60 protein-coding genes, 2 tRNA genes, 13 pseudogenes and 1 other annotated feature (1 of these 76 running past the window's edge) are annotated in these 57,671 nt (G+C 44.6%); of the genes and pseudogenes, 1 reads left to right on the top strand and 74 read right to left on the bottom strand.

Annotated features, from left to right (window positions below):
- From JCM19037_RS14065 to JCM19037_RS14055, 3 genes are all read right to left on the bottom strand, one after another.
- Positions 1–215, bottom strand: the 5' portion of a protein-coding gene (locus JCM19037_RS14065; protein WP_042402200.1) for a DUF2521 family protein. It extends 211 nt beyond the left edge of the window; only the first 215 of its 426 coding nucleotides appear in the window; it begins with the start codon at positions 213–215; its stop codon lies off the left edge, out of view.
- Between the two features lie 113 nt (positions 216–328).
- On the bottom strand, positions 329–592 hold the full coding sequence (locus JCM19037_RS14060) for a DUF1871 family protein (protein ID WP_042402197.1): 264 nt from the start codon (positions 590–592) through the stop codon (positions 329–331).
- A 9-nt stretch (positions 593–601) separates the two neighbouring features.
- A complete protein-coding gene (locus JCM19037_RS14055; RefSeq protein WP_042402194.1) occupies positions 602–892 on the bottom strand; it encodes a hypothetical protein in 291 nt (96 codons plus the stop codon).
- A gap of 71 nt (positions 893–963) precedes the next feature.
- Between JCM19037_RS14055 and JCM19037_RS14050 the strand changes: the two genes are divergently transcribed.
- The gene (locus tag JCM19037_RS14050) at positions 964–1,461 is read left to right on the top strand and encodes a hypothetical protein (protein ID WP_042402191.1); all 498 of its coding nucleotides are present in this window, start codon (positions 964–966) and stop codon (positions 1,459–1,461) included.
- Between the two features lie 245 nt (positions 1,462–1,706).
- On the opposite strand, the gene JCM19037_RS14045 is transcribed toward JCM19037_RS14050, so the two are convergent.
- The 71 genes and pseudogenes from JCM19037_RS14045 to JCM19037_RS13705 form a co-directional block, all read right to left on the bottom strand.
- Positions 1,707–3,083 carry a PQQ-dependent sugar dehydrogenase gene (locus tag JCM19037_RS14045; RefSeq protein WP_238544732.1) on the bottom strand — a complete coding sequence of 459 codons (1,377 nt, stop codon included), beginning with the start codon at positions 3,081–3,083 and terminating at the stop codon, positions 1,707–1,709.
- A gap of 1,067 nt (positions 3,084–4,150) precedes the next feature.
- Complete coding sequence (rpsI, locus tag JCM19037_RS14040; RefSeq protein ID WP_042402188.1) at positions 4,151–4,543, bottom strand: 30S ribosomal protein S9; 393 nt, start codon at positions 4,541–4,543, stop codon at positions 4,151–4,153.
- 17 nt (positions 4,544–4,560) lie between these two features.
- Complete coding sequence (gene rplM / locus JCM19037_RS14035; protein ID WP_042402185.1) at positions 4,561–4,998, bottom strand: 50S ribosomal protein L13; 438 nt, start codon at positions 4,996–4,998, stop codon at positions 4,561–4,563.
- 258 nt (positions 4,999–5,256) lie between these two features.
- Complete coding sequence (gene truA, locus JCM19037_RS14030; protein ID WP_042402183.1) at positions 5,257–6,012, bottom strand: tRNA pseudouridine(38-40) synthase TruA; 756 nt, start codon at positions 6,010–6,012, stop codon at positions 5,257–5,259.
- A 19-nt stretch (positions 6,013–6,031) separates the two neighbouring features.
- Positions 6,032–6,829, bottom strand: a complete 798-nt coding sequence (locus JCM19037_RS14025; RefSeq protein ID WP_042402180.1) for an energy-coupling factor transporter transmembrane protein EcfT — start codon at positions 6,827–6,829, stop codon at positions 6,032–6,034.
- A 1-nt stretch (position 6,830) separates the two neighbouring features.
- The gene (locus JCM19037_RS14020; protein ID WP_042402215.1) at positions 6,831–7,685 is read right to left on the bottom strand and encodes an energy-coupling factor transporter ATPase; all 855 of its coding nucleotides are present in this window, start codon (positions 7,683–7,685) and stop codon (positions 6,831–6,833) included.
- Entirely contained in the window at positions 7,661–8,494 is an 834-nt protein-coding gene (locus JCM19037_RS14015; RefSeq protein WP_042402179.1) for an energy-coupling factor transporter ATPase, read from the bottom strand. Before JCM19037_RS14015 ends, JCM19037_RS14020 begins: the two co-directional genes overlap by 25 nt.
- A 76-nt stretch (positions 8,495–8,570) precedes the next feature.
- Entirely contained in the window at positions 8,571–8,936 is a 366-nt protein-coding gene (gene rplQ, locus JCM19037_RS14010) for a 50S ribosomal protein L17 (RefSeq protein ID WP_042402176.1), read from the bottom strand.
- Between the two features lie 87 nt (positions 8,937–9,023).
- A complete protein-coding gene (locus JCM19037_RS14005; protein WP_042402173.1) occupies positions 9,024–9,968 on the bottom strand; it encodes a DNA-directed RNA polymerase subunit alpha in 945 nt (314 codons plus the stop codon).
- 156 nt (positions 9,969–10,124) lie between these two features.
- Complete coding sequence (gene rpsK / locus JCM19037_RS14000; RefSeq protein WP_042402171.1) at positions 10,125–10,538, bottom strand: 30S ribosomal protein S11; 414 nt, start codon at positions 10,536–10,538, stop codon at positions 10,125–10,127.
- The gene (gene rpsM / locus JCM19037_RS13995) at positions 10,539–10,904 is read right to left on the bottom strand and encodes a 30S ribosomal protein S13 (RefSeq protein ID WP_042402168.1); all 366 of its coding nucleotides are present in this window, start codon (positions 10,902–10,904) and stop codon (positions 10,539–10,541) included.
- Positions 10,905–10,925: 21 nt separating this feature from the next.
- The gene (rpmJ, locus tag JCM19037_RS24430) at positions 10,926–11,039 is read right to left on the bottom strand and encodes a 50S ribosomal protein L36 (protein WP_042429335.1); all 114 of its coding nucleotides are present in this window, start codon (positions 11,037–11,039) and stop codon (positions 10,926–10,928) included.
- A 60-nt stretch (positions 11,040–11,099) separates the two neighbouring features.
- Entirely contained in the window at positions 11,100–11,318 is a 219-nt protein-coding gene (infA, locus tag JCM19037_RS13990; RefSeq protein ID WP_042402165.1) for a translation initiation factor IF-1, read from the bottom strand.
- Positions 11,319–11,321: 3 nt separating this feature from the next.
- Entirely contained in the window at positions 11,322–11,627 is a 306-nt protein-coding gene (locus JCM19037_RS13985; RefSeq protein WP_042402162.1) for a KOW domain-containing RNA-binding protein, read from the bottom strand.
- Between the two features lie 18 nt (positions 11,628–11,645).
- A complete protein-coding gene (gene map, locus JCM19037_RS13980; RefSeq protein ID WP_042402160.1) occupies positions 11,646–12,389 on the bottom strand; it encodes a type I methionyl aminopeptidase in 744 nt (247 codons plus the stop codon).
- A complete protein-coding gene (locus JCM19037_RS13975) occupies positions 12,386–13,039 on the bottom strand; it encodes an adenylate kinase (protein ID WP_042402157.1) in 654 nt (217 codons plus the stop codon). The genes map and JCM19037_RS13975 overlap by 4 nt, the downstream gene beginning before the upstream one ends.
- Positions 13,040–13,075: 36 nt before the next feature.
- Positions 13,076–14,370 (bottom strand): annotated as a pseudogene (secY, locus tag JCM19037_RS13970) (preprotein translocase subunit SecY).
- Positions 14,370–14,810 (bottom strand): 50S ribosomal protein L15, encoded by a 441-nt coding sequence (gene rplO, locus JCM19037_RS13965; protein WP_042402154.1) that lies wholly within the window; start codon positions 14,808–14,810, stop codon positions 14,370–14,372. Before rplO ends, secY begins: the two are co-directional and overlap by 1 nt.
- Positions 14,811–14,841: 31 nt before the next feature.
- Complete coding sequence (gene rpmD, locus JCM19037_RS13960; RefSeq protein ID WP_042402152.1) at positions 14,842–15,030, bottom strand: 50S ribosomal protein L30; 189 nt, start codon at positions 15,028–15,030, stop codon at positions 14,842–14,844.
- A 13-nt stretch (positions 15,031–15,043) separates the two neighbouring features.
- Complete coding sequence (rpsE, locus tag JCM19037_RS13955) at positions 15,044–15,538, bottom strand: 30S ribosomal protein S5 (protein WP_042402149.1); 495 nt, start codon at positions 15,536–15,538, stop codon at positions 15,044–15,046.
- A gap of 21 nt (positions 15,539–15,559) precedes the next feature.
- Positions 15,560–15,922, bottom strand: a complete 363-nt coding sequence (gene rplR / locus JCM19037_RS13950) for a 50S ribosomal protein L18 (RefSeq protein ID WP_042402146.1) — start codon at positions 15,920–15,922, stop codon at positions 15,560–15,562.
- A gap of 75 nt (positions 15,923–15,997) precedes the next feature.
- Complete coding sequence (gene rplF, locus JCM19037_RS13945) at positions 15,998–16,534, bottom strand: 50S ribosomal protein L6 (protein WP_042402143.1); 537 nt, start codon at positions 16,532–16,534, stop codon at positions 15,998–16,000.
- Between the two features lie 30 nt (positions 16,535–16,564).
- Positions 16,565–16,963, bottom strand: a complete 399-nt coding sequence (rpsH, locus tag JCM19037_RS13940; protein ID WP_042402141.1) for a 30S ribosomal protein S8 — start codon at positions 16,961–16,963, stop codon at positions 16,565–16,567.
- A gap of 31 nt (positions 16,964–16,994) precedes the next feature.
- Positions 16,995–17,180 (bottom strand): type Z 30S ribosomal protein S14, encoded by a 186-nt coding sequence (locus JCM19037_RS13935; RefSeq protein WP_042402139.1) that lies wholly within the window; start codon positions 17,178–17,180, stop codon positions 16,995–16,997.
- 39 nt (positions 17,181–17,219) lie between these two features.
- A complete protein-coding gene (gene rplE, locus JCM19037_RS13930) occupies positions 17,220–17,759 on the bottom strand; it encodes a 50S ribosomal protein L5 (RefSeq protein WP_042402136.1) in 540 nt (179 codons plus the stop codon).
- 26 nt (positions 17,760–17,785) lie between these two features.
- A pseudogene (gene rplX / locus JCM19037_RS13925) lies at positions 17,786–18,113 on the bottom strand (50S ribosomal protein L24).
- 37 nt (positions 18,114–18,150) lie between these two features.
- Positions 18,151–18,519 (bottom strand): 50S ribosomal protein L14, encoded by a 369-nt coding sequence (gene rplN, locus JCM19037_RS13920; RefSeq protein WP_042402133.1) that lies wholly within the window; start codon positions 18,517–18,519, stop codon positions 18,151–18,153.
- A gap of 31 nt (positions 18,520–18,550) precedes the next feature.
- Entirely contained in the window at positions 18,551–18,814 is a 264-nt protein-coding gene (gene rpsQ / locus JCM19037_RS13915; RefSeq protein WP_042402130.1) for a 30S ribosomal protein S17, read from the bottom strand.
- Between the two features lie 20 nt (positions 18,815–18,834).
- Positions 18,835–19,038, bottom strand: a complete 204-nt coding sequence (gene rpmC, locus JCM19037_RS13910) for a 50S ribosomal protein L29 (protein ID WP_042402127.1) — start codon at positions 19,036–19,038, stop codon at positions 18,835–18,837.
- The gene (rplP, locus tag JCM19037_RS13905) at positions 19,028–19,462 is read right to left on the bottom strand and encodes a 50S ribosomal protein L16 (protein WP_042402124.1); all 435 of its coding nucleotides are present in this window, start codon (positions 19,460–19,462) and stop codon (positions 19,028–19,030) included. Before rplP ends, rpmC begins: the two co-directional genes overlap by 11 nt.
- A 2-nt stretch (positions 19,463–19,464) precedes the next feature.
- On the bottom strand, positions 19,465–20,124 hold the full coding sequence (rpsC, locus tag JCM19037_RS13900; protein WP_042402120.1) for a 30S ribosomal protein S3: 660 nt from the start codon (positions 20,122–20,124) through the stop codon (positions 19,465–19,467).
- Positions 20,125–20,127: 3 nt separating this feature from the next.
- Entirely contained in the window at positions 20,128–20,469 is a 342-nt protein-coding gene (rplV, locus tag JCM19037_RS13895; RefSeq protein ID WP_042402119.1) for a 50S ribosomal protein L22, read from the bottom strand.
- A 19-nt stretch (positions 20,470–20,488) separates the two neighbouring features.
- Positions 20,489–20,767, bottom strand: coding sequence for a 30S ribosomal protein S19 (rpsS, locus tag JCM19037_RS13890; protein WP_042402116.1), 279 nt, complete (start codon positions 20,765–20,767; stop codon positions 20,489–20,491).
- Between the two features lie 104 nt (positions 20,768–20,871).
- Positions 20,872–21,710 (bottom strand): annotated as a pseudogene (rplB, locus tag JCM19037_RS13885) (50S ribosomal protein L2).
- Positions 21,711–21,737: 27 nt separating this feature from the next.
- A complete protein-coding gene (gene rplW / locus JCM19037_RS13880; protein WP_042402114.1) occupies positions 21,738–22,025 on the bottom strand; it encodes a 50S ribosomal protein L23 in 288 nt (95 codons plus the stop codon).
- On the bottom strand, positions 22,025–22,645 hold the full coding sequence (rplD, locus tag JCM19037_RS13875; RefSeq protein WP_042402113.1) for a 50S ribosomal protein L4: 621 nt from the start codon (positions 22,643–22,645) through the stop codon (positions 22,025–22,027). The genes rplW and rplD overlap by 1 nt, the downstream gene beginning before the upstream one ends.
- A gap of 25 nt (positions 22,646–22,670) precedes the next feature.
- Positions 22,671–23,300, bottom strand: a complete 630-nt coding sequence (rplC, locus tag JCM19037_RS13870; RefSeq protein ID WP_042402111.1) for a 50S ribosomal protein L3 — start codon at positions 23,298–23,300, stop codon at positions 22,671–22,673.
- Between the two features lie 70 nt (positions 23,301–23,370).
- Positions 23,371–23,679 (bottom strand): 30S ribosomal protein S10, encoded by a 309-nt coding sequence (rpsJ, locus tag JCM19037_RS13865; protein WP_042402109.1) that lies wholly within the window; start codon positions 23,677–23,679, stop codon positions 23,371–23,373.
- A 327-nt stretch (positions 23,680–24,006) separates the two neighbouring features.
- Positions 24,007–24,159 carry a hypothetical protein gene (locus JCM19037_RS25855; protein ID WP_193744273.1) on the bottom strand — a complete coding sequence of 51 codons (153 nt, stop codon included), beginning with the start codon at positions 24,157–24,159 and terminating at the stop codon, positions 24,007–24,009.
- Positions 24,160–24,468: 309 nt separating this feature from the next.
- Complete coding sequence (tuf, locus tag JCM19037_RS13860; protein ID WP_042402106.1) at positions 24,469–25,659, bottom strand: elongation factor Tu; 1,191 nt, start codon at positions 25,657–25,659, stop codon at positions 24,469–24,471.
- Positions 25,660–25,760: 101 nt separating this feature from the next.
- Positions 25,761–27,838: pseudogene (gene fusA / locus JCM19037_RS13855) on the bottom strand (elongation factor G).
- 51 nt (positions 27,839–27,889) lie between these two features.
- Positions 27,890–28,360, bottom strand: a complete 471-nt coding sequence (gene rpsG, locus JCM19037_RS13850) for a 30S ribosomal protein S7 (protein ID WP_042402105.1) — start codon at positions 28,358–28,360, stop codon at positions 27,890–27,892.
- Positions 28,361–28,426: 66 nt separating this feature from the next.
- Complete coding sequence (rpsL, locus tag JCM19037_RS13845; RefSeq protein ID WP_042402103.1) at positions 28,427–28,846, bottom strand: 30S ribosomal protein S12; 420 nt, start codon at positions 28,844–28,846, stop codon at positions 28,427–28,429.
- A 187-nt stretch (positions 28,847–29,033) separates the two neighbouring features.
- The gene (locus JCM19037_RS13840; RefSeq protein WP_042402100.1) at positions 29,034–29,282 is read right to left on the bottom strand and encodes a ribosomal L7Ae/L30e/S12e/Gadd45 family protein; all 249 of its coding nucleotides are present in this window, start codon (positions 29,280–29,282) and stop codon (positions 29,034–29,036) included.
- 104 nt (positions 29,283–29,386) lie between these two features.
- Positions 29,387–32,966: pseudogene (gene rpoC / locus JCM19037_RS13835) on the bottom strand (DNA-directed RNA polymerase subunit beta').
- Between the two features lie 113 nt (positions 32,967–33,079).
- Positions 33,080–36,615 (bottom strand): annotated as a pseudogene (gene rpoB / locus JCM19037_RS13830) (DNA-directed RNA polymerase subunit beta).
- A 331-nt stretch (positions 36,616–36,946) separates the two neighbouring features.
- On the bottom strand, positions 36,947–37,546 hold the full coding sequence (locus JCM19037_RS13825; RefSeq protein ID WP_042402098.1) for a class I SAM-dependent methyltransferase: 600 nt from the start codon (positions 37,544–37,546) through the stop codon (positions 36,947–36,949).
- Between the two features lie 126 nt (positions 37,547–37,672).
- Positions 37,673–38,035 carry a 50S ribosomal protein L7/L12 gene (gene rplL / locus JCM19037_RS13820; protein ID WP_042402097.1) on the bottom strand — a complete coding sequence of 121 codons (363 nt, stop codon included), beginning with the start codon at positions 38,033–38,035 and terminating at the stop codon, positions 37,673–37,675.
- Between the two features lie 39 nt (positions 38,036–38,074).
- Positions 38,075–38,574, bottom strand: a pseudogene (gene rplJ / locus JCM19037_RS13815) (50S ribosomal protein L10).
- A 26-nt stretch (positions 38,575–38,600) separates the two neighbouring features.
- Positions 38,601–38,750: a sequence feature (ribosomal protein L10 leader region), on the bottom strand.
- Between the two features lie 48 nt (positions 38,751–38,798).
- Positions 38,799–39,495 (bottom strand): annotated as a pseudogene (rplA, locus tag JCM19037_RS13810) (50S ribosomal protein L1).
- Positions 39,496–39,661: 166 nt separating this feature from the next.
- A complete protein-coding gene (gene rplK / locus JCM19037_RS13805) occupies positions 39,662–40,087 on the bottom strand; it encodes a 50S ribosomal protein L11 (protein WP_042402090.1) in 426 nt (141 codons plus the stop codon).
- A 137-nt stretch (positions 40,088–40,224) separates the two neighbouring features.
- Complete coding sequence (gene nusG / locus JCM19037_RS13800; protein ID WP_042402087.1) at positions 40,225–40,761, bottom strand: transcription termination/antitermination protein NusG; 537 nt, start codon at positions 40,759–40,761, stop codon at positions 40,225–40,227.
- Positions 40,762–40,818: 57 nt separating this feature from the next.
- Positions 40,819–40,998, bottom strand: coding sequence for a preprotein translocase subunit SecE (secE, locus tag JCM19037_RS13795; RefSeq protein ID WP_042402084.1), 180 nt, complete (start codon positions 40,996–40,998; stop codon positions 40,819–40,821).
- A 250-nt stretch (positions 40,999–41,248) separates the two neighbouring features.
- The gene (sigH, locus tag JCM19037_RS13790; RefSeq protein ID WP_042402081.1) at positions 41,249–41,917 is read right to left on the bottom strand and encodes an RNA polymerase sporulation sigma factor SigH; all 669 of its coding nucleotides are present in this window, start codon (positions 41,915–41,917) and stop codon (positions 41,249–41,251) included.
- A 71-nt stretch (positions 41,918–41,988) separates the two neighbouring features.
- A complete protein-coding gene (locus tag JCM19037_RS13785) occupies positions 41,989–42,501 on the bottom strand; it encodes an NYN domain-containing protein (protein ID WP_042402079.1) in 513 nt (170 codons plus the stop codon).
- A gap of 4 nt (positions 42,502–42,505) precedes the next feature.
- Positions 42,506–43,255, bottom strand: coding sequence for a 23S rRNA (guanosine(2251)-2'-O)-methyltransferase RlmB (gene rlmB, locus JCM19037_RS13780; protein WP_042402077.1), 750 nt, complete (start codon positions 43,253–43,255; stop codon positions 42,506–42,508).
- Entirely contained in the window at positions 43,252–43,656 is a 405-nt protein-coding gene (locus tag JCM19037_RS13775) for a Mini-ribonuclease 3 (RefSeq protein ID WP_042402074.1), read from the bottom strand. Before JCM19037_RS13775 ends, rlmB begins: the two co-directional genes overlap by 4 nt.
- Positions 43,657–43,660: 4 nt before the next feature.
- A pseudogene (cysS, locus tag JCM19037_RS13770) lies at positions 43,661–45,057 on the bottom strand (cysteine--tRNA ligase).
- Positions 45,058–45,062: 5 nt separating this feature from the next.
- Positions 45,063–45,713: a serine O-acetyltransferase gene (gene cysE / locus JCM19037_RS13765; RefSeq protein WP_042402071.1), complete on the bottom strand. Its 651-nt coding sequence runs from the start codon at positions 45,711–45,713 to the stop codon at positions 45,063–45,065.
- A 400-nt stretch (positions 45,714–46,113) separates the two neighbouring features.
- Positions 46,114–47,576 (bottom strand): annotated as a pseudogene (gltX, locus tag JCM19037_RS13760) (glutamate--tRNA ligase).
- A 43-nt stretch (positions 47,577–47,619) separates the two neighbouring features.
- Positions 47,620–48,093 (bottom strand): 2-C-methyl-D-erythritol 2,4-cyclodiphosphate synthase, encoded by a 474-nt coding sequence (gene ispF, locus JCM19037_RS13755; protein WP_042402068.1) that lies wholly within the window; start codon positions 48,091–48,093, stop codon positions 47,620–47,622.
- Entirely contained in the window at positions 48,090–48,791 is a 702-nt protein-coding gene (gene ispD / locus JCM19037_RS13750; RefSeq protein ID WP_042402063.1) for a 2-C-methyl-D-erythritol 4-phosphate cytidylyltransferase, read from the bottom strand. Before ispD ends, ispF begins: the two co-directional genes overlap by 4 nt.
- Before the next feature lie 107 nt (positions 48,792–48,898).
- Positions 48,899–49,996: a PIN/TRAM domain-containing protein gene (locus tag JCM19037_RS13745; protein WP_042402060.1), complete on the bottom strand. Its 1,098-nt coding sequence runs from the start codon at positions 49,994–49,996 to the stop codon at positions 48,899–48,901.
- 157 nt (positions 49,997–50,153) lie between these two features.
- A pseudogene (gene disA, locus JCM19037_RS13740) lies at positions 50,154–51,223 on the bottom strand (DNA integrity scanning diadenylate cyclase DisA).
- Between the two features lie 22 nt (positions 51,224–51,245).
- A pseudogene (gene radA, locus JCM19037_RS13735) lies at positions 51,246–52,639 on the bottom strand (DNA repair protein RadA).
- Between the two features lie 41 nt (positions 52,640–52,680).
- Positions 52,681–55,184 (bottom strand): annotated as a pseudogene (gene clpC, locus JCM19037_RS13730) (ATP-dependent protease ATP-binding subunit ClpC).
- A gap of 17 nt (positions 55,185–55,201) precedes the next feature.
- Positions 55,202–56,269, bottom strand: coding sequence for a protein arginine kinase (locus JCM19037_RS13725; RefSeq protein WP_042402057.1), 1,068 nt, complete (start codon positions 56,267–56,269; stop codon positions 55,202–55,204).
- A complete protein-coding gene (locus JCM19037_RS13720; RefSeq protein ID WP_042402055.1) occupies positions 56,269–56,823 on the bottom strand; it encodes a UvrB/UvrC motif-containing protein in 555 nt (184 codons plus the stop codon). Before JCM19037_RS13720 ends, JCM19037_RS13725 begins: the two co-directional genes overlap by 1 nt.
- Positions 56,824–56,840: 17 nt before the next feature.
- Positions 56,841–57,311, bottom strand: a complete 471-nt coding sequence (locus JCM19037_RS13715; protein ID WP_042402052.1) for a CtsR family transcriptional regulator — start codon at positions 57,309–57,311, stop codon at positions 56,841–56,843.
- 117 nt (positions 57,312–57,428) lie between these two features.
- A tRNA-Ala gene (locus JCM19037_RS13710) sits at positions 57,429–57,503 on the bottom strand.
- Between the two features lie 21 nt (positions 57,504–57,524).
- Positions 57,525–57,601, bottom strand: a tRNA-Ile gene (locus JCM19037_RS13705).
- Positions 57,602–57,671: the final 70 nt, after the last annotated feature.

Genomic DNA, 57,671 nt, shown 5'->3' with positions numbered 1-57,671 from the left:
CCACGCTTTCCTGAATACAGAAATGTTTCAATGGCGAGATCCATACACACTTCTTCAAGGAATGAATGGCGAAATCGAAAGGTTCGGCTAATCGGAACGAGGTATTTCTCAGTTGCAGCAACCATATCTTCCATGCTGAGGGTATGAAGCAATGATTTCTCCGTCTCCCAGTCTCTTGCCCGCTTCTCCTCTTGAAAAGAAACAACAGCTCCCAATTCCAGCCCCCCTCACTCCATAGTATGGGGCGACTCGCTGGATTCATGACTGGGAATTGCCGAATGTTCCACGAGAAACATTTGACAGTATGATTCGCAGCAACATGCAAATACTAATGGTTGCTACTCAGTTCCTGCCAGATGATATGGGCTACACGAACGCAAGCGTTCCAATCATGGTCATCTGAAAACGACTCATCTAATATTTGTTTTATCCGATTCGCCAAGTGATTCGCATCGGACGTCTTTTCCAGTTGATCGATGATTTGTTTAATTTCCACTTCATATTCGTCCAGAGGCGCGCCGCCAAGAAGCAACAATTGCGGATCCCACTCATTAATGATTTTTTTGACAGTCATATCTTTTGTTTGTGTCAACGTTACACCTCATATCCAGTACATGGTAAAAAGACCGATTAACACGACGACAGACGGACTACTAAAAAGCAGGAAATAAATCGCCCAGCGGTGTCGGTTTGCCCTTTCTATATTCGTCTCAAAATTCTCACTAGTCAACGCGCTTCTTTTCGTAATCCCAACAACAAACCCACCAACTACTAAAGACACAATAATGACAATGCCTGCCCCGTTCAAAAGGATGTTTACATTTGCTGACATCCATGCAACGAGTGCGAGCACGCTAACCGTAGCGATCCCTAATAACAAAGATACAAGCATTTGAACTCCCCTTCCCCATCTTCTCATAGTATACCTTTTCCTGTTACCCTAGTAAAAAAGGAGATGAGGAAGTGACGTTGATGAAATCCATTGTTGTAATGATTGTCTTGGCTATGTTAACCGCTTGCTCTTCTTCCACACTTAATGAGGCAGTTGAAAGTTCATATGAAGGAAATGATTTTACTGCAAACATTACGCACGTAACAGGGGTAACTGAAGAGGAAAACAAAGAAGCTTTAACGTTGAGTGCCGATTCAATGCTGCTTTATGTAACCGTTGAAATTGAAGCGACCGATTCCGTCCACATCGACCAACGCTTTTACGAACGGTTTGAGATAGAAACAACGGTCGAGCCGTTCCCTATATCACCATTCATTGAACAACTTCAAGATGCGCCAGATGATATGCAAATCGTTAACGTTCAAGAACAGCAGCTAAATGCCGGTGAACAAACTTCGATTGAGCTTGCTTATAACATTCAGCAAGGATCAGATGCGTATCAATTGCACGTGCATGACGGCCCGAGCATTCAATTTCCTAATGATAAATTGCAATCCAATCGGCCTTAAGCAAATTAAATCGGCATAACCCGATTTAAAGCTCGGCACCTTAAAAACCTTAGAAATGCATGGATACGTGGCTCCTTGTCTATGACTTGTTTCCGCAAATTCAAGTATAGAAGACAAAAGAGCCTGCGTATTTTATTTTCCTCAGTTGTTTTTCAACCCAACATTTAGTGTAGAGCCCAAAAAGAAGCAGGCGTTCATGTACTTCCATGAACGCCTGCTTTTTAACTATTGTTAAGCACCTTAAGTTAGATGCTTGTAAAGAATAATAAATTATTCAGCGTCGTCTTCATCAGTATCAACATCGTCTTCTTCTGTGCCTTCACCTGCTGCAGCAACCTTATAGATCGAACCGCCATCAGTACTTGCAATAAGGCGCCGTCATCCGTTACAAGAATATCACGGAAACGTTCGCCTTCTTCAGTTAGCAGGCGTTCTTCTCCAACGACGAGGTCATCTTCAATAACGACACGCACGATATAGTTCGGGGCTAAACCACCGATGAACAAGTCGTTCTCCCATTCAGGAATGGCGTCGTTATCATAGAATGACATACCACTTGGTGCACTTGTTGGATCCCAATAATATACGGGTTCAACAAAGCCTTGCGCTTCGTGTTCAGAAATTCCATCATTAATTAATTCGCCCGTGTACTCAATCCCATAGGAAACAACTGGCCATCCATAGTTAGCACCCGGTTCAATAATATTCAGTTCATCCCCAGCTTGTGGACCGAATTCAACAATCCATAAGTCTTCGGTTTCAGGGTGGAAGTCCACACCTTGAATATTACGGTGACCGTAGCTGTAAATACCATCTAGTGCGTCTTCATCTTCGATAAATGGATTCGTGTCTACTGCTTCTCCATCTTGTGTGATGTGAATGACTTTACCTAAGTAAGCATCTAAGTCTTGTGCACGTTCGCGAATTGGATCATCTGACCGCTCACCCGTTGTTAAGAATAAGTTGTCTTCATCATCAAAGATAATACGTCCACCATAGTGTAAGTCACCATCATAAGCTGGTTCCGCTTGGAAGATGACTTCAAAATCTTCAAGTGAGTCTTCATCTTCTGATAAAACACCTTTACCGACTGCCGTTACCGTACCGTCTTCAAGATCTTGAGCAAACGTCATAAATACTAATCTTGATTCGTCAAAATCAGGTGCAATGGTCACATCAAGTAAACCACCTTGACCTTCGTTATTTACTTCTGGTGTACCTTCAATTGCATCTGAAACAGAGCCATCTTCAAGATTTACAATAAGAAGCTCTGCTGAATCTCTTTGCGTAACCAATAAGCGGTTTGTATCAAACTCTTCCATACCCCAAGACACATCAAGACCCTCAGCAACAACTTCCACATCAAGTTCTGCTTCAGTCTCTACTTCAGGTGCTCTTGTTTGTTCTGGAAATGCGGGTTCAAACTCAGTAACTTTTGGTTCAGATTCTGCACTTGTATCTGTACTTTCATCAGCGCCCTCGTCAACACTTTCTTCTGTTTCAGCATCCGAGTCATCCGTTGGTTCTTCGTCTGAAGTATCTCCATTGCCACATGCTGCCAAAGCCAATACAGTGATCAACATTGTGAAAGACATTAATTTTGACCACGAAAATTTCGTCATTCTTTTTCCTCCATTTCCTAAAAAACATTAACTGATTATAAGATATGAACGTCTTAACCAATTTTTGCTAGGGTTTCAAGGGGCTAAACTATACTCACAAAATGAGCACACCTGCGAAAGTAATACTATCAAAATTATCTCCCGTTGACAAATAAAGGAATGTACCTAAACACGAATACGTTTTTCTTTTTTAGGTGTTCAGGACTTCAACCCTAGAGCCCATGCACATGCCGGGCACACCCCAAAAAAAGCCGAGAGCAAAAGCGATCGGCTTTTAAAGGAATGATTTATCTTCACCAGGAAATAAAATGGCAAGAATAACAATATCGTCATCCACCCGTTCAAAGTACACTCTAAATTTTTTACGACCATACGTGATATTCATTCATATGGACCAAATTCTTCTGTATAGGTTTGACCAATAATCGGATTTTGAAGTATATCATCGATTTCAAGAATGATCTGAGCGATAATCTAACGTTTCTTCTGGTGTAAAATAATCACTTTTATATTGTAAAAGTTTCTGTTTTACGACTGGAGGCCATATAACGCTAAGACTCGTCATGAATATAGTCCTCAGAAGACAGCGAATCTAAGAGACCTTTTGTGGAATGCCCTAAATCTTTCTCGTATTGTTTTTTGCTTTCTTTCATCATTTGATCAAGTGCAGGGTTAGCAGAAGCGTCATCTGGATGGAAGGCTCTTTGTCATCTTCTTCTTGAAGAACGAGTGTAAACGTCCCTTTCCCAGGGATTTAAAATTGGCAAACAGAATTTTCACGGTTCATTTTCGAAATGTACCGCATCAATTCATGAACAGATTGAACATTCCCCATATCAAATACCATCCTCATCGATCATTTTCTGTTATTATATCACATATCAGAGCATAAGCTATCTGACTGGCGGATACGTCATCTTGACTTCGTCTGTCTCTCATCCTTTATTCAGTTCTCCCAATCAACTGGACAAACCCGTCTCTATGGACGTTACTTACGATTCCAATATAAAAACCCTCTTTGCTTTAATATGCAAAGAGGGCATAAACGTTGTTGTATAAAAGACTGCTTAACGCTTCGAGAATTGTGGTGCACGACGTGCAGACTTAAGACCGTATTTCTTACGCTCTTTCATTCTCGGGTCACGAGTAAGGAATCCTTTTTCTTTAAGAACTTTACGATATTCAGGATCAACGTCAAGAAGTGCACGGGATACGCCGAGCTGGATTGCGCCTGCTTGGCCTGTGTATCCTCCGCCATGAACGTTTACCTTAATGTCGTATTGTCCTTCTGTTCCTGTTTCAACGAATGGCGCGCGGACAACCATCTTCAACGTTTCGTAGTTGAAGTACTCATCCATATCACGCTTGTTAATCATTACTTTCCCGCTGCCTGGTGTGACGAACACACGTGCAGTCGAGTTCTTACGACGGCCTGTACCGTAATATTGCAAAGCTGCCAATTCAAACCCTCCTCTAATTATCCGCGTAGCTCGTAAGCTTCTGGTTTTTGTGCTGCGTGCTTGTGTTCAGAACCTGCATATACGTGAAGCTTCTTGATCGTTTGACGACCGAGAGCATTCTTTGGAAGCATGCCGTGAACCGCAAGTTCGATCATTTTCTCAGGCTTGTTCTTGCGCATGTCGATCGCGCGTGTTTCTTTAAGCCCACCGCGGTAACCGCTGTGACGATAGTAAACCTTGTCATTCCACTTGTTTCCAGTAAGTTCGATCTTCTCAGCGTTGATGATAATCACGTGATCACCTGTGTCAACGTGTGGTGTGAACTCTGGTTTATTCTTTCCACGTAGGATTGTCGCTACTTCACTAGCCAAACGTCCGAGCGTTTGACCTGCTGCGTCAATCACATACCATTTACGTTCAATTTCTTCTGCTTTAGCCATAAAAGTTGTACGCATGATGGAACCTCCTCGTTCATGATCATTCATTTATTTAGCAATCGTTTTTGTTCTCGTATATTTCATTCTCCGGGGCAGTGGAGTTTGAAATGCCAACTAACATCGTATAATATCCAGAGGAAAAAGTCAATTATTATCACGAAAAAAATGTTCGTCTATTGCCTGTAGGGAGCGCTTTTCGATGAGGTCATGATCTTCTGTAATTTTCCTCGTACACGGCTTTTCGGAATCGGTTTCTCATCCGCGCGCTCAGCCCGCTTATTCACCACGATACGCCACTTCCCATAAGTACAATCCTTGTGCAGGTGCTGTTTTTCCTGCAAGCCTGCGATCTTTCCCATCACGAATGGTTGTGATCTCTTCTACAGTGCGACGCCCCTGTCCGACTTCCAGTACAGTTCCTACAATAATTCTCACCATATTGTAGAGAAACCCCTCTCCGCGAAAGCGAAACATCAACGTATGCTCAGCGAATGGTTGTACTTGTGCGAGCTTCAGTGTCCGGACTTTATCAACGACGCTCGTATTGCTTGCACAAAAGGATGAAAAGTCATATTTACCGACCAGTTTCTCCAATGCTTTGTTCATCGCTTCACTGTCTAAATGATCCGTATACACGTGATGGGTGTAGTTGCGCTGGAAAACATCACGGTTTTTACCGATTTGCACGTAATAGCGATACTCTTTTTCCACAGCATCGTATCTTGCATGAAAATCATCTCGAACGACTTCCACACGCTGGATGAGAATATCATCAGGTAAGAGTGACATAATTGCTTTTGGCCACCTCTCCTCAGGGATGGCTAGTTGTGAATCAAAGTGGACAACTTGTCCGACGGCATGCACACCGCTGTCCGTTCTGCCTGACGCGGTAACGTTTTCAGCATGTGCCATCCGGTGCAAAGTGCCGAGTGCTCGGCCAATCTCTCCTTGCACCGTACGCTTTTCTGGTTGCACTTGCCATCCAGAAAAATGAGTTCCATCGTACGCCAAAACCGCTTTTAATCTAGGCATCTTTTTTCACCTCTTGATTCTATGATCGTGCCATCCATAACAGGACACCTAGCGTAATTACGATGATGATGGCGATGGTGTCTCGTAGCTTCCACTTCAACACACGCAACTTTGTTCTGCCTTCACCGCCTCGGTATCCTCTTGCATCCATTGCTGTTGCCATGTCCTCGGCTCGTTTAAACGATCGTACAAATAGCGGAATGATAAATGCAGTCATCGTATTCAATCGCGTCTTGAGTGAACCTTCAGTGAAGTCTGCCCCTCTGGCGGACTGTGCCTTTAAGATACGGTCAGCTTCAAGTAAGAGCGTCGGTATGAGGCGAATGCTTATGGCCATCATTAACGCAATTTCATGAGATGGTACCCCGATTTTTTTGAAAGGTCGAAGGTACGCTTCAAAACCGTCGGTTAAGTCAATTGGCGATGTCGTTAACGTAAGTAATGATGCAATAATGACAAGTGATCCAATTCGAACGGCGATATAAAAACCTTGAACGAGTCCGCCAGAATAAATGGACCATCCAAGAAACGTAAATAACACTTCTCCTTCATTTGTAAAAAACGCATGCAAAAAAAACGTGAAGAAAATTAATATAAAGATCGGCAACATGCCTTTTAAGAAAAACTTAAGCGGTACACGTGATAATAAAACAAATATAACAATTGCACCGACTAGCATACTGTTTGTTACCGCATCATTGGCAAAAAATACGATGACTGCCATGAGAAGTAGCGCTAAGATCTTCGATCTAGAGTCCAAGCGGTGCAACGGTGATTTCACCGGAATGTATTGTCCAATCACAATGTTTTGGAGCATATTACTTGCCCCCTTCATTGCGAATGGCCGTTGCCATTTGTTTAGCACTTAAAAATGATTCGTCAATTGATAGGCCACATCGGTTAAGCTTCTCTCTAATTCGGACAGCAGCGGGAACTGCAAGCCCTAGGCTTTGCAGGCGGTCCGAATCTTGAAACACCTGCTCTGGTTCCCCTTGCAAAACTGGGCGACCGTCACCCATCACGACGACCTCATCAGCATATCGAAATGCATCTTCCATATCATGAGTTACAAGTACGGTCGTCAGTCCGTTTTCTTTATGCCATGATTGAAACAAATCCAATAGTGCTCGGTGCCCGGCAGGATCTAAGCCCGCCGCCGGTTCATCAAGAATCAACACTTCTGGGCGAGTAGCAAGAACACCTGCAATGGCAACTCTACGCATTTGCCCCCCACTTAATTGAAACGGGGAACCGTCACGTACATCTTGTGGTAATCCGACTAGGTCGAGCAACTCAGGAATTCTTTTGCTCACTTCGTCCGCGTCCATCCCATGCTGAATTGGACCAAATAGAATATCTTCCTCTACCGTTGAGCCAAACAGTTGATGTTCTGGATATTGAAAGACCATACCGACTTTCCGCCGGAGAGGCTTAACGAACTTTCGTTTCGTTTTTCGATGGAAGCTTGTATTTCCGACGGTAACTTCTCCTTCAGTAGGAAGAAGCAGACCGTTAACGTGTTGCATGAGTGTTGATTTACCTGAACCAGTACTGCCAACAATCGTCGTGAAGTTGCCTGAACGAATCGTTAGATTCACATCTTCCAATGCTTTTTTTTCAAATGGGGAGCCAGGCATATATGTATAACTTACGTTGTTGAATGTAATTTGCACAGCATCTTCACCCACTCATCCTCATCTAGCATATACGCTTGTTGTTTGTTGTCATTTAAGTATGCTTGTACTTCAAGAAAGTACGGCAAGTGAAAATTACGATCCATTAAGAACGCTGGATCTTGAAAGAATGCTTCCGTTGACATATCTTTTACAATTGTTCCTTTTTCCATAAACACAACACGGTCGGCTTGCATTGCTTCTTGCAAGTCATGAGTGATCATAATGAGCGTGAATCCACGTTCGTGCAATTCGTTCATTGTCTTCATCACTTCTTTGCGACCTTCGGGATCGAGCATGGATGTTGATTCATCAAAGATCATGATGTCTGGGCGTAAAGCAAGAATGCCCGCTATAGCAGCTCGCTGCTTTTGACCTCCTGAAAGACGATGAGGTTCGGCATCAAGATGATCATCAATCGCGACCTGCTCACTCGCCGCTTGAATACGCTCAATCATCTGCTCACGACTGATACCTGCATTCTCCAGTCCAAAAGCAATATCGTCGCGAACGGTCGCTGCGACAAATTGGTGGTCAGGGTTTTGAAAAACCATCCCAGCTTTTTGGCGTATTTCCCAAATATGATCTTCTTCATCTGTTCGAAGCCCATCAACCTCTGTAGTTCCTGATGTGGGGATAAGCAGTGCATTTAGCATTCGGGCAAGCGTTGATTTCCCCGAACCGTTCGTTCCGAGTATCGCTATCCATTCACCACGATAAGCTTGAAACGAAAGATTGTTTAAGATCCAGTCTTGTTCTTCTTCATATGTAAAATAAAGATCACGACAATCAATAATGGTTTTCTGCACAGGAGCTTCCCCCAATCTGGTTGCTAGTATAAGAAAAAGGCAGTGACGTGTGAGATCGTCCTGCCTAAGTGAGAAATTATACGAGTTCGATGACAGCCATCGGTGCACCGTCACCTTTACGTGGCTCCATCTTAACGATGCGCGTGTAACCACCTTGGCGATCTTCATAACGTGGACCAATGTCACTGAACAATTTCTGAACTGCAGTTTCGCTGTCTGCATCCTCCGTTACGTTCTCATTGCGAATGAAAGATGCCGCTTGACGACGAGCGTGAAGGTCGCCGCGTTTTCCGAGCGTAATCACTTTCTCGACGAGTGGGCGTAAAGCTTTTGCTTTCGCTTCTGTCGTCACAATCTTTTCGTTGATGAGCAAATCAGTTGCAAGATCGCGGAAAAGTGCCTTACGCGCAGAACTGTCACGTCCTAGCTTTGCGTATGCCATTTTCGTTCCCCTCCTTCATCATGAGCCTGTATTCTTTGTTGTTACACATTAGAAAGAAGACCGATCAGCCGTCTTCTAATGAGAAACTTACTCTTCATTTCTTAGCCCGAGACTTAATTCTCCAAGCTTTTCTTGTACTTCTTCAAGTGATTTACGGCCAAGGTTGCGCACTTTCATCATGTCTTCTTCAGACTTCTGAGTAAGTTCTTGAACCGTATTAATGCCGGCGCGTTTTAAACAGTTGTACGAACGGACAGATAAGTCCAGTTCTTCAATTGTCATCTCCAGCACTTTCTCTTTCTGGTCTTCCTCTTTTTCCACCATAATCTCCGCATTCTGAGCTTGATCGGTCAAGCCAATGAAGATGTTTAGGTGCTCGTTCATAATCTTAGCGCCAAGAGATACCGCTTCTTCCGGACGGATGCTGCCATCTGTCCAAACATCAAGCGTTAGTTTGTCGTAGTTTGTAATCTGACCCACACGCGTATTCTCCACTTGGTAGTTTACGCGAGAGACCGGTGTAAAGATGGAGTCAATCGGAAGAACACCAATCGGCAAGTCTTCATGATTGTTCCCTTCAGCCGGGACATAGCCACGCCCGCGCTTAGCTGTCATACGCATATGAAGCTGTGCACCTTTCGTAAGCGTTGCAATGTGAAGGTCTGGGTTCAAGATATCAACATCACTGTCATGATTAATATCACGTGCAGTTACGACACCTTCTCCGTTTGCATCGATTTCAAGCACTTTCTCTTCGTCAGAATGAATGTTCAGAGCTAACTGTTTCAAGTTCAAAATGATCGTTGTAACGTCTTCTACGACACCCTCAACCGTTGAGAATTCATGAAGAACACTATCAATTTGAACATTGGTAATCGCAGACCCTGGGAGGGAGGATAATAGGATTCGACGCAAGGAGTTCCCTAAAGTCGTACCATAGCCACGTTCCAAAGGCTCCACAACGAATTTGCCGTACTTAGCATCCTCGCTGACTTCGATCGTTTCAATGCTTGGCTTTTCGATTTCAATCATTCGATTTCCTCCTTAAAAACGTCGGAATCCGAAAAGGCGTGCTCAGCACGTCTTTCCGCTTTTCCCTTAAAGGCAGTGATTGACACTGTTCACCATAACTCTGGCGCCACATCTAACCATTATTGACACAATCCGGTTATTTTAACCTCTATGGTGTTAAACTCTCCGACGTTTCGGGGGACGACAACCGTTGTGAGGTACTGGCGTCATGTCACGAATGACATTCACTTCAAGGCCTGTTGCTTGCAAAGAGCGGATTGCTGCTTCACGTCCGGCACCAGGTCCTTTAACGGCAACCTCAACAGTTTTCATGCCGTGCTCCATCGCTGACTTCGCTGCGCTTTCTGCAGCCATTTGTGCAGCAAACGGCGTAGATTTACGGGAACCTTTAAATCCAAGGTTACCAGCACTTGCCCAGGAAAGAACGTTTCCTTGTAAATCTGAAATGGTCACGATCGTATTGTTAAACGTTGAGCGGATGTGAGCAATTCCTGAATCCACTTGTTTACGTTGGCGACGTTTACGTGTTGTTGTCTTAGGCTTAGCATCTGAATAGACCTCCTTTATCATTTATTTCTTTTTATTAGCGATCGTCTTACGAGGACCTTTTACTGTACGTGAGTTGTTCTTTGTCTTCTGACCACGAGCAGGAAGCCCGCGACGATGACGAATACCACGATAAGATCCGATTTCAATAAGACGCTTGATGTTTAATGACTTCTCACGGCGAAGATCACCTTCTACGTTGTAGTTTCCTACAACTGTACGAATGCGTCCTAGTTCTTCATCAGTAAGATCACGAACGCGCGTTTCTGATGAAACGTTCGCTTCATCGAGTACTTTCTCAGCAGTCTTCTTACCAATCCCGTATACATAAGTGAGTGAAATCACTACACGTTTATCACGAGGGATATCGACACCAGCAATACGTGCCAAACTCATGCACCTCCTTGTTTTTTATCCTTGTTTTTGTTTATGCTTCGGATTTGAACAGATCACCATAACCGTACCTTTACGGCGAATGACCTTACAGCGTTCACAGATCGGTTTGACGGACGGTCTGACTTTCATCCTTTTTCCCTCCTTATGATCGGCATCCTTTGGGAGGCCACGTCTGCAGAACTGTGACGATTATTTATATCGATACGTAATCCTTCCCCTAGATAGGTCATATGGAGACAACTCCACAGTAACTTTATCTCCGGGTAAGATTCGAATAAAGTGCATTCGGATTTTGCCAGATACGTGCGCAAGAATCTTGTGTCCGTTATCTAACTCCACACGAAACATTGCGTTCGGTAAAGGCTCGATCACTGTGCCTTCTACTTCGATTACATCATCTTTGGCCATGGATTACTCTCCTTCCTTTATTATAACAGGTTTCTCCCTACAATACTGAATCAACCCGTGGCGGATTTTGGCATTGGTCACAAGACCTGTTTGCTCAAGACTTTCCTTCACCTCTCGGGAAGCAAACCCAAGCGCTCTTACATGGTTGATGTTTTTCTTCTTAGCAGTTTTGAACGTTCTTTGGTCGCCATCGGCAACAGCAACAAAGTGATCATCGAACTTGCCGACGACAATGTAGATTTTACCGTGGTCTCTACCTTTTGTCGCTTCAACAATTTCCCCGATTTGAAAAACCGGTACGTTCTCCATTTACGACCACCTTGTTTACTACTTGGTTAGAATTTCATATCCCGTGTCCGTGATGGCAATGGTGTGTTCAAAATGTGCGCAGTTCTTTCCATCAGATGTGACCACTGTCCAGTTATCATCCAGGGTATGAACGTATCTTGCTTGCATATTAATCATCGGTTCAATGGCAAGGACCATTCCGGGTTTTAGCCTAGGGCCTTTCCCAGGAGGACCGTAATGCGGAATCTGTGGATTTTCATGCAAGTTTTGCCCAACTCCATGACCCACATACTCTCTCACGACCGAAAATCCATGCTTCTCAACGTACGTCTGAATTGCATGAGAGATATTGGAGAGCCTTTCTTTCGGTTTTGCTTCTGCAAGACCTTCGTACAAGGCATCCCGGGTAACATCCAAGAGTTTTTTGTTCTCTTCGCTGATCGTCCCTACTGCATACGTCCAAGCGGAGTCCCCGTGATACCCTTGGATTTTAGCACCAATGTCGATGGAGATGATGTCTCCATCTTGCAAAACACGCTTTCCCGGAATCCCGTGAACGAGTTCTTCATTGACAGAAGTGCAAATGCTCCCTGTAAATCCATGATACCCTTTAAATGATGGTTCTGCACCACGTGAACGAATGTAAGAATCGGCAATTCCATCCAATTCACCCGTCGTTACACCAGGCTGAATGTATTTTTTAAGTTCAGCATGTGTCTCAGCAACGATTTGACCTGCCAGGCGCATAATGTTGAGCTCGCGCTCGGTTTTCGTGATAATCATGCACGAAGCCCTTTCAACAACTGATCAATTTCAGAGAAAACCTCGTTAATATCCTGGTCACCCTGAATATCTTTAAGGTAACCTTTATCTCCGTAAAAATCTTTCAGCGGTTGTTGCTGCTCAATATTCACCTCGAGACGATTTTTCACCGTTTCTGGCTTATCATCGTCACGTTGAATCAATTCACTGCCGTCTACATCACAAACACCGTCAACCTTCGGCGGATTATAGATCACGTGGTAGCTTCTGCCTGAGGATGGAGATACTCTTCGTCCAGCTAATCGCTCGACTAACTTCTCTTTTGGAACATCAATGTTGAGAACGTAGTCTAGCGTTCGGCCCATGTCAGAGAGCATATCCTCCAATGCTTTCGCCTGTACAGGTGTACGCGGGAAACCATCGAGCAGAAAACCGTTTTTACAATCATCTTGTTCAAGACGTTCTTTTACAATCCCAATGGTTACATCGTCAGGGACGAGTCCTCCCTCATCAAGGTAACTCTTTGCTTTTATGCCTAGCTCGGTTTCTTCCTTGATCGCTGCGCGGAACATATCGCCAGTGGAAATATGGGGAATTCCATACTCTCGACTAATGCGATCTGCTTGTGTTCCTTTACCAGCTCCGGGAAGTCCCATTAAAATTAAATTCATGATGTTACCTCTCCTATCATCGCTTTACCAAATGATTTATTTGATAAAACCTTTATAACTCCGTTTGATTAGCTGACCTTCGATTTGTTTCATCGTGTCAAGTGCAACACCAACTACGATGAGTAATCCAGTACCCCCGATTTGTATTTGTTGAGGCAACCCTAGCTGACTCGTAAAGAAAATCGGAATGATGGATACTGTGGCCAAAAACAGAGCGCCGACGAAGGTGAGGCGGTACAAGATGCGACGAATGGTAAGCTCAGTCGCTTTACCAGGTCTTACCCCAGGTATATAGCCGCCTTGTTTTTTCAAGTTTTCAGCCATAGTTTCGGGATTCACTTGCACAAACGTATAGAAATACGTAAATGCGATAATTAGGCCGACGTAAAAGATCAGGCCAATTGGATTGTTGTAATTAAAGTTATCAACGATCCATTGTGCAATGCCACTACCATCTGCAAAGAAACCAGCTACTGTTGGTGGGAAAATAAAGAGAGCCATTGCGAAAATGACTGGAATTACCCCCGCCGAGTTTACTTTGAGTGAAGGTGTGTGGATTGAGCACCAGCTGTATTGCCTTGCCCAACGACACGCTTTGCATATTGGATCGGAACTTTTCTAATCGCTTGTTGTACGAAGACAACACCAACGATAATGAGTAAAACTGCTAACGCCAATAAAAGAATCGTGACGACACCCATGAATATCTGGTCGCCTTGGTCTTGAATTTGCGTTGCATAGATCATGTTCACACCATTAGGTATACCAGCAGCAATACCTGAGAAGATGAGAATCGAAATCCCGTTTCCGACGCCTTGTGCGGTAATTTGTTCCCCTAACCACATCAAGAACGTTGTACCTGCTGTCATGATTAAAGCAATCATGAGATACGTCGTAACACTCGGATCAGGAATTAATCCAGGGAATTGCGTGTTAAAGCCGATTGACATTGCTAATGCTTGAACAAATGCTAACACAACAGTGAAATATCTAGTAAACTGCGCAAGCTTTCTACGCCCTGCTTCGCCTTGCTTCGACCATTCCGTAAATTTCGGAACAACGTCCATTCTTAAAAGCTGGACGACAATCGAGGCAGTAATATAAGGGAAGACTCCCATCGCGAAGATCGAGAAGTTCCCTAACGCCCCGCCCCCAAATGTATCTAGGAAACCAAAGGCGCTTGCTTCATCTTGAAAAGATAACTGATCACTGTCTGCCCCAGGAACCGGTATGAACGTACCCATACGGTATACGACGAGCATTAACAAGGTGAATAAAATCTTGCGGCGCAGATCAGCGACTCGAAAAATATTGGCGAGCGCCTTAAACATTAGACCACCTCTGTTGTACCGCCGGCTCCTTCAATCACCTTAACTGCAGATGCAGAGAACTTGTTTGCCTTTACGGTAAGTTTTTTGTTTAGACTACCGTTACCAAGTACTTTGATCCCATGATTCTCTTTTTTAACAACACCGTTTTCGATGAGAAGCTCTGGTGTAATCTCTGTACCTTCATCGAATTGATTCAGTGTCTCAACATTTACAATGCTATACGTTTTGCGTCCTGGGTTCGTGAACCCACGTTTAGGCAAACGCTTGTAAATTGGATTTTGACCACCTTCAAAGCCTGGACGTACATTCCCGCCTGAACGAGACTTTTGACCATGCTCACCGCGTCCAGCACGATTTCCGCGTTTCGCACTGTAACCACGACCTACACGAATACCGCGTTTGCGGGATCCTTCAGATGGCTTCAACTCATGTAGTTTCATCAACTCACACCTCCTGTCTTTTCAATTATGACTAACCTTTAATTTCTTTAACGTTCAAAAGGTGGGATACTTTGTTAACCATTCCTCGGATCGCTGGATTATCTTCTTGTACGACCGAGTGATTGACTTTACGAAGCCCAAGTGTCTTCACCGTCACGCGTTGATCTTCAGGACGCCCGATAAGACTGCGTTTGAGGGTGATTTCTAGCTTATTTGCCATGACATTTCCCTCCTTATCCTAGCAACTCTTCAACGCTTTTACCGCGAAGTTTTGCTACGTTTTCTGCAGTTTTCAATGAAGTTAACCCTTGCAATGTGGCACGAACCATATTGATTGGGTTGTTTGAACCGTGAGATTTAGACAAGATGTCTCCAACACCGCCAAGTTCTAGCACGGCACGAACCGGTCCACCCGCAATAATTCCAGTACCTTCGCTAGCAGGCTTAAGAAGTACTTTACCTGCTCCGAAACGTCCGATAAGTTCGTGAGGAATTGTTGTTCCAACACGTGGTACACTGATCAGATTTTTCTTTCCGTCTTCAATCGCTTTGCGAATAGCTTCTGGTACCTCTAGGGCTTTTCCGATTCCAAAACCAACATGTCCGTTACGGTCTCCGACAACAACAACCGCTGCGAAACGGAAGCGACGGCCACCTTTTACAACTTTTGCTACACGGTTGATGGCAACAACCTTTTCTTCAAGATCCAGTTTGTTCGGATCGATCATGTAATTTCCCTCCTTCGACCTTTAAAATTTCAATCCTGCTTCGCGCGCTGCATCTGCAAGCGCTGCAACACGTCCGTGGTATACGTTCCCGCCGCGGTCAAATACGACGTTATCGTATCCTTTTTCAGTGGCACGTTTCCCAACTAGCGCTCCTACTTCTTTTGCAGCTGCAACGTTTCCTCCGTGGTCTACGTTGATGTCCTTATCCATTGTGGACGCAGCAACAACTGTTACCCCTTTTTGATCATCGATCAATTGAGCGTAAATGTGGTTCGCTGAACGAAATACGTTAAGACGCGGGCGCTCTGTCGTGCCATGCACCTTAAGACGAATGCTCTTTTGGCGACGCTGGCGCGCAGTGTTCTTTGACATTTTCTTCGCCATGAGAATGTTTCCTCCTTTCGTGCCGTTCGCTGGTTTCGTTTGTACCGAGCAAACAAAACCGGTTCATCTATAAAATTACTTACCTGTTTTACCTTCTTTACGACGAATCATCTCTCCGCTATAGCGAATTCCTTTACCTTTGTAAGGTTCAGGCTTACGCACAGAACGAATGTCAGAAGCAATCGCACCTACAAGCTGCTTATCGATTCCTTTTACAACAACTTTGTTGTTTGCAGGAACGTCAATTTCGATGCCTTCGATCTTGTCGAACTCAACAGGGTGTGAATACCCGACGTTAAGGACGAGTTTCTCGCCAGACTTCGATGCACGATAACCAACACCAACAAGTTCTAGTGTTTTCTCGAAACCATTCGTTACACCTTCGACCATGTTGCCAATAAGGCTTCTTGTCGTTCCGTGTAAAGAGCGGTGGTCTTTATGATCTGATGGACGGCTTGTAGTAAGCACGTCATCTTCAATCGAAATCTTAATGTCTGTATTAAACGTGTTGGACAGTTCGCCTTTTGGTCCTTTGACCGTTACGTGACCACCATCCAACGTAATCGTAACATCCTTAGGAATCTCTAAAGGATTTACACCGATACGTGACATAATGTCGCACCTCCATTCTTCAGTAACTTCTTACCAAACGTAAGCGAGTACTTCGCCTCCGATATTCTTTTGACGCGCTTCTTTATCAGTCATTACCCCTTGAGATGTTGAAATGACTGCGATACCTAAACCACTGAGTACACGTGGAATCTCTTCTGATTTCGCGTATACACGAAGACCAGGCTTACTAATTCTTTTTAGACCTGTAATTACTCGTTCGTTTTGCTCCCCGTACTTCAAGAAGATGCGAAGAACACCTTGTTTTTTATCATCAACGAATTCTACATCGCGAACGAATCCTTCACGTTTGAGGATTTCTGCTACTTCGCGCTTCACGTTTGAAGCTGGAAGTTCTAGTTTATCGTGACGTACAGTGTTCGCATTGCGAATTCTTGTTAGCATATCTGCAACCGGATCTGTCATAACCATATTGATGTACCTCCTTCCTTATATAAGGCTCTTACCAGCTGGCTTTTTTCACACCAGGAATCTGGCCTTTGTATGCAAGCTCTCGGAAACAAATCCGGCAAAGCTTGAATTTACGAATGACGGAGTGTGGCCGTCCACAACGTTCACAACGTGTATATTCACGAACTTTATACTTTTGAGGACGTTGTTGTTTGGCAACCATTGATTTTTTTGCCAAGAGTCTTTCCCTCCTTCATGTTTAGATGAATATCGTTCATTATTTTTGGAATGGCATTCCGACTTCTGTAAGAAGTGCTCTGGATTCTTCATCCGAATCAGCCGTAGTTACAATTACGATATCCATTCCGCGTACTTTATCAACTTTGTCGTACTCAATTTCAGGGAAAATCAACTGTTCTTTTACACCAAGCGTGTAGTTTCCACGACCGTCAAATGCTTTGTTTGACACACCACGGAAGTCACGTACACGTGGAAGGGATACATGGATCAATTTCTCAAGGAAATCATACATGCGCTCTCCGCGAAGTGTAACTTTTGCTCCAATTGGGTTGCCTTCACGAAGCTTAAAGCCAGCGATTGACTTTTTCGCTTTTGTAACGACTGGCTTTTGACCAGAGATCGTCGCAAGCTCTTCTACCGCGCTATCGAGTGATTTAGGGTTGTTTACGGCTTCACCGACACCCATGTTAATCACAACTTTTTCGATCTTTGGTACGGCCATGACCGAATCGTATTTGAATTGCTCGTGTAGACGAGGCACAATTTCTTGTTTGTAACGAGTTTTTAAAGCGTTCATGATCAAGGACCTCCTTTCAACAGGTGTTACTTATCGATCACTTCACCTGATTTTTTTGCAACACGTACTTTTTTTGCCGTCTTCGTGCTTGTAACCCACTCGCGTTGGTTCTCCGCTTTTCGGGTCAATGAGCATCACATTAGAAACATGGATGGCTGCTTCCTCGTTAAGAATACCGCCTTGTGGGTTTTCTTGAGTTGGCTTTGCATGTTTCTTTACTACATTTACGCCTTCGACGATCACTCGCTCTTTACTCGGAAGAGCTTTAAGGATCACGCCTTCTTTTCCTTTATCTTTACCAGTGATTACTTTGACTTTATCGCCAGTTTTCACGTGTAATTTTGGCTGCGCCATTTAGTCGCACCTCCTCGATAACCGTTGTTTCGTATCTTTAAAGTACCTCAGGTGCTAGAGATACGATCTTCATATATTGCTTATCACGTAACTCACGTGCAACTGGTCCGAAAATACGTGTACCTCTCGGCCCTTTGTCGTCACGAATGATTACTGCTGCGTTTTCATCAAACTTGATATATGAACCGTCGTTACGACGAACGCCACTGCGTGAACGTACGATAACGGCGCGGACAACTTCACCTTTTTTGACAACGCCGCCAGGTGTTGCATTCTTGACTGCACACACGATCGTGTCACCAATGTTCGCTGTCTTACGTCCAGTACCACCAAGTACTTTAATGCATTGTACTTCACGAGCACCAGAGTTATCTGCTACTTTCAATCTTGATTCTTGCTGGATCATGTCATTTGCCTCCCTTCAACAAAAGGATGTCTTAGATAATCACGGATTCTTCAACGATTTTCACGAGGCGGAAGTACTTATCTTTGGAAAGTGGACGTGTTTCCATGATGCGTACGATATCTCCGACTTTTGCTTCGTTGTTTTCATCGTGAGCTTTGTATTTCTTTGAGTAACGAACACGCTTGCCGTATAACTTATCACGTTTATACGTTTCAACAACAACAGTGATTGTTTTATCCATTTTGTCGGATACAACACGGCCCGTTAATTCTTTACGATTATTACGTTCAGTCATTACGTTTGCCCCTCCTTTAATTATCCACGAGTAATGCCAAGTTCTCTTTCACGAAGAACTGTATTGGCTCTAGCGATTTCTTTACGTACGTGACGGATGCGGGCAGGATTATCCAACTGACCAGTAGCTAGCTGGAAACGAAGGTTAAACAATTCTTCTTTCAAAGACTTTGTTTCTTGTTCGATCTCAGTCGTTGTCAGATCTCTAATTTCTTTAGCTTTCATTTGCCTCACCACCCATATCTTCACGTTTCACGAATTTGCATTTAATCGGAAGCTTGTGAGACGCAAGACGCAATGCTTCACGTGCCACCTCTTCGTTTACACCTGCAATTTCAAACATGATTTTACCTGGCTTTACGACAGCTACCCAGCCTTCAGGAGCACCTTTACCGGAACCCATTCGAACTTCTAGAGGCTTTGCTGTGTAAGGCTTATCAGGAAAGATTTTAATCCATACTTTACCGCCACGCTTCATGTAACGAGTCATCGCGATACGTGCTGATTCGATTTGACGGTTCGTTACCCAAGATGGTTCAAGGGCTTGAAGACCGTATTCACCAAAGTTTACTTCTGTTCCGCCTTTCGCACGACCTTGCATACGGCCACGGAATTGGCGGCGATATTTAACGCGTTTAGGCATTAACATGTTTAGTTGCCTCCTTCCTCGTTGCTCTTACCTTTCGTGGGAAGGACTTCTCCACGGTAGATCCAGATCTTTACGCCGATTTTACCGAAAGTCGTATCAGCTTCAGCTGTTCCGTAATCAATGTCGGCACGAAGTGTATGAAGTGGCACTGTACCTTCACTATAGCTTTCAGAACGAGCCATATCTGCTCCACCAAGACGTCCATTTACTTCTGTACGAATCCCTTTTGCTCCAGAACGCATTGTGCGTTGGATCGATTGCTTCATCGCACGACGGAAACTCACACGGTTTTCCAATTGACGAGCAATGTTTTCTGCGACTAGACGAGCGTCCATGTCAGTAACTTTCACTTCAGAAATGTTGATATGAACACGCTTGCCAGTAATTTCATTTAGCTTCTTACGAAGTGCTTCGACTTCAGAACCACCCTTACCGATTACCATTCCTGGTTTCGCAGTATGGATGTTGATGTTCACACGACGAGCAGCACGTTCGATTTCGATTTTAGACAATGATGCATCTTTGAGGCGATCTTCAAGGAATTCACGAATCTTAATATCTTCATGCAAAAGATCTGCATATTCCTTCCCAGCGTACCATTTCGATTCCCAATCACGAATGACGCCGATACGAAGACCGACAGGGTTTACTTTTTGACCCACGCTCTATCCCTCCTCCTTCTCAGAAACAATAATTGTAATGTGACTAGTGCGCTTGTTGATTCTAGACGCACGACCTTGGGCTCTTGGGCGGAAGCGCTTCAAGGTAACTCCTTCATCTACAAATGCTGCACTTACGTATAAGTTTTCAGCATCGAGTTCGTAATTGTGTTCAGCGTTCGCAATAGCAGAATTGAGAACCTTCTCAACGATCGGCGAAACACCTCTTGGTGTATGACGCAAAATTGAAATGGCTTCTCCAACTTCCTTACCTCTGACAAGATCAACAACCATTCTTGCTTTACGAGGAGCAACACGAACTTGTTTCGCAACAGCTTTAGCTTGCATGAGTGAACCTCCTCTCTAATTAGCGGCGTTTCGTTTTCTTATCGTCTTTATCATGTCCACGATACGTTCTTGTTGGTGCAAACTCTCCGAGTTTATGTCCAACCATATCTTCTTGAATGTAAACCGGAACGTGTTTACGACCATCGTAAACAGCAATTGTATGACCTACAAATTGCGGGAAGATGGTAGAACGACGTGACCATGTTTTAATGACAGATCTGTTGTTATCATCCATTGCTTCAATTTTGTTAAGCAAGTGGCTATCGGCAAAAGGGCCTTTTTTAAGACTACGTCCCATGTGAATGCCTCCCTTCAAATGTATAAAACGACGTTGACAGCGCCCGACACAGCAAAGGCGTTGCTGTTATCAGGGGCGCAGCAATCGTCTGGCCTTCTCGGCAATTACTTACGCTTCGCGTTGCGACGACGAACAATATACTTGTCAGAGTCTTTCTTGCCTTTACGCGTTTTGTAACCAATTGCTGGTTGACCCCAAGGAGATACTGGTGCAACACGACCGATTGGCGCGCGTCCTTCACCACCACCGTGAGGGTGATCCGCTGGTTCATTGCAGAACCACGTACAACTGGGCGTTTGTTCATCCAGCGACTACGGCCTGCTTTACCAACATTAATGAGTTCATGCTCAAGGTTTCCAACCTGACCGATTGTCGCACGGCACGTTGAAAGGATCAAACGGTTTTCACCAGAACGAAGGCGAATTAACGTGTATTTTCCTTCACGACCAAGAATTTGTGCTTGTGATCCTGCAGCACGAGCGAGTTGTCCGCCGTGGCCAGGCTTCAATTCGATGTTGTGTACGTTCGTACCAACTGGAATATCTTTAAGCTCAAGTGCGTTACCGAGTTTAATGTCAGCTTCTGATCCAGAGTAGATTGAGTTGCCGACTTTTAGACCTTTAGGTGCTAAGATGTAACGCTTTTCTCCGTCCATGTAGTGGATGAGTGCAATGTTCGCCGAACGGTTTGGATCGTACTCAATTGTCGCTACTCGTCCTTCTACTTGGTCTTTGTTACGCTTAAAGTCGATCATACGGTATTTACGTTTGTGACCGCCACCTTGATGACGTGTTGTCAAACGACCTTGGTTGTTACGACCTGCCTTTTTAGACAGTGGCGCAAGCAAAGAGCGCTCAGGTGTGTTCGTTGTAATTTCAGAGAAGTCTTTCCCTGTCATGAAACGACGACCGTTTGTGGTCGGTTTATAACGTTTTACAGCCATTTTCATTTCCCTCCTTTACATTAAAACTTAAGCTTCGCCGAAGATCTCGATCTCTTCGCTGTCTGCTTTAAGTGTTACAATCGCTTTTTTCTTCGCAGGTTTAAAGCCTTCATAACGTCCGAAACGACGAAACTTTTGCTTGTATTTGATCGTGTTGACTTTCTCAACATCAACTTCGAAGATTTCTTCGATTGCTTGCTTGATTTGCGTTTTATTCGCTCTAATATCTACTTCAAACGTATACTTCTTATCTTCCATCAGTTCAGTAGAGCGTTCCGTAATGACCGGGCGCTTAATCACATCGCGTGCATCCATTAGCTAAGCACCTCCCCTACCTTCTCTGCAGCTTCCTTCGTAATGATCACTTTGTCGTACTTGATCACATCAAGAACGTTTACGCCAGTAGCTGTAATCGTTTTGACGTTCTGAAGGTTGCTAGCAGATCTTTCGATGTTTTGATTGCGCTCTGCAGTAACAATGAGTGTTTTCTCTGCGGACAGATTAGAAAGAATTTGTACCATTTCTTTCGTCTTTGGTGCTTCGAAGCTTAACTCATCAACAACAATCAATGCATCGTTTTGTACTTTATCAGAAAGAACTGAGCGAATCGCTAGACGACGAACCTTTTTCGGTAGGTTGTAGCCGTAAGTTCTTGGTGTTGGTGCGAAGACCACACCACCGCCTTTCCAAATTGGTGAGCGGTTTGAACCGTGTCTAGCACGACCTGTTCCTTTTTGACGCCAAGGCTTTGCACCACCGCCACGAACTTCAGAGCGAGTTTTCGCTTTCTGCGTTCCTTGACGAAGGGAAGCTTGTTGCATTACGACGGCATCATGAACAACACTTTCGTTTGGTGTAATACCAAAAACAGCATCAACAAGTTCGATGTCTCCAACTTGTGAACCGCTTTGGTTAAATACCGTTACTTTTGGCATGATGACTCCTCCTTTCTTCGAGACGTTAGTTGCCTTTTACAGCACTTTGAATTTTAACGTAGCTTTTCTTTGCTCCAGGAACGTTCCCTTTAATAAGAAGCAAATTACGCTCTTCGTCGATTTGTACGACTTCCAAGTTTTGTACAGTTACCTTTTCGCCACCCATTTGACCCGGGCCTTCCATGCCTTTGATAACCTTCGCATCTTGCATCGTACCGAGTGAACCCGGACGACGGTGATAACGAGAACCGTGGCTCATTGGACCGCGCGCTTGGTTATGACGCTTAATTGCACCTTGGAAACCTTTACCTTTTGAAGTACCGGTCACATCAATGATGTCTCCGACTTCAAATGTATTTACGTTGACCGCTTGACCGACTTCGTGAGTCCCAACATCCATGTTGCGGAATTCACGAGCGTAGCGCTTGGGTGCCGTGCTTGCTTTTTCAGCATGGCCTTTTTCCGGCTTGTTAGAACGATGATCTTTCTTGTCATCTGCACCTAACTGCACCGCATCGTAACCATCTTTTTCCTGTGTTTTCAACTGCATGACAACATTCGGATTTGCTTGAACGACAGTAACTGGAACGACTTCGCCATTCTCGCTAAAAATCTGTGTCATGCCGATCTTTGTACCCAAGATTCCTTTGGCCATCAGTCACACCTCCTATATTTTGTGTTCATAATTGTTTGTCCAAACTGCCATCCTATAACTGTGAATTGGATTATAGCTTAATCTCAATGTCAACGCCGGATGGAAGATCCAAACGCATTAAAGCGTCCACCGTTTGTGGTGTTGGACTGATAATATCGATGAGACGTTTATGCGTACGCATCTCAAATTGCTCACGCGAATCTTTGTACTTGTGAGTCGCACGTAAGACTGTGTATACCGAACGCTCTGTCGGTAACGGGATCGGTCCGGATACATTTGCACCTGAACGTTTCGCCGTGTCTACAATCTTCACTGATGATTGATCGAGAATACGGTGATCATACGCCTTCAATCGAATACGAATCTTCTCTTTTGCCATGTTTAGCCCTCCTTTTATCGCCTGATTTTCAGACCTACTCCGCAGAAATCCCCCCACACCCATCATGGCAAAGGGGCCGGGTGTGTCAGCAACCTTCTGCATCATCGCAAATGACAACATAAAAACAGGAAATCCGTGCGGATCTCCAACTTTGTCACACTTTTACTATTATAAAGGCTTTCACCTATGAATGCAAGAGTGGATTCATATTGTTTTTGTTCGTCTTTAAGCTCGCCAATTTGCGCGATCTTTTCACTTGATCTGTACATCAATTTTAACAAAATTGAACAGCCAATGATAGGTTTCTTGGCTGTTCATTTTCTTCCATTATTCTTTATCTTCTTTGAAGACCATATCAATTAATTGCTGAAAACCATCAACCTGTTCTGTAATAAGAAATACGGGAAGTAGCAAGACCGCTAAAACAAGTGCACCACTAGACAATGCCGACTTGACGACAATCTTTTGTATGAACTTCATAACCATTCCTCCTCGTAATTCCTTCAGTATACACCTCTGTTCAAAAATTGCTAGCTTTATTTTTATGTATGTAGTCACCTATCTTACATCCAACATGAAAAAACCATTTGGTGATTGTTGAACAAATGACGGGCATGATGCACGTAGAAGAATCATGCGGAAAGTTTGATGCAGAGACTACCTGCCTACGCATGAGCAATTCTTGTATTCATACGTGCAAGGCACGTATTTCTCAGCATACATAACAGAAAAAAGCAGGCTAAGAATGAGTGACTCATTCCTAGCCTGCTTCTATTGTTTGTTCTGAGATTACTTCGTGATTGTAGAAACAACACCAGAACCTACAGTACGTCCACCTTCGCGGATTGAGAAACGAGTACCGTCTTCAATTGCGATTGGTGAAATCAATTCAACTTCCATTTCAGTGTTGTCGCCAGGCATAACCATCTCAACGTTCTCAGGAAGGTTAACAACGCCTGTTACGTCAGTTGTACGGAAGTAGAACTGTGGGCGGTAGTTGTTGAAGAATGGCGTGTGACGGCCACCTTCATCTTTTGAAAGTACATAAACTTCAGCTTTGAAGTTCGTGTGTGGAGTAATTGTACCAGGCTTAGCTAGTACTTGACCACGAGTGATGTCCTCACGGTCAACACCACGAAGAAGTGCACCAATGTTGTCACCAGCTTCAGCGTAGTCAAGAAGCTTATGGAACATCTCAACACCTGTAACTGTAGACTTTCTAGACTCTTCAGTGATTCCTAGGATTTCGATTTCGTCTCCTACGTTAAGAACGCCACGCTCAACACGGCCCGTTGCTACTGTACCACGGCCAGTGATTGAGAATACGTCCTCAACAGGCATCATGAATGGCTTGTCTTTGTCACGCTCAGGAGTTGGAATGTAGTTGTCTACTTCGTTCATGAGCTCAACAATTTTCTCTTCGTAGCTTTCGTCACCTTCAAGTGCTTTGAGAGCAGAACCTGAAACAACTGGGATGTCGTCTCCTGGGAAGTCATACTCAGAAAGAAGGTCACGTACTTCCATCTCAACAAGCTCAAGAAGCTCTTCGTCGTCTACCATGTCAACTTTGTTTAAGAAAACAACCATTGAAGGTACACCTACGTTACGAGAAAGAAGGATGTGCTCACGAGTTTGTGGCATTGGGCCATCCGCTGCAGATACAACGAGGATCGCGCCGTCCATTTGTGCAGCACCAGTGATCATGTTTTTAACGTAGTCAGCGTGACCTGGGCAGTCAACGTGTGCATAGTGACGCGTTTCAGTTTCGTACTCTACGTGAGAAGTCGCGATTGTAATTCCACGCTCTTTCTCTTCTGGAGCACCGTCAATTGCGTCATACGCCATTGCAGTACCTTTACCAGATTTTTTATGAAGTACAGTTGTGATTGCAGCAGTTAGTGTTGTTTTACCGTGGTCAACGTGTCCAATCGTACCAATATTGGCATGCGTCTTGGAACGGTCAAATTTTTCTTTAGCCATTTGAGGATATCCTCCCTTAAATTAATTTAAATTTATGAAGCAAGAAAGGAGGCATGCGCATTTCAATCACATATCACCTTTCTAGACTACTAACAAAGTCATTACTCTCCAGTGTTCTTTTTGATGATCTCTTCAGAAATACTCTTTGGTACTTCTGCATAATGATCAAAGAACATGGAGTACGTTCCGCGTCCTTGTGTGTTTGAGCGTAGCGCTGTCGCATAACCAAACATCTCAGATAGCGGGACAAATGCACGGATGGTTTGCGCGTTGCCGCGTGCTTCCATACCGTCAACACGTCCACGACGTGATGTAACGTCACCCATGACATCACCCATGTATTCTTCTGGAACAACGATTTCAACTTTCATGAGTGGCTCTAAGAGAACTGGCTGACAATGAGCTTTCGCTTCTTTAAATGCCATGGAAGCCGCAATCTTAAATGCCATCTCGTTGGAGTCGACATCGTGGTAAGAACCATCGAATAGACGAGCTTTAACGTCAATGACAGGGTAACCTGCAAGTAGACCATTTTGAAGTGCTTCTTCAATTCCAGCTTCAACAGATGGAATGTATTCACGAGGAACGACACCACCAACGATGTTGTTTTCGAATTCGAAGCCTGCACCTTCTTCGTTTGGTCCAATCTCAACTTTAACGTGTCCGTACTGTCCACGTCCACCTGATTGTCGTACAAACTTACCTTCAAGCTCTGCAGATTTACGCAGTGTTTCACGGTAAGATACTTGTGGTGCACCAACGACCGCTTCAACTTTAAATTCACGTTTCATACGGTCAACGATGATGTCGAGGTGAAGCTCACCCATACCAGCGATAACAGTTTGACCTGTTTCTTCGTCAGTATACGTTTTGAATGTTGGATCCTCTTCAGCAAGCTTACCGAGGGCAACACCCATCTTATCTTGGTCGGCTTTAGATTTCGGTTCAACAGATAGTGAGATAACTGGCTCTGGGAAGTCCATGGATTCAAGAATCACAAGTTCCTTCTCATCACACAAAGTATCTCCTGTTGACGTATCTTTCAAACCTACACCTGCGGCAATGTCTCCTGAGTAAACCGTTTTGATTTCCTCACGAGTGTTTGCGTGCATTTGTAGAATACGACCAACACGCTCACGCTTATCTTTAGAAGCATTCTTCACGTATGAACCAGAATCAAGTGTTCCGGAATAAACACGGAAGAATGTCAATTTACCAACGTAAGGGTCTGTCATAACTTTAAATGCAAGTGCAGAGAATGGACCGTTGTCATCCGCTTCACGGATAACTTCTTCGTCGCTATCTACTTTGTGTCCTTTAATTGCAGGAACATCAGTAGGAGCTGGAAGATAGTCAATGACTGCATCGATCATCGGTTGAACACCTTTGTTCTTAAATGCGGAACCGCAAAGAACTGGGTAGAACTGTACCGAAAGTGTCGCTTCACGAACGGCAGTTTTGAGTTCTTCGTTGCTGATTGTGTCACCATCAAGGTAACGCATCATCAACTCTTCATCAAATTCTGCAACAGCTTCGATGAGCTTCTCACGATATTCATCAGCCAATTCACGGTGCTCATCAGGGATTTCACGTGTTTCAGTGTTTTGCCCTAAATCATCAAGATAATAGTAAGCTTTCATTTCTACAAGGTCAATGATTGCTTCAAAATCATCTTCAGCACCAATTGGAAGCTGAACTGGATGTGCATTCGCGTCTAGACGATCATTCAACGTCCCGACGGAGTATAGGAAGTCTGCACCCATCTTATCCATCTTGTTCACGAATACAATTCGTGGAACGTGGTAAGTGGTTGCTTGACGCCATACTGTTTCTGTTTGTGGCTCAACGCCAGATTGAGCATCGAGTACAGCAACAGCACCGTCAAGAACACGTAGTGAACGCTCTACTTCAACAGTAAAGTCGACGTGTCCTGGTGTATCAATGATGTTGATACGGTGGCCTTTCCAAGATGCTGTTGTCGCAGCAGACGTGATTGTAATTCCACGCTCTTGCTCTTGAGACATCCAGTCCATCTGAGAAGCGCCTTCATGTGTTTCACCAATTTTATGAGTACGACCCGTATAGAACAAAATACGTTCTGTAGCAGTCGTTTTACCGGCATCGATGTGTGCATGATACCGATATTACGTGTTTTCTCCAAGGAGAACTCTCTTGCCATGGTTTACACTTTCTCCTTTCAGCTATCATTTACAACTGGATTGCGAAACGCTTACCAGCGATAATGTGCGAACGCTTTGTTTGCTTCAGCCATACGATGCGTGTCTTCACGCTTCTTAACAGCAGAGCCTGTGTTGTTTGATGCATCAAGAATTTCATTTGCTAGACGCTCTTCCATCGTTTTTTCTCCGCGAAGACGTGCATAGCTTACTAACCAACGAAGACCAAGTGTCGTACGGCGGTCAGGCTTTACTTCAATTGGTACTTGGTAGTTGGCACCACCGACACGGCGTGCTTTAACTTCAAGTACAGGCATGATATTTTTGAGTGCTTGATCAAAAACTTCAACCGGATCTTGACCACTGCGCTCACGGACGAGATCAAAAGATGCGTAAAGAATGTTCTGCGCTTTACCTTTCTTTCCATCCACCATGATGCGGTTAATCAAACGAGTGACCAACTTAGAGTTGTAGATCGGATCGGCAAGCACTTCACGACGAGGTACAGGACCTTTACGAGGCATAACCAACCCTCCTTTCTGTCTCAAACAAGACATCTGAATTCATTTCTTCTATAATAGTAAAGCTTATTATTTCTTTGCTTTCGCACGCTTCGTTCCATACTTAGAACGACCTTGCTTACGGTCTTGAACGCCTGCTGTATCAAGCGCACCACGTACGATGTGGTAACGAACACCCGGAAGGTCTTTTACACGACCACCGCGGATCAATACAACACTGTGCTCCTGAAGATTGTGTCCAATTCCAGGGATGTATGCAGTTACTTCAATTCCATTCGTCAAACGTACACGTGCATACTTACGAAGAGCAGAGTTCGGCTTCTTCGGTGTCATTGTACCGACACGAGTACATACCCCTTGTTTATGAGGAGAAGATAGGTCAGTTTGAACTTTTTTGAAGCTGTTATAGCCTTTGTTCAATGCTGGTGCATCTGACTTCTTCATTTTAGACTTACGTCCTTTTCGAACGAGTTGATTCATTGTTGGCATCGATATTTCCTCCTTTCACAACTTAATTCTCATGCAGCTTGCATTCATGAAATCCACCACGGTTTGTGTAGCGTTCAAAACCGCGTCATCATCGCGATTTTCAAGACCACCGTTCCAGGTGGTTCACAATTGGGCAAAAGTAAAGTTCTTACTGGACGGGCGAGAACGCCCGCCAGTAAAAACAGGACTACTTTTTTATAGCTACAGCCGCAGCATTAACTTCAATACCGCAAGCTTTGCCGAGCTTTTTCATAGATGGAACCATTACCAAAGGTATTTGCTTTTCATATGCGGTGTCCGAGACTTTACGAAGCAACTCATGGTCGGCATCTTCAGCAACGAATACTTCCGTCGCTAAACCGTCAGAGACCGCTTTTAATGTCCGCTTCAAACCAACATATCGTGTGCTAGCATTCATTACCTTATCATAACCCATTATCGCCACCTCAAATACAGGCGAATTACGCGCACTTAGACATCTTAACAAAGTGGAGATGATGTGTCAATACGGTTTTTAGTCGTAACCGATTGTCTCTGGTTCTAGTTCACTTGCTTTCCTTCATCTGCTGTCTCGCCCTTGAGTGTTCGGTAACGTTGCATACCTGTACCTGCTGGGACGAGCTTACCGATAATAACATTCTCTTTTAAGCCAAGAAGTGCATCTCTGCGCCCTTTAATGGCCGCATCTGTGAGCACACGTGTCGTTTCTTGGAACGACGCAGCTGATAAGAACGAGTCAGTCTCAAGAGATGCTTTTGTAATCCCTAGGATAACTGGAGCTCCCACCGCTGGCGCTTCCCTTTTCGAAGCACGTCGATGTTTGCTTTGTTGAAAGAGTTAACTTCAACAAGTGTTCCTGGAAGTACATCAGTGTCTCCAGAGTCATTCACGCGAATCTTACGGAGCATTTGGCGAACCATCACTTCAACGTGTTTGTCACCAATCTCTACCCCTTGCATTCGGTAAACCTTCTGAACTTCTTTCAAGAGGTACTCTTGAACCTCATCCAGACCGGTAACTTTGATTAATTCTTTCGGGTCAATGGAACCTTCAGTCAGTGCCTGCCCTGCTTCAACTTGATCGCCTTCGGATACTTTCAAGCGTGCACCATATGCGGTTGTATAGGAACGTGACTCATACTCTCCGCGAATGACAACATCTTTCTTGTCACCAGCGTCACGGATCTCTTCGATCGTTCCTTTGAGTTCTGTAATAAGCGCTTGACCTTTCGGATTACGCGCCTCAAACAACTCTTGGATACGCGGTAGACCTTGCGTGATGTCATCCCCAGCTACACCGCCCGTATGGAACGTACGCATCGTAAGCTGTGTACCTGGCTCACCAATGGACTGGGCTGCGATAATACCGACCGCTTCGCCGACTTCAACATCGCTTCCTGTCGCCAAGTTACGGCCGTAACATTTATTACATACACCGTGTGACGTGTCACACGTGAAGACAGAACGGATTTTCAATGATTCGACGCCTGCGTCAACGATTGTTTTTGCAGACTCTTCATTGATCAATTCATTCGGTCTGGCAAGGACTTCGCCGGTTTCAGGGTGTTTGACCGTTTGGAACGCAAAGCGACCAACGAGACGATCATAAAGGTTCTCAATTTCTTCAGTACCTTCTCTAATCGGTGAAACAACGAGACCGCGATCCGTGCCGCAATCATCCTCACGAACAATGACGTCTTGGGCAACATCAACAAGACGACGGGTCAAGTAACCAGAGTCTGCTGTCTTCAATGCCGTATCGGCTAGACCTTTACGGGCGCGTGTGTCGAGATAAAGTACTCGAGTACGGTTAGACCTTCACGGAAACTGGACTTGATTGGAAGCTCAATGATTCGACCAGATGGGTTCGCCATTAGACCACGCATACCCGCAAGCTGCGTAAAGTTTGAGGCGTTACCACGTGCTCCGGAATCACTCATCATAAAGATCGGATTCGATTTGTCGAGTGTTTTCATTAGGCGGCTTTGGATGTCGTCTTTTGCTTCACTCCAAATCGAGATGATCTTGTCATAACGTTCCTCTTCCGTAATGAGACCTCTTCGGAACTGTTTCATCACTCGGTCTACTTGCAATTCAGCTGCATCAAGAATTTCACCTTTTTCAGCGAGTACTACGATGTCAGCCACACCTACGGTAAGGCCAGCTTTTGTTGAATAGTAGAAACCAAGGTCTTTCATTCGGTCAAGCATTCGGGATGTTTCAGTGACTTGAAACTTCTTGAACACTTCAGCGATGACATCTCCGAGGAACCCTTTCTTGAAAGGAGCAACGACTGGTCGTTCAGCTATTGTTTTCTTAATATCTGTATCACTTGTAACAAAATATTCTTTTGGCGTTTCTTGTTCAAGGTTAATCGCCGTTGGCTCATTGATATACGGGAACGACTCCGGAAGAATTTCGTTAAAGATCAACTTACCGGTGCTCGTTAATAAAATACGGTCTTCTGTGTTCTCAGGGAATGTCGTTTTGTTCAATGACCGAACAGGAATTCCTATACGTGTATGCAAATGCACGTAGCCGTTTTGGTAAGCGGTGAGTGCCTCATCACTATCCTTAAACACCGTACCTTCTCCAACTGCACCTTCACGTTCGAGCGTCAAGTAATAGTTACCAAGAACCATATCTTGTGAAGGAGTAACAACTGGTTTCCCGTCTTTCGGGTTCAAGATGTTTTGTGCAGCAAGCATGAGTACGCGCGCTTCTGACTGAGCCTCTGCTGAAAGTGGCACGTGAACCGCCATTTGGTCACCATCAAAGTCGGCGTTATACGCGGTACATACGAGTGGGTGCAGCTTAATTGCGCGCCCTTCTACAAGGATCGGTTCAAATGCTTGAATTCCAAGACGGTGAAGGGTTGGGGCTCGGTTTAATAAAACCGGATGCTCCTTGATCACTTCTTCAAGCACATCCCAAACTTCAGGCTGTACACGATCAACTTTACGTTTTGCGCTTTTAATGTTGTGCGCTTGACCTTTAGCAACAAGCTCTTTCATTACAAAAGGCTTAAATAGTTCTAGGGCCATTTCTTTCGGAAGACCGCACTGATACATCTTTAAGTTCGGACCGACAACGATTACGGAACGACCAGAGTAGTCAACACGCTTTCCGAGTAAGTTCTGACGGAAACGACCTTGCTTACCTTTCAACATGTGCGAAAGTGATTTCAACGGTCGATTACCAGGACCCGTTACCGGACGGCCACGACGACCATTATCAATAAGTGCGTCTACAGCTTCCTGGAGCATCCGCTTCTCGTTTTGAACGATAATGCTCGGGGCACCAAGATCTAAAAGACGCTTCAGACGATTGTTACGGTTAATGACTCGACGATACAAATCATTCAAGTCAGACGTCGCAAAACGACCGCCATCCAATTGAACCATCGGACGAAGCTCAGGCGGGATGACTGGCAATACATCCATAATCATCCAAGAAGGGTGATTTCCAGAGTTACGGAACGCTTCAATCACTTCAAGGCGCTTGATCGCACGAGTACGACGTTGCCTTGAGCCGTTTCTAATTCATCTTTTAGCGCTTTTACTTCTTTTTCTAGATCTAAATCAGAAAGAATCTTCCGGATCGCTTCAGCACCATTTGTGCCGTGAACGTACGACCATACTTGTCGTAGTATGCGCGGTATTCTTTCTCAGATAGCAACTGCTTATATTCAAGTGGTGTATCGCCTGTATCTGTCACAACGTAAGAAGCAAAGTAAATCACTTCTTCTAACGAACGTGGAGACATATCCAATACGAGCCCCATACGACTTGGGATCCTTTAAAGTACCAGATATGAGAAACAGGTGCGGCTAGCTCAATGTGCCCCATGCGTTCACGACGAACTTTGGCACGGGTAACCTCAACACCGCAACGATCACAAACAACGCCTTTGTAGCGGACGCGTTTGTATTTCCCGCAGTGACATTCCCAATCCTTTTGTGGACCGAAAATACGCTCACAAAATAGCCCGTCTTTCTCTGGCTTTAACGTTCGATAGTTAATGGTTTCGGGCTTTTTCACTTCACCACGAGACCAACTACGGATCTTGTCTGGAGATGCAAGACCAACTTTCATGTATTCAAAATTATTGACATCGATCAAAGGGTGACCCTCCCTTTCCTGCGCTCTGTTGTCAAAGGGGCTGAGTGACGGGTAACAGTAGCAAAAGAGGTAAAGAGCCCCGCACGGGGCTTTCCTTTACCGATTGCAAAACCTTAGGCGTTTTCCGTTGTTTCAAGCTTCAGGTTCATTTTATCATTCGATTGCTCTTCTTCGTCGTCCAGCTCTTTCATTTCAATCTCTTCTTCGTTGCTTGATAGCATTTTTACATCCATACCGAGACTTTGGAGTTCTTTAATCAATACTTTGAATGATTCTGGAACCCCAGGTTCAGGCACGTTTTCGCCTTTCACGATCGCTTCGTACGTTTTCACACGTCCAACAACGTCATCGGATTTCACCGTTAAAATCTCTTGAAGTGTGTACGCAGCACCGTATGCTTCAAGTGCCCAAACTTCCATCTCTCCAAAACGCTGACCACCAAATTGAGCTTTACCACCCAACGGTTGTTGCGTAACGAGAGAGTATGGTCCAGTAGAACGTGCATGCAATTTATCATCAACCATGTGCGCCAACTTAATCATGTACATGACGCCGACAGACACACGGTTGTCGAATGCATCTCCAGTACGACCATCATAAAGAATGGTCTTACCGTCTCTTGCCATACCTGCTTCTTCTAGCGTCTCCCACACATCTTCCTCGCGAGCACCATCAAATACTGGAGAAGCGACGTGGATACCTAGCTGACGTGCAGCCATTCCAAGGTGCATCTCAAGCACTTGTCCGATATTCATACGCGATGGTACTCCAAGCGGGTTAAGCATAATGTCGATTGGTGTCCCATCAGGAAGATACGGCATATCTTCTTCAGGAAGAATTCGTGAAATAACACCTTTATTCCCGTGGCGTCCAGCATCTTGTCACCTTCGTTAATCTTACGCTTTTGCACGATGTATACGCGCACAAGCTGATTAACACCTGGTGGTAATTCATCACCATCGTCACGGTTGAAAATCTTCACATCGAGGACAATTCCATCGCCACCGTGAGGTGCACGAAGTGATGTATCACGAACTTCACGTGCCTTCTCACCAAAGATCGCATGAAGCAGACGTTCTTCTGCTGTCAGTTCAGTCATCTTTCGGGGTTACTTTACCGACAAGAATGTCGCCGTCTTTCACTTCAGCACCTACGCGGATAATTCCGCGCTCATCTAAGTTTCGAAGCGCATCTTCACCGATGTTTGGAATGTCGCGTGTAATCTCTTCTGGACCGAGTTTCGTGTCCCGAGCCTCTGATTCATACTCTTCAATGTGAATGGATGTGAATACATCATCTTTCACGAGTCGCTCACTTAGAATGATCGCATCCTCATAGTTATAACCATCCCAGGTCATAAAGCCAACGAGAACGTTGCGACCAAGAGCCATCTCACCTTTATCCATAGAAGGTCCATCAGCAAGAACTTCACCTTTATCTACGATGTCGCCTTCAGACACAATTGGACGTTGGTTGTAACTCGTTCCTTGGTTCGAGCGAATAAACTTCGACATACGATACACTTGATCGTCTGTCTCAACTTCTTTGCCATCAACGTCAACGAGCTTGCGAATACGAATCTCACGAGCCGTTACTCGTTTTACAATGCCGCGTTCTCTTGCAACAACAGCAGCTCCCGAGTCTTTCGCCGAAACATACTCAATGCCTGTTCCAACAACGGGTGCTTCTGGCTGCAACAACGGTACGGCTTGACGCTGCATGTTCGCTCCCATTAACGCTCGGTTGGAGTCGTCATTTTCAAGGAATGGAATGGATGCAGTCGCCGCGGAAACGACCTGTTTCGGTGATACGTCCATATAATCAATACGATCTTTAGAAACGATTGTATTCTCTTCACGGAAACGTGCAATAATATCATCATCAACAAACGTTCCATCGTCATTTAACTTCGCATTCGCTTGCGCAACAACGTAGTTGTGCTCTTCATCTGCAGTCAAGTAATCAATACGTTCGGTGACTCGCCCAGTTTCTGGGTCAACACGACGGTACGGAGCTTCCATAAAACCAAACGCATTCACTTTTGCGTAACTCGATAACGAGTTAATCAAACCGATGTTCGGCCTTCTGGAGTCTCAATCGGACACATCCGACCATAGTGGGAGTAGTGAACGTCTCGTACTTCCATTCCGGCACGCTCTCTTGTCAAACCACCAGGCCCTAGTGCAGATAAACGACGCTTGTGTGTAAGTTCAGCAAGTGGGTTCGTTTGATCCATGAACTGAGATAGCTGTGAGCTACCAAAGAACTCTTTGATGGAGGCGATCACTGGGCGAATGTTAATTAAAGCCTGCGGTGTTATCTGGCTAGGGTCTTGAATTGACATACGCTCACGAACCACACGTTCCATTCTAGAAAGCCCGATACGGAATTGGTTCTGTAACAATTCACCAACAGAACGAAGACGACGGTTTCCTAAGTGGTCAATATCGTCAGTATTTCCGACCCCGTGAAGAAGGTTAAAGAAATAACTGATCGAAGCGATAATATCTTCCGCTGTAATGTTCTTGATGCTCTTATCAATCACACCGTTACTAATGACCTGAATCGTTTGCTCGCCTTCAGGGTCGTTCGGTGCATAAATCTTAATCGATTGCACATTAATATCGGCGTCTTCAACAACACCGTCGGCAACGGTATACGTTTTTAACCCAAGATCGTTCTCAATGTAAGGCATGAGGCGGTCTAATGTGCGACGATCAATCTGTGTGCCTTCTTCAGCAATCACTTCGCCAGTTTCAGGGTCTGCTAATGTTTCAGCTAGCACTTGGTTAAATAAGCGATCTTTAATATGGAGCTTCTTGTTAATCTTATAACGTCCAACATTTGCAAAGTCGTAACGCTTCGGATCAAAGAAACGTGATTCCAATAGACTACGGGCGTTATCCACCGTCGGCGGCTCACCTGGGCGAAGACGCTCATAGATTTCTAATAAAGCTTTCTCTGTATCTTCTGTGTTGTCTTTCTCTAATGAGTTTCTCAAGTATTCGTTCTCACCAATGAGATCAACGATGTCTTGGTCGGAACCAAAACCTAAAGCACGAAGGAGTACCGTTACAGGGAGCTTACGTGTACGATCAATACGTACGTATACAATGTCTTTTGCATCGGTTTCTAGCTCTAACCACGCACCACGGTTTGGAATGACCGTAGCCGTGAAGCCTTTCTTACCGTTCTTATCAGTCTTGCGACTGTAATATACACTTGGAGAGCGGACGAGTTGGGAAACGATGACTCGCTCGGCACCATTAATTACAAAAGTACCTGTATCCGTCATCAACGGAAAGTCGCCCATGAATACTTCTTGTTCTTTCACTTCGCCTGTTTCTTGATTCATTAAACGAACTTTCACCCGTAAAGGCGCTGAATATGTTACATCCCGCTCCTTTGAATCCTCAACAGAGTACTTTGGTTCACCTAAGCTGTAATCGATGAATTCCAGCACTAGATTTCCCGTAAAATCTTCAATCGGTGAAATGTCTTGAAACATCTCACGAATCCCTTCGTCAAGGAACCATTGATATGAAGCTGTCTGAATCTCGATGAGATTAGGAAGATCAAGAACTTCACTAATCCGCGCGTAGCTTCTTCGCTGGCGATGGCGTCCATACTGAATGAGTTGACCTGTCAACGAATTCACCCCTCAAATCCGCGTATTTTTTACTGATCCCAATAGCCTCGGCAAGACTCTGCCATTTTTGTTAAAATGGGGGAAACAATCATCTAGGATGATGCCGATCGTTATATAAAACGGCGGGAAAACCGTGTAAAAAACCGAAAAAGGTTCATATTATACAGGATAAAAATACCAACCTCTTTTACTCGTATTCACTTAGTCTTCCCGACCGCAATAACCTTTATACTCCTCTTTTTATCGAAAAAAATGCATAAAAAGAGACGGTTATACGCATTAAATGATAGTATCACAAATTCAACAACCGGTCAAATATTCTTTTCTTTTTTTATTTCCGACTCCGAAAAAGTGAGTACCCTTTTCGTTTCGCTACCTCTTCAACGTCACCAAACAACTCCACTAATTTCTTTTTGGCTGACGGGCCTTGCTTCTTTTGAATGACGACCCACAGCTCACCACCATTCTCTAAAACCCGGTGCACATCTTCAAAGATTTGATGGACAACGTCTTTACCCGCTCGAATTGGCGGATTCGTCACGACGGCTGCAAATCGCAAATCATCCGGAATACGTTCAAGAACAGACCCTTGAACAACCGTGACTTGTGAATCGACTTTATTTTTTGTTGCGTTCTCTTTAGAGAGGGCTACTGCTCGTTCATTAATGTCGGTCATCCATACATGGCGGTTGCTAGTTTTAGCAATCGCGATGCCAAGCGTCCCGTAACCCGAGCCGACATCAAGAATACCTCCTGCTACTTCAGGTTCGACGAACGTCTCCAAAAGAAACCGACTGCCAAAGTCGACCTCACCTTTTGAAAATACCCCCCGATCGGTACTGTACGTCACACGCTCACCGTTCACATCAATACTGACTTCTCCGCGTTCGCTCCCGACCGTAGGTTTTGAATCATAGTAGTGACTACTCACGCCACACACCCCTTTTATCCACTAGCTTTTAAATCTATCTAACACGCCCAAACCTTCGAATACTCTCGAAATCTATCGATAAAAAAACTTCCCTGCAAGAGATACAGGGAAGTTTGTGTGGAACAATTACTTGATTTCGACTTCAGCGCCAGCTTCTTCAAGTTGGCTCTTCATGTCTTCAGCGTCGTCTTTGCTTACGCCTTCTTTAAGTGTTTCAGGGGCGCCGTCAACAAGAGCTTTCGCTTCTTTAAGACCAAGGCCTGTGATTCCACGAACCACTTTGATAACACCGATTTTAGAAGAACCAGCAGAAGTAAGAACGACGTTGAATTCAGTCTGCTCTTCAGCAGCACCTGCGTCTCCGCCACCTGCAACTGCAACTGGTGCAGCAGCTGTAACACCAAATTCTTCTTCGATTGCTTTAACAAGGTCGTTCAATTCAAGGACAGTCATGCCTTTGATTTCTTCAATGATTTGCTCTTTAGCCATTGTATATTTCCTCCTTCAGGAATGTGTAATAGTAGGTGCTTACGCACTTTCTTCTTCTTTTTGGTCTGCAACTGCTTTTGAAGCCAACGCGAAGTTTCTGATTGGTGCTTGTAGTACGCTAAGAAGCATAGATACAAGTCCTTCGTAAGAAGGAAGTTCAGCAATCTTCTTGATGTCTTCAACAGGCGTTACGATTCCTTGGATGACGCCCGCTTTAATTTCAAGCGCTTCGTTATCCTTAGAGAAATCGTTGAGTACTCTTGCAGCTGCTACTGCATCTGTCTTGCTCGTTGCTACGGCCGTCGGACCTGCGAGAGCTTCGTCCAGTTCAGTATAGTTCGTTTCCGCTGTCGCACGACGTGTTAACGTGTTTTTGTCACTTTAAGCTCAACGTCTGCTTCACGAAGCTTCGTACGAAGCTCCGTGTCTTGGCTTACGCTAAGACCGCGGTAATCAACTAAGATGATGGACTCACTTTCGTTAAATTTACCGATAATCTCGTTAACAACGGCTTGTTTCTGCTCGATTACACTGCTCATCATTCCACCTCCTGAAAATTTGCCGTTCAGAGGATCAAAAACTCCCCTGCCTATGCATACACACAGACAGAGGAGATTCAGAAGGACACAATCGTGTCTATTCTATCAAATCGATACCTCGGCAGGATTTACGCACAATGTGCACCTACTGTCTGCGGCAGTATAGTTATTCATTAGCCGTTCTCATTATATATAGCGGCCTATCAAATGTCAATACGGAAAAATTAGCTAGTGAAGCCAGACGTACTAACTTTCACACCCGGTCCCATAGATGAAGATACAGCAATGTTCTTCATGTACGTACCTTTCGCTGCAGAAGGCTTCGCTTTTGCAAGGATATCGAGAATGGTTTTGAAGTTCGCTAGCAGTTGCTCTTCAGTAAAGGATACTTTTCCAATTGGAACGTGTACATTTCCTGCTTTTTCAACGCGGTATTCTACTTTACCCGCTTTGATTTCGTTAACAGCTTGAGTCACATCCATTGTTACTGTACCCGTTTTCGGGTTTGGCATTAGACCTTTTGGTCCAAGCACACGACCTAATTTACCAACTTGCGCCATCATGTCTGGTGTTGCAACAACGACGTCAAAGTCCATCCAACCTTGTTGATTTTGTTTACAAGGTCTTCTTCACCAACGAAGTCCGCGCCTGCTTCTTCAGCTTCCTTCGCTTTTTCACCTTTTGCAAATACAAGAACACGTTGAGTTTTGCCCGTACCATTTGGAAGAACGACCGCGCCACGGATTTGTTGATCCGCTTTACGAGGTCTACGCCAAGACGCACAGCTACCTCAACTGTTTCATCAAAGTTTGCCGGAGCAACTTTTTTCACAAGCTCAATGGCTTCGCTTGCAGTGTATTCTTTCGTAACATCGACTTGTTTCTTTGCGTCTTCGTATTTCTTACCGTGTTTCTTAGCCATATCTAACAACTCCTCTTTTTGTGGTTTTAACGGTTTGACCTCCCACGCTTAATCGCTAGAGAAGATTCATTCCTAGAGAAAGACAATCATACAAGAATCAAGGTTGCGAAAGCCCGATTTTCGCCGGTGATCGCAACCTTTCTTGCCGTTCTATTGCGACTAATCGTTAGCCTTCAACAGTGATCCCCATGCTACGCGCTGTACCTTCAATCATCTTTACAGCAGCATCAAGATCAGCAGCGTTTAAGTCTTCCATCTTCGTTTCAGCGATTCCACGTACTTGTTCAGCAGTTACTGATGCAACCTTCACTTTGTGCGGCTCTCCAGAACCAGATTGTACTCCAGCTGCTTCTTTAAGAAGAATCGCTGCTGGTGGAGTCTTCGTCACAAATGTGAATGAACGGTCTTCATAAACAGTAATCTCAACAGGAATAATAGTTCCTGTTTGCTCCTGTGTACGTGCGTTAAACTCTTTACAGAAGCCCATGATATTTACACCAGCCTGACCAAGGGCAGGACCGACCGGTGGTGCCGGGTTAGCTTTACCTGCAGGAATCTGTAGCTTCACTACGGTTTGAACTTTTCTAGCCACGCGACACACCTCCTTCGTTCGTAATGTGGTGTTTCGGGCAAACGTGCCCTCCCACTTGTTGACAACTACCAATTGTGATAGTTGATGCAAACATTAAAATCTTATCATCCAGCGGGATGAAGCGCAAGTGGAAATTGTTATGAGAGTTTCTCAACTTGATGGAATTCTAATTCTACCGGTGTTTCTCGACCAAACATGTTCACATGCACTTTTACTTTCTGTTTCTCAAGACTAATTTCCTCAACCGTCCCTGTGAAATCAGTAAACGGTCCTTCTTTTACTTTCACCGACTCTTTAATTTCTAAGTCAATTTCTGCTTTCGGAGCTTCCACGCCCATCTGCCTTAGAATCGAATCCACTTCATCTGGCAAAAGCGCTGTCGGTTTTGATCCCGCGCCCGAAGAGCCGACAAATCCAGTAACTCCTGGTGTGTTACGAACCACATACCAAGAGTCATCCGTCATGACCATCTCAACGAGAACATATCCAGGAAATGTCTTACGATTTACCGTTTTCGTTTTGCCGTTCTTTGTTTCTGTTTCTTCTTCTACCGGAACGAGGACACGGAAAATTTTATCAAGCATTTCCATTGATTCTACTCGTTTTTCAAGGTTCGCTTTCACTCGGTTTTCATACCCAGAGTACGTATGAACAACATACCAGTTCTTATCCATAGGGTCATCAGTCAATCGCGACTGCTGTCCTCCTCTCATCATTCATAATCATGTCAACTACAAGAACAACCGTACAAGTTCTGAAAAGCCGTAATCCACAACTGCAAAGAAGATCGACATGAAAATAACTGTAATCAATACAATTTTCGTATATTTATAAAGCTCGCTTGGTGTCGGCCACGTTACTTGTTTCATTTGTTTTCCGACTTCTTTTAGAAATTGAACAGGATTCGTCACTTGCAAGACACCCCCATAGGTCGTCGATTTATTTCGTTAAACATAAAAAAACAACCGCATTCACGGTGGTTGTTGTTGTGATCATGTATACATTCATTATAGACCAGACAAGTTATCTACTATACAGAGTGCAGAATATCATAATTGCCCATTCATGTCAATATGAGGGGGCGCGTGACGGACCACCCCCTCTACATCTCGCCTAACAATAAAGCAAATGAAGATTCTGCTATTTCAAATTGCGCGAATATTAACCCGGCACGTTTCTCATTTCGATATACCGTTCTAACTTTCTCTTTACACGTTGCAATGCATTGTCGATTGACTTGACGTGTCGATTTAAATCTGCGGATATCTCTTGGTACGATTGTCCGTCTAAATAAAGGCGAAGTACCTGTTGTTCTAAATCACTAAGCACTTCATTAATTTTCCCTTCAATGTCTGTGAGTTCCTCTTGATTAATTAACATTTCTTCAGGGTTACTAATGAGCGAGCTACAAACTACATCCATAAGAGTACGGTCGGACTCCTCATCATACATAGGCTTGTCCAATGAAACATAGGAGTTTAATGGAATGTGCTTTTGGCGCGTCGCTGTCTTAATAGCCGTAATTATCTGACGAGTGATACACAACTCCGCAAACGCTCTGAACGAAGAAAGCTTGTCCCCGTTAAAATCGCGAATCGCTTTGTACAAACCAATCATACCTTCTTGGACAATATCTTCATGATCTGCCCCGATCAGAAAGTACGATCTCGCTTTCGCGCGGACAAAGTTCTTGTACTTGTGAATGAGTTGTTCCAAAGCAGCGGAGTTCCCATAACGAACAGCTTCTACTAGTCTTTCATCTTCGGTAGCAAAGTTTCTTTCAGTGTTTTCGACAAATGGCTGACTCTTCTCTAAGACGTGTGCGTTCATGACAATCCCTCGCCCTCGACTTCGGTGTATAGTAACTAAGTATATAGTAGTCAAGAACGAGAATCAATAAGTCATTGCCCTTTTCGACGCCATTTGTCAAAGAATTCAGCAACTTCCTCACTAAGCGCAATTTTTCCTTGGTTTGGCTCACGCTCGACATCTTTTACTGTCTGCCTAATGCTTTTTTCGACATCAACAAGCTGGTTTCTTAGCTCCCGAGCGGAGGTTCGAAGAGCACCACTACCAAAAATGACACGTTGTTCGAGGTAATCAGAAGTTGCCACATATACTTGCGTGTTCACATTCTTTAACTTTTTGACGAGCTTCTCAATTCGCTCGTCTGCAGTTTCCTTTTCTTTTGTATAGATGACTTCAACTCGGAATTGCTTCTCTTTAGCACCAATCCCTCTGACAAGGTGGGCATCGAATACGATGACAACAGTACGACCTGTAATCGCCTGGTATTCTGCCATTTGCTCAATAAGCATATCTCTTGCGTCTACGAGGGAATGTTTTTTTCGTTCCACGAGTTCTGGCCAGTCGCCAATGATGTTATATCCGTCCACAACAACATACTCTTTCATGGAATTACCTTCCTAACGGGTAGCGTTTTCGCTGCACTTCAAACATAAACAGACTACCCGCTACTGCAGCGTTTAAGGATGTCACATGACCGTGCAACGGAATTTGATAAAGAAAATCACACGATTCTTTCACGAGACGGCTCATCCCCTTACCTTCGCTACCAATGACAAGACCAATGGCCATGCTCGCATCTAGCTCCCGGTAATCTCCTTGTCCAGAGGCGTCACTACCCACAATCCAAAGCCCGCGGTCTTTGAGCTCTTTCATTGTTCGCGCCATATTTGTAACCTTAACGACCGGAACGTGGGAAATGGCACCGGCAGAAGCTTTTGCTACGATCGAGGTTAGACCGCTCGCCCCCCGCTTCGGGATGATAACGCCATGGGCGCCAGCTGCATCTGCGGTTCGTAAAATTGAACCTAGGTTTTGTGGGTCTTCAATGCCGTCACAAAGAATGAAGAACGGGGCTTGTCCACGATTACTAGCAGCAGAAAATAACGTCTCGATATCTGCATACGCATGTGCGGCGATCGAGGCGATAATTCCTTGATGGTTTTGATGACCAATGAGTGCATCAAGCTTCTTTTTAGGCACGGTTTGAATGACGATATTTTGCTCTTTTGCTCGTGTGATCGTCTCTTGGATGGATGCTTTTTTCACTCCATCTGCTACCCAAATCTTCTGTATCGATTGCGAGGAACGCAGTCCCTCTATTACAGCATTTCTCCCCGCGAGCCACTCTTCATCATTCATGTGTCTTCCCCCTCGTCAATCTTTGCGACTGCTTCTCGTAATAACTGATTTTTACGTTCTTGGTCACCACTCATATGGACGTAACCAATCACCGCTTCAAACCCTGTACTATACCGGTAGGTTCCTGGGTCGGTGTTCTTTGGAACACTGCCTGATTTCGCATTACGACCTCGTTTAGCAATGGCTGTCTCTTCTTCCGTTAAAACGCCCTCATCAAGCCAATACGTGAGCACACTGGCTTGTGCCTTTGCACTCACGTAAGAGGTAGCCGCTCGATGTAAATCGTTAGGGCGACCGTACCCAGCGTAGACAAGATAAGACCGTACATACAGCTCATAAACTGCATCGCCAATGTATGCCAAAGCTAGACCGTTTAACTGTTTATAGTCTGTTCCGCGCATAGGGTTAGCCCCTTTTCCATCGTGTACCTTGTGCTGTGTCTTCGAGGATGATTCCTTTTTCCGTTAGCTGATCGCGAATCTCATCTGCTTTTTGAAATTGCCGATTTTCACGCGCTTCTTTTCTCTGCTGAATAAGTGTATCCACTTCTTCATCAAGCAGTTCTTCTTCAGGAATGAACGCCACACCTAACACACGGCCCCACTCCTCAAACAATTGCAGCATCGCATCGAGTACGTTAGTGGACGTGTTAGCTTCATCAAGGTAACGATTACCTTCCTTGACGAACTCAAACATCGTTGTGATCGCATTGGCTGTATGAAAATCATCGTCCATTTCATCAATGAAACGTTTCTTGTACTTCTCCATACGATTTAACCAGACTTCAGATTCGCCAAGGTTGGCACTTTCTTTTCTTCGATGCTGTACATTTTGGATAAAGGTTTGGATGCGCCCAAGCCTGATGCGGCTGATTCCAACAACTCTTGGTTGAAATTTAACGGATGTCGATAATGCGCTTGTAGGATGAAAAAGCGAACGACTTTAGGGTCATGTTGCTCGATGAGTTCATTGACGAGTACAAAGTTTCCAAGTGACTTTGACATCTTTTCGTTGTCAATTTGGATATATCCGTTATGCAACCAGTAGTTTGCCATCTGCTTGCCCGTTAGCGCTTCCGACTGAGCCACTTCATTCTCATGGTGTGGAAATGTGAGATCCTGGCCTCCTGCATGAATGTCAATCGTGTCACCAAGGTATTTCTTCACCATTGCTGAGCATTCAATGTGCCAACCTGGACGTCCCTCACTCCAAGGGCTCTCCCATTTAATCTCTTTGTCTTTCGCTTTCTTCCAAAGCGCGAAATCAAAGGGGTCTTTCTTCTGTTCTCCTACTTCAATTCTAGCGCCTGAGCGCAATTCATCGACGGCTTGCCCAGATAACTTCCCATAATCCGGGAATGCTTTCGTATGAAAATATACATCTCCACCGGCTTCATACGCATAGTCCTTCTCAATGAGCGCTTCAATAAACTCAATAATTTCATCCATCGTGTTTGTCACACGCGGATGGGCATCTGCTTCTCGCACACCGAGCGCTTCTGTGTCTTCATGGTATTTTTCAATAAAGCGTTCAGCTAGTTGGAACACATCTTCTCCGGCATCTTGTGCTGCCCGAATGATTTTGTCGTCCACATCCGTGAAGTTCGACACATACTCGACGTCATACCCTTTATATTCGAGATACCGACGGACCATATCAAAAACAACCGCCGGCCTCGCATTTCCAATATGAATATAGTTATATACGGTTGGTCCGCACACATACATCTTTACACGGTTTTCTTCAAGCGGTGTAAAAACTTCTTTTCTGCGCGTTAATGTATTGTACATATGAATCGCCATATCACTCACTCCTCATCCAGTCTTTGCTTGCATTCTTTAAGCTCGCGCCTTAGACGCTCCACTTCTTTTTCAAGTAGCCGGAACCGATCATTTTCAGGGTCGGGCAATAAGTGATGGTGTAGGTTCTCACTCACACGGATGCCATCTTGAATGACAACACGTCCTGGAATCCCTACGACCGTACTGTTTCGTGGCACCTCATGCAAAACGACAGCACCTGCACCAATATTAGAGTTTCTTCCAATCGTCATTGAACCGAGCACTTTAGCTCCCGATGCAAAAAGCACGTGATCCTCTACTGTCGGGTGGCGCTTTCCTTTTTCCTTCCCTGTACCCCCAAGGGTCACTCCTTGATAAATCGTAACGTCGTTGCCGATTTCGCACGTCTCTCCGATGACAACGCCCATGCCATGATCAATAAACAGCCGTTGCCCAATTTGCGCCCCTGGATGAATTTCAATGCCGGTAATAAAACGGCTAAGCTGGGAAAGCACCCGCGCTAATAGATAGAACTTCTTCTTCCAAAGCCAGTGGGCGATGCGGTGTGCCCATATCGCATGAACACCGGAATACGAGAGGATAACTTCAAAACGACTCCGGGCAGCTGGGTCTCGTTGAAAGACAACATCGATATCACTTTTGAATGTCCGCCACATAGTTTCCCTCCCAATGGTATGCACCTTACATTGTATTGTGTATCCTAAATCAATCATTCCGTTCATTTGCATAGTATTGTCTTTAGTATCCCCTAATTGCAGATGACTAAGCTATACTGTAGCAAAATTCTCTTTACCTGACGAAAGAAACGGCTTAAAAAAAGCGCCTCTGTGCATGTTCTGCACAGAGCGCTTTTGCGCGGTTCCACTCTGTATACGCCAGGTTGATCGGGCGTGACTCTTTGTAGATAACGGCTACTCACCGCCCGCGCCTACTTGAAACTTGTTCAACGCGAGACTCAAAGGGGCATTCACAAAGCGTGTCCATCGGTCGTTCCCACTATCCGACCGTCTCTGTAAAAGACGACTGCATTGCTACTTATCCTTATCGATGTTCAGTTTATGAAGATTGTTGTGCCGCTTTGTTTACACGTGCGAGCACGGCATCTTTACCAATTAGCTCAATCGCTTTTGGCAACTCCGGTCCATGCGTTTGTCCCGTGACAGCTACACGAATCGGCATAAAGAGTTGTTTTCCTTTAGCACCTGTTTCTTTTTGCACCGCTTTGATTGCTTTTTTGATCTCATCGGCTTCAAATACATCTAATTGATCAATTTGTCGTGCAAGAGATTCCATCACTTGCGGAACATGCTCAGCACCAATTACTTCCGCAGCTTCTCCCTCATAGTCTACGTGTTCCTTGAAAAAGAGTTCCGTTAACTCAACGATTTCAGCCGCGTAGTGCATTTGCTCTTGATAAATCCCAACGAGAGACGTTACCCACGCATGCTCATCTGCTGACAGGTTTTCAGAAATCCGACCCGCTTTTTGTAGAAATGGAATGGATAGCTCGGTTACGCGCTCCACATCCGCTGATTTCATATACTGATTTCCTACCCAAGCCAACTTACTTTCATCAAACACTGCTGGAGCCTTCGATACCCGCTCCAAGCTAAACTGCTCAATCAAGTTATCCATCGTAAAGATTTCTTCCTCGCCAACGGGTGACCAACCGAGTAAAGCAAGGAAATTCACGAGTGCTTCAGGAAGGTATCCGTAATCTTGATATTGCTCAACAAATTGCATGATTGACTCGTCACGTTTACTCATCTTTTGTCGGTCTGGGTTGAGGATGAGCGGTGCGTGAGCAAATGTGGTGATGTGAACCCTAATGCTTGATAGATCATGACCTGACGTGGCGTGTTGGATAGGTGTTCTTCTCCGCGAATAACGTGGGAAATCTTCATAAGATAATCATCCACGCTCACTGCGAAGTTGTACGTCGGAACACCATCGGTTCTCGCAATAATAAAGTCACCGATACCATCTGTATCAAAAGAAACTTCACCCCGGATTGCATCATCAATATGTATTGTTTCACTACCAGGTACTTTAAAACGAACAACAGGTTCGATACCTTTCGCTTCATAAGCGGCCCGCTCATCTGCAGTAAGGTTCCGATCCCGCCCGCTATACTTAGGCATCTCCCCACGGGCGAGCTGCTCCTCACGTTCTTTTTCAAGCTCTTCGCTCGTCATGTAACAATAATACGCGAGGTCTTGGTCAAGAAGTTGTTGAACATACTTCTCATACGTATCCATCCGCTCCATACTGCGGTACGGACCAAACCCACCATCTTCGTCTGGACCTTCATCCCAAACAACGCCGAGCCACTTCATGCTATTTAGCAATTTGTCGGTTGCGGCTTCCACATTTCGTGCTTGGTCCGTATCTTCAATTCGTATAATAAATTTCCCGTTATGGTGCTTTGCAAAAAGATAGTTAAACAATGCTTGCCTCGCACCACCAATATGCAAGTGCCCTGTCGGACTTGGTGCAAAACGCACGCGCACATCCGTCATATCGATCACCGTCCCTTTTCCTTGGTCATTAGTATATCATGATTTACTCGGCTTGTAGAAGAACGGTCGCCATCGCTGCAATTCCTTCTTGTCTGCCCGTAAATCCTAATTTTTCTGAAGTGGTCGCTTTTACATTCACTTGGTTCAACTCTGCATCTAACAGTCCAGCAATTCGTTCTCTCATCGGCAGAATATACGGAGCCATTTTTGGCTTTTCTGCGATAATCGTACAATCTAAATTCCCTAAAACTAGTCCTTCATTTTTGACCATTTCGTACACATGCTCGAGTAGCACAGACGAATCAGCACCTTTAAATGCCGGGTCAGTATCTGGAAAGTGCTTGCCAATATCTCCTTGTGCAATCGCACCTAAAAGCGCGTCGCTGATGGCGTGCAACAACACATCGGCATCAGAATGACCTTTCAGACCTAGCGGATACTCTAGCTTTAATCCACCAATGATGAGATCTGTGTCCTCTGCAAACGCGTGTACATCAAAGCCTTGTCCAATTCTCACTGGCCTGCCTCCTTTGCTCTTAACTCAAGTAAAATTGTCGCTAGTTTAATGTCGTATGGGGTTGTAAGCTTCATGTTCTCCCGACTTCCTTCTACAATACGGACATGCTTACCTAGACGCTCCACGAGGCTCGCATCATCGGTTCCATAAACATTTGCTTCTTTTGCATGTGCATGTGCATTCTTAATCAATGCAAAAGGAAACGCCTGCGGGGTTTGCACTGCCCATAACCCATCCCGCGGGATCGTCTCTTGAATGAGCTCTTCGTTTACTTTTTTTACCGTATCAGTCACTTGTACAGCCAATACCGCTCCGTGTTCAGCATCTACACGATCAACGAGTCGGTGTAGGTCGCGTTCTTGAACGAAAGGACGTGCACCATCATGAATGAGTACGACGCGGTCGCTAGGTTGATCGATCACCTTCAATCCCTCGTACACACTATCTTGGCGCTCCGCCCCACCAACAATGACATCGGTGAGCTTTTTCAGTTTATATGTTTGGAACAACTGTTTCATTTCCTGCACTTCATTCTCATTAACGACGACGATCATTTCATCGCACGATGAATCATTTTCAAATACGCGTAACGTATGTATAATCACCGGGTCATCTTCAAGCATAATAAATTGCTTATTCTTACCCGCTTGCATTCGTTTGCCTTGCCCAGCAGCAAGAACGACGACTGAATAGTTCATAACCCGTGTACCCCTATCCGAATCATTTCATGTGCCATTCTTTATCATACAACCGAAATACCGCGAAAAGCAACTCGTACATATGTGCTCTTCGCGGCATTTCCATACTATAAAGCTTTCTCTTTATGCATTTGCTTCGGCTTGGCAAAAATCATTCGGCCTGCACTTGTTTGCAATACACTCGTCACGACAACATCAATTTGCTGTCCGATATATTTATGCCCTTCCTCAATTACAATCATCGTTCCATCATCAAGGTAACCGATGCCTTGGTTCGCCTCTTTCCCATCCTTAATCACTTGCACGTGCATCTCTTCTCCTGGAAGCACGACGGGCTTTACTGCATTGGCTAGATCATTAATGTTAAGAACCGGTACACCTTGAAGATCACACACTTTATTCAAATTGAAATCATTAGTCACAACAATTCCCGACGTCTTTTGCGCAAGCTTCACGAGCTTGCTATCAACACCTTGTACATCATCAAAATCGATATCTTCAATCTTCACTTGTACGGGTAATTCCTTTTGAATCTGATTCAAAATATCAAGCCCTCTACGGCCTCGGTTTCTTTTCAACGCATCCGAAGAATCGGCAATGTGTTGAAGTTCGTCCAACACGAACTTAGGAATGACAACGGTCCCTTCCAGAAATCGCGTCCGACATACATCTGCAATTCTTCCATCAATGATGACACTCGTATCAAAGATCTTTGTCGGTACACCTTTATCGCTACTAGACTCTTGTTTGGAGTCCTTGTTCGATCCTTTCCCAAAATTGCTGACGAGCGAAATCAGCTCATCTCGCTTTTGTGATCCGATACGATAACCAAAGTAACCAAACAGCACCGTGAGAAAGATCGGCAATATTTGACTAAAGACCGAAAAGGATATTTCACCCAAAGGAATTCCAATCAAATACGCGACCATGAGTCCGAGCAACAGACCGATCGTTCCAAAAAGCACGTTTGTAATCGGTGCTTTCACAATCGCTTCCTCTGCAATGCTCAATGCGCGTGTAATCGGATCTGCTAACCAGAGGGAAAGCACGAAAAACAATCCCCCGCCAAGTAATCCTCCAATATAATCGCTTGCCATCCATCCAGGGATCTCAACCGATAATAATGATATAAGTTCAGGATAAAAGATAAAGCCGAGCGCCCCACCAAGAATGACAAAGAACACTTGGACGATACGTTTTAACATTTTCAGTCACCTCCTGTAATCATTATGGACAGAAATAGAAAGGGTTAATCTTTTAATCTGTGATTTTTCAATGATCTTTCAATTAAAAAGGAAATTCACTTCCAAATCACTGGATATTACTATTCAGTGTAAACGGATTACCTACTTTGGTGGTCGTTTAAATATGACGATCAATAAACAATTGCTCTTGCACACGGTTTAGCCCTTCTTTTACAAGCCTCGCCCTCGCCTCTCCAATACCATCCACGCTTTCTAAGTCTTCGAGACTCGCTTCGTGAACCGCCTGTAGCGTATGAAAATAAGAAATGATATTCTCAATAATCGACGGTGGCAACCTCGGTATACGGTGCATAAGACGATACCCTCTAGAGTGAAGAACATGCTGCTGTTCAATGTCAGCACTAAGCTTCAGGAATTCGCGAATGTACTCATCATTTAACGCATGCTGATCAGAAGCGATCTGTAAGTCATGAAAAGCTTTCGCCGCTGACACTCCCTCATGTTCAACGTAATCTTTTAAGAGTAACAACGCCTCTCGCTCAACGTTCGCTAAAAGCTCATTTAATTGCATCGTAATCAAACGACCTTCATTGCCTAGCTCGTGGACATACGTAATTAATTCTCGTTTTACCCTTAGTACCATTTCCACACGATGAATGACTTGAGAAACATCTTGAAAAGTAACGAGCCTCTCAAACTCTAGTGCCCTAAATTGGTCATACTCTGATCCAATACAGCCTTGTACTTTTCTAACGTTTGGATCGCTTGGTTCGCCTTCGTGAGAATCACACTCATATCTTTAAGGGTATACTGGTGCTCACCTTGATAGAGTGTAATGACATTTCTCCTCTCAGAAATTGCGATAACGAGGGCTTTCGTTTGCTTTGCTACCCGCTCTGCTGTACGATGACGCATCCCAGTTTCGTTTGAGCTAATTTTACTATTAGGAATGAGTTGTACATTCGCAAACATAATTTGTTGAATATCTTTACTTAAAATAATTGCCCCATCCATCTTCGCAAGTTCATAAAGTTGGGACGGGGAGTAGGCAGCTTGAATTTGAAAACCACCATCGACGACTTCTTTCACTTCGTCACTAAATCCAATCACAACCAAGCCGCCTGAGCCAGCACGTAATACATTATCAATGCCATCACGTAATGGTGTGCCTGGCGCTAAAAACGGAAATACATTCTCTATAAAGTGTTTGCGGCTCGCTTCCCTCATGAGGCTCTCTCTCCCTTTTCAATTACCACTTTTTCGCACGTTCTCCTAACATCACATCCAATGCTTCTTCTAACGTCTGAACACCGATACACTCAATGTCTGTTGGCACTTTCCAACCGCCCAAATTTTTTGACGGAACGATGCAACGTTTAAATCCTAGCTTCGCACTTTCTTTAACGCGCTCTTGAATTCTAGATACCCTTCTTATCTCCCCGGTCAAACCCACTTCACCAATGGCCACATCTGTCGGTTGTGTCACTTCATTCCGAAAACTTGATGCAATGCTAACGGCAATTCCTAAGTCGACTGCAGGTTCGTCCAACTTCACACCACCCGCAACATTAATGTACGCATCTTGGTTTTGTAACAACATTCCTACACGCTTTTCAAGCACAGCCATGAGCATAGAAACACGGTTATGGTCAACGCCGGTTGATGTTCGTCTTGGGTTGGCATAACTCGTCGGAGCGACAAGCGCCTGCAATTCAACGAGTACGGGGCGCGTTCCTTCAAGAGAAGCTACAACGGTCGCACCAGCTATTCCTTCTGTCCTTTCCTCCAAAAATATTTCTGAAGGGTTTAACACTTGCCGCAGACCTTCTTCATTCATTTCAAAGATCCCAATTTCATTCGTCGAGCCAAAACGGTTTTTTACTGCTCGTAATATCCGGTACGTATGATGCCGCTCTCCTTCAAAATACAAAACAGCGTCTACCATGTGCTCCAGCATTTTCGGTCCGGCAATCGACCCTTGTTTTGTCACGTGACCAACGACAAAGACAGCGATCCCTTTTGATTTAGCCATGTTCATAAAAATGCCTGTAGACTCTCGGACTTGCGCAACACTACCTGGAGCGGATGTTATATCTGACGTTTGCATCGTCTGAATCGAGTCAATAATGACCACTTCAGGTTGAATGCTCTCCACTGCGCGATCAATTCTTGTCGTATCCGTTTCTGTATACACGTATAAATCTTTCGCCTGAGCATGCAAACGTTCCGCACGCATCTTCGTCTGTTTCACAGATTCCTCTCCGGATATGTACAACACTTTCTTGTTATCCGCAGCTAATATCGCCGATAACTGCAAAAGCAACGTCGACTTTCCAATACCCGGGTCACCACCGACCAACACGAGGATCCAGGAACAATTCCTCCGCCGAGCACTCGGTTAAGTTCAGATAACTTCGTCGTCAACCGTGGTTCATCTTCTCTTGTTACTTCAGTAATCTTTTGTGGTTCATTTGTTGTTCCTGAGGCGATTGATCGAGTGCTCACTGAACCTCTTGTCGTTTTTGGTGTTTCCAGTTCCTCAACGAGTGTATTCCAGTTCTGACAACCTGGGCAGCGGCCCATCCATTTCATTGATTCGTAGCCACACTCTTGGCATACGAATTTCGTTTTTGTCTTCGCCATATTCTCCCCCTATGTAAAACATCGTTTTTTCTATGATTGTGTTACAAAAAAGCCGGGAGCACCCGGCTTTTTCGTGAGTCATGATTACTTAGCTTCTTGAGCTCCTTAAGGTCAACGACAAACTCCCCATCACGATACGTAATGACTGCCGTCTCCCCTTTTTTAATTCTTCCACGTAACAGTTCTTCAGATAATCGATCTTCTACTTGCTTCTGTAGGGCACGACGTAAAGGTCGTGCACCGTACTCAGGGTCAAACCTTCATCCGCAATCTTTTCTTTTGCTTCATCGGTGAGTACAAACGTAATCTCTTGTTCAGCCAAACGGTTTTGCAGTTCTGTAGCCATTAGCCCAACAATTTCTTTAATGTGTTTCTTCTCTAAGCTGTGGAAGACGATCGTTTCGTCAATACGGTTAAGAAATTCTGGTCTGAACGTCTTTTTCAGTTCTCCAATGACCTTATCTTTCATATCACCGTATTTAGCGTCTTCGGTTTGTGTCGTGAACCCGACGTATTTATTTTCCTTGAGCGCACTTGCACCGACGTTTGACGTATGATAATCGCTGTATTTCTAAAATCAACCTTCCGTCCTTTTGAGTCAGTGAGATGACCATCTTCTAACACTTGCAGTAGAATATTGAACACATCTGGGTGCGCCTTTTCGATCTCATCTAAAAGAATAACGGAATACGGCTTTTGGCGGACCTTTTCAGTCAGTTGTCCACCCTCGTCGTAACCGACGTAGCCTGGAGGTGAACCAACGAGTCGACTCGTCGAGTACTTCTCCATATACTCCGACATGTCAACGCGAAGAACTGCGTCTTCGTCACCAAACAGCGTCTCGGCAACTGCACGTGCTAGTTCTGTTTTCCCGACACCCGTAGGACCTAGGAAAATAAACGAGCCGATTGGACGCTTCGGATCTTTCAAACCTGCCCTTGCACGGCGAACGGCTTTAGAGACGGCAATGACCGCTTCATCTTGACCGACGACACGGTCATGAAGAATGTCTTCCATTTTAAGCAAACGCTCTGTTTCTTCCTCAGCAAGTTTTGTTACTGGGATTCCAGTCCAACTCGCCACTACTTCAGCAATATCGTTCATGGACACTTCTGTGTTTTCTTGCCCTTGCTTTTCTTTCCACTCATCTTTGAGCTGATCCAATTCCTCACGAAGGCGCTGCTCACTATCCCGAAGAGACGCTGCCTTTTCAAATTCTTGACTTTGGACCGCTGCGTCTTTCTCTTTACGTGTTTCTTCTAGCTTTTGTTCCATATCTTTTAAGCTAGGTGGAGCCGTATATGAACGCAAACGGACTTTTGATGCCGCTTCATCAATTAAATCAATCGCTTTATCTGGCAAGAACCGATCGGAAATATAACGATCAGACATCTTAACAGCCTCAGAGATGGCCTCATCTGTAATCGTTACCCTGTGGTGCGCCTCGTATCGATCTCTTAATCCGAGTAAGATTTGCTCTGACTCTTCAAGTGTTGGCTCGTCAACAGTAATTGGCTGAAAACGTCGCTCTAATGCTGCATCTTTTTCGATGTACCGACGATACTCATCGAGAGTAGTCGCCCCAATGCACTGAAGCTCCCCTCTTGCAAGCGATGGCTTTAGAATGTTTGAGGCATCAATTGCTCCTTCTGCACCCCCTGCGCCAATTAACGTGTGAAGTTCATCAATAAACAAGATCACATTACCTGCTTGACGAATTTCTTCCATAACTTTTTTCAAACGATCTTCGAATTCACCCCGGTATTTCGTCCCCGCGACGACGGTTCCCATGTCTAATGTCATCACACGCTTACCGCGCAACGTCTCTGGAACTTCATTAGCGACAATCGCTTGTGCAAGACCTTCTGCTACAGCTGTTTTACCAACGCCAGGCTCCCCAATAAGCACTGGGTTGTTTTTCGTACGTCTGGACAATACTTGAATCACACGTTGAATCTCATTTCCTCGGCCAATAACAGGATCAAGGTTTTCTTCCTTCGCAACACTCGTCAAATCACGTGCAAGGCTATCAAGTAGGTGTGTTTACGTTGCCACCTGCAGCACCTCCGCTTTGTCCTGCACCAGCACTACTGGAAGATTCATTGCTACCTAGCAGTTGTAATACTTGTTGGCGAGCTTTATTTAAACTAACACCTAGGTTGTTTAATACACGTGCAGCTACTCCCTCACCTTCTCGAATTAGACCGAGAAGAATGTGTTCCGTACCTACATAGGAATGACCGAGTTTCCTCGCTTCATCCATCGACAGTTCAATAACCTTTTTAGCACGGGGTGTGTAGTGTGGTGTTTCTTGCGTGCTCGTGCCGTTGCCTTCAGCGCCAATCAAGTTCTCAACCTCTGTCTGCACTTTTTCTGAACCGAGATTTAACGCTTGAAGCGCCTTTGCTGCAATGCCATCACCTTCACGTAGCAAACCGAGAAGAATATGCTCCGTTCCGATATTCGTATGACCGAGTCGAACCGCTTCTTCCTGTGCTAAAGCTAATACTTTCTGTGCTCTCTCTGTAAAACGGCCAAACATCATGGTCGACCACCTCCACTTTATATGTTTTCAAGCTTCAATCGTTCTCGAATTAATGATGCCCTTCGCTCGTCACGTTGCTCTGTTGATAATGCTTTTTGAGCGTATTGCTGTAAAAACGCCGGTTGAATAAGAATCATCAAATCATTTAATACACTGCTGTCAACACCTTGAATCAGATTAAGATCAATCCCTAAACGTAAATTCGATAAATGTTGACCCGCCTCTTTTGATTCTATGATACGACTGTTCGCAAGGATACCATAAGAGCGATAAACTTGATCTGCTAGCTGTAATTTTTTCGACTCATACAACTTCTCACGGGCCAGTCTTTCCCGTTCAATAAGCTGAAGGACAACGCTTCGTAAGTCGTCAATAATATCTGTTTCAGTTTTTCCGAGTGTCATCTGATTTGAAATTTGGAACAGGTTACCTCTTGCTTCACTGCCTTCACCGTATATGCCGCGAACGACAAGCCCGATCTGATTTACTGCCGGGATAATGCGCGAGAGTTGAGATGTCGTCACAAGCCCAGGTAAATGCATCATAACCGATGCCCTCAAGCCAGTACCCACATTCGTTGGGCAGCTCGTTAAATATCCCCTTTTCTCATCAAACGCGTAATCAACATTCGCTTCAATCCAATCATCAATCGCATTTCCCATTTCATAGGCTTGAGTCAATTGAAGACCCGGTGATAAACATTGAATACGCAAGTGGTCTTCTTCATTCACCATAATGCTTATGGATTCATCCTCACTTAAAACAACTGCAGCTTCGGAAGAGCCTTCGGCTAGCTGTGGGCTTGTTAGATGTTTCTCTACAAGTACTTGCTTTTCAATGTCGGAAGAGTCCTTCATGGAGAACCAAGACAAGTGACCGACACCATCAAGCTCCTTGTTTGCCAATCGTGCGTGCAAATGTTTATACAGCGCTTGTGCGGCATCGTTTGATGATTTAAAAGGAAAAGGATAATCTTCCAAATTTCGAGCTAAGCGAATTCTACTGCTCAACACAATATCATCTTCGGGACCTGACTGCTTCATCCAAGGACTAATCGCCTTTGAAATAAATTGCTCTAGCGACATTATTCATCGTCCCCCTTGTCTACAGCAGATCTCAATTGCCGAATTTCATCGCGAATCATTGCTGCTTGCTCAAACTCTTCCTTTTGAATATGGCCTTGCATACTCTCTTGTAGCTTTGTTATCTTTCGCTCTTGCTCTAGTCGACCTCCTACACGTTTCGGTATTTTTCCTCTATGAACATGATTGCCACCATGTACGCGTTTTAGTATCGGTTCGAGCTTTTCTTCGAATGCTTTATAACAGTAAGAACAACCAAAGCGGCTATTTTGCACAAATGCTTTGTATTTCAACGAGCATTTCGGGCAGGCAAGATCTGGTTTTTGCTTTTTTACCTGCGACAGACTCCCGAGTGAAGAGTTCGCTTTAATCTCACTAGGGTCTAGGTTCAGCATGCCTGACAATAGATCGTGTATAGAGTAACTATTCGTTCCCGGCAACGCTTCTCCTTTTTCTTTAGCACAAAACTCACATAAGTGCTTTTCTGTCTTTTGCCCGTTTACAACCTTCGTAAATTTTAACGTTGCGCGCCGCTCTTCGCATTGCTGACAGAGCATCTGCATCCCTCCCGGCGTCAGACTTTATATTTTAAGCGATCTAGCATCGCTTTTAGTACGTTCGCCCTTAGTGTGTCACGATGAACAGCAGAAGTTAATGCGAGCACTTCTCGCTGTACGACCGCCTCCATTAAAACCGCTTCACGCTTTGTCACGACTTTCTCCTCATACAGCCGATAAATGACACTGTTAGCTGCAGACTGGTCAATGCGAGCGCCAATCAAATGGAGTAACTGATCGATGAGCTCCAAGTCATCAGAGTGATCGACCTTTTTGATGCGGATATATCCGCCTCCACCTCTTTTACTTTCCACAATATAGCCTTTTTCAACCGTAAATCGTGTGCGAATCACATAATTTATTTGCGACGGAACACATTCAAAGTGCTTCGCTAACTCACTTCTTTTAATTTCAATTAAATTTCGTTCTTCTTCAGTTAAGATCGCTTTCAAGTATTGCTCAATCACATCAGATATATTATTGCTCATATCCACACCCCCTGACCTTGACTATCTTTGACTTTAATATAATATATTTGCCGCTTTGTTGCAAGTGAAGCAACACAAAAAAGACAAGCAGATCTGCTTGTCTTGAATCATTATGTATGGTGGAGCCTAGCGGGATCGAACCGCTGACCTCCTGCGTGCAAAGCAGCGCTCTCCCAGCTGAGCTAAGGCCCCATATGTTGTTGTTTAGATAGATGGTGGGCCTGAGTGGACTCGAACCACCGACCTCACGCTTATCAGGCGTGCGCTCTAACCAGCTGAGCTACAGGCCCATCTATATTCAACGATTCATAATATTGTCCGCTGAAAACTGAATGAAAAATAAGCGATTTTCCTGCCCTC

This window comes from Geomicrobium sp. JCM 19037, assembly GCF_000698105.1.
Lineage (GTDB): Bacteria > Bacillota > Bacilli > Bacillales > Marinococcaceae > Geomicrobium_A.
The sequence above is the reverse complement of the archived record's forward strand: the minus strand, read 5'-3'. Positions and strand labels throughout refer to the sequence as shown.

What these genes read in the sequence shown, in the direction of transcription:
- rpsS (WP_042402116.1), bottom strand. Translation starts at nt 20,767, where the DNA reads ATGGGACGTAGTCTTAAAAAAGGCCCTTTTGCCGATAGCCACTTGCTT.
- JCM19037_RS25855 (WP_193744273.1), bottom strand. Translation starts at nt 24,159, where the DNA reads ATGAAGTTCATACAAAAGATTGTCGTCAAGTCGGCATTGTCTAGTGGT.
- rplC (WP_042402111.1), bottom strand. Translation starts at nt 23,300, where the DNA reads ATGGCCAAAGGAATCTTGGGTACAAAGATCGGCATGACACAGATTTTT.
- rpsL (WP_042402103.1), bottom strand. Translation starts at nt 28,846, where the DNA reads ATGCCAACAATGAATCAACTCGTTCGAAAAGGACGTAAGTCTAAAATG.
- JCM19037_RS13985 (WP_042402162.1), bottom strand. Translation starts at nt 11,627, where the DNA reads ATGGAGAACGTACCGGTTTTTCAAATCGGGGAAATTGTTGAAGCGACA.
- JCM19037_RS14005 (WP_042402173.1), bottom strand. Translation starts at nt 9,968, where the DNA reads ATGATTGAAATCGAAAAGCCAAGCATTGAAACGATCGAAGTCAGCGAG.
- rplW (WP_042402114.1), bottom strand. Translation starts at nt 22,025, where the DNA reads ATGGATGCACGCGATGTGATTAAGCGCCCGGTCATTACGGAACGCTCT.
- truA (WP_042402183.1), bottom strand. Translation starts at nt 6,012, where the DNA reads ATGCCTAGATTAAAAGCGGTTTTGGCGTACGATGGAACTCATTTTTCT.
- JCM19037_RS13715 (WP_042402052.1), bottom strand. Translation starts at nt 57,311, where the DNA reads ATGAGCAATAATATATCTGATGTGATTGAGCAATACTTGAAAGCGATC.
- rplQ (WP_042402176.1), bottom strand. Translation starts at nt 8,936, where the DNA reads ATGGCATACGCAAAGCTAGGACGTGACAGTTCTGCGCGTAAGGCACTT.
- rplL (WP_042402097.1), bottom strand. Translation starts at nt 38,035, where the DNA reads ATGGCTAAAGAGCAAATCATTGAAGAAATCAAAGGCATGACTGTCCTT.
- JCM19037_RS13775 (WP_042402074.1), bottom strand. Translation starts at nt 43,656, where the DNA reads ATGCGCGGAACAGACTATAAACAGTTAAACGGTCTAGCTTTGGCATAC.
- JCM19037_RS13725 (WP_042402057.1), bottom strand. Translation starts at nt 56,269, where the DNA reads ATGTCGCTAGAGCAATTTATTTCAAAGGCGATTAGTCCTTGGATGAAG.
- cysE (WP_042402071.1), bottom strand. Translation starts at nt 45,713, where the DNA reads ATGTGGCGGACATTCAAAAGTGATATCGATGTTGTCTTTCAACGAGAC.
- sigH (WP_042402081.1), bottom strand. Translation starts at nt 41,917, where the DNA reads ATGAACGCACACGTCTTAGAGAAGAGTCAGCCATTTGTCGAAAACACT.
- rplM (WP_042402185.1), bottom strand. Translation starts at nt 4,998, where the DNA reads ATGCGTACAACTTTTATGGCTAAAGCAGAAGAAATTGAACGTAAATGG.
- rplV (WP_042402119.1), bottom strand. Translation starts at nt 20,469, where the DNA reads ATGCAAGCTAAAGCTGTTGCGAAACAAGTTCGTGTTGCTCCTCGTAAA.
- JCM19037_RS13745 (WP_042402060.1), bottom strand. Translation starts at nt 49,996, where the DNA reads ATGTTAAAACGTATCGTCCAAGTGTTCTTTGTCATTCTTGGTGGGGCG.
- rpmD (WP_042402152.1), bottom strand. Translation starts at nt 15,030, where the DNA reads ATGGCAAATAAGCTAGAAATCACCCTCAAACGCAGTCTTATCGGGCGT.
- rpsQ (WP_042402130.1), bottom strand. Translation starts at nt 18,814, where the DNA reads ATGACTGAACGTAATAATCGTAAAGAATTAACGGGCCGTGTTGTATCC.
- rpsK (WP_042402171.1), bottom strand. Translation starts at nt 10,538, where the DNA reads ATGATAAAGGAGGTCTATTCAGATGCTAAGCCTAAGACAACAACACGT.
- JCM19037_RS14045 (WP_238544732.1), bottom strand. Translation starts at nt 3,083, where the DNA reads ATGACGAAATTTTCGTGGTCAAAATTAATGTCTTTCACAATGTTGATC.
- rplE (WP_042402136.1), bottom strand. Translation starts at nt 17,759, where the DNA reads ATGAACGCTTTAAAAACTCGTTACAAACAAGAAATTGTGCCTCGTCTA.
- rplO (WP_042402154.1), bottom strand. Translation starts at nt 14,810, where the DNA reads ATGAAACTACATGAGTTGAAGCCATCTGAAGGATCCCGCAAACGCGGT.
- rplP (WP_042402124.1), bottom strand. Translation starts at nt 19,462, where the DNA reads ATGTTAATGCCTAAACGCGTTAAATATCGCCGCCAATTCCGTGGCCGT.
- infA (WP_042402165.1), bottom strand. Translation starts at nt 11,318, where the DNA reads ATGGCCAAAGATGATGTAATCGAAGTAGAAGGCACAGTGATCGAGCCT.
- rplF (WP_042402143.1), bottom strand. Translation starts at nt 16,534, where the DNA reads ATGTCACGTATCGGTGTAAATCCTTTAGAGATTCCTAAGGATGTTACG.
- nusG (WP_042402087.1), bottom strand. Translation starts at nt 40,761, where the DNA reads ATGGATAAGAACTGGTATGTTGTTCATACGTACTCTGGGTATGAAAAC.
- JCM19037_RS13975 (WP_042402157.1), bottom strand. Translation starts at nt 13,039, where the DNA reads ATGAATTTAATTTTAATGGGACTTCCCGGAGCTGGTAAAGGAACACAA.
- rpsE (WP_042402149.1), bottom strand. Translation starts at nt 15,538, where the DNA reads ATGATCGATCCGAACAAACTGGATCTTGAAGAAAAGGTTGTTGCCATC.
- JCM19037_RS13785 (WP_042402079.1), bottom strand. Translation starts at nt 42,501, where the DNA reads ATGAAAGAGTATGTTGTTGTGGACGGATATAACATCATTGGCGACTGG.
- rplR (WP_042402146.1), bottom strand. Translation starts at nt 15,922, where the DNA reads ATGGCGAAGAAAATGTCAAAGAACACTGCGCGCCAGCGTCGCCAAAAG.
- JCM19037_RS14025 (WP_042402180.1), bottom strand. Translation starts at nt 6,829, where the DNA reads ATGCTCCAAAACATTGTGATTGGACAATACATTCCGGTGAAATCACCG.
- rpmC (WP_042402127.1), bottom strand. Translation starts at nt 19,038, where the DNA reads ATGAAAGCTAAAGAAATTAGAGATCTGACAACGACTGAGATCGAACAA.
- JCM19037_RS14055 (WP_042402194.1), bottom strand. Translation starts at nt 892, where the DNA reads ATGCTTGTATCTTTGTTATTAGGGATCGCTACGGTTAGCGTGCTCGCA.
- tuf (WP_042402106.1), bottom strand. Translation starts at nt 25,659, where the DNA reads ATGGCTAAAGAAAAATTTGACCGTTCCAAGACGCATGCCAATATTGGT.
- JCM19037_RS13720 (WP_042402055.1), bottom strand. Translation starts at nt 56,823, where the DNA reads ATGCTCTGTCAGCAATGCGAAGAGCGGCGCGCAACGTTAAAATTTACG.
- rpmJ (WP_042429335.1), bottom strand. Translation starts at nt 11,039, where the DNA reads ATGAAAGTCAGACCGTCCGTCAAACCGATCTGTGAACGCTGTAAGGTC.
- rplD (WP_042402113.1), bottom strand. Translation starts at nt 22,645, where the DNA reads ATGCCAAAAGTAACGGTATTTAACCAAAGCGGTTCACAAGTTGGAGAC.
- rpsJ (WP_042402109.1), bottom strand. Translation starts at nt 23,679, where the DNA reads ATGGCAAAAGAGAAGATTCGTATTCGATTGAAGGCGTATGATCACCGT.
- map (WP_042402160.1), bottom strand. Translation starts at nt 12,389, where the DNA reads ATGATTATCACGAAAACCGAGCGCGAGCTCAACATTATGCGCCTGGCA.
- rpsG (WP_042402105.1), bottom strand. Translation starts at nt 28,360, where the DNA reads ATGCCTCGTAAAGGTCCTGTACCTCGTCGTGAAGTGCTTGCCGATCCG.
- rplN (WP_042402133.1), bottom strand. Translation starts at nt 18,519, where the DNA reads ATGATCCAGCAAGAATCAAGATTGAAAGTAGCAGATAACTCTGGTGCT.
- rlmB (WP_042402077.1), bottom strand. Translation starts at nt 43,255, where the DNA reads ATGAATGATGAAGAGTGGCTCGCGGGGAGAAATGCTGTAATAGAGGGA.
- JCM19037_RS13840 (WP_042402100.1), bottom strand. Translation starts at nt 29,282, where the DNA reads ATGGGTTATGATAAGGTAATGAATGCTAGCACACGATATGTTGGTTTG.
- ispD (WP_042402063.1), bottom strand. Translation starts at nt 48,791, where the DNA reads ATGAACTATTCAGTCGTCGTTCTTGCTGCTGGGCAAGGCAAACGAATG.
- rpsH (WP_042402141.1), bottom strand. Translation starts at nt 16,963, where the DNA reads ATGGTTATGACAGATCCGGTTGCAGATATGCTAACAAGAATTCGCAAT.